Origin of the sequence: Pseudophaeobacter sp. EL27 (assembly GCF_900313025.1) — a bacterium.
Lineage (GTDB): Bacteria > Pseudomonadota > Alphaproteobacteria > Rhodobacterales > Rhodobacteraceae > Pseudophaeobacter.
In genome coordinates, this window is sequence record NZ_OMPQ01000008.1 from 455940 (window position 1) to 512795 (window position 56856).

Annotated in this window: 54 protein-coding genes (2 of these 54 running past the window's edge); 32 read left to right on the top strand and 22 right to left on the bottom strand. The window is 59.7% G+C overall.

Annotation, left to right across the window (positions count from 1 at the left end; genetic code table 11):
• On the bottom strand, window positions 1-221 hold the 5' portion of the coding sequence (locus ED661_RS06750) for a peptidylprolyl isomerase (RefSeq protein ID WP_122073127.1). The gene continues 208 nt to the left of window position 1, outside the view; 221 of the gene's 429 nt are visible here — the first part of the coding sequence; its start codon is at window positions 219-221; its stop codon lies beyond the left edge, outside the window.
• A gap of 214 nt (window positions 222-435) precedes the next feature.
• Between ED661_RS06750 and ED661_RS06755 the strand changes: the two genes are divergently transcribed.
• The 12 genes from ED661_RS06755 (at window position 436) to ED661_RS06810 (ending at window position 11650) form a co-directional block, all read left to right on the top strand.
• Complete coding sequence (locus ED661_RS06755; protein WP_122073128.1) at window positions 436-1122, top strand: haloacid dehalogenase type II; 687 nt, start codon at window positions 436-438, stop codon at window positions 1120-1122.
• Between the two features lie 15 nt (window positions 1123-1137).
• On the top strand, window positions 1138-1971 hold the full coding sequence (locus ED661_RS06760; protein WP_122073129.1) for an alpha/beta fold hydrolase: 834 nt from the start codon (window positions 1138-1140) through the stop codon (window positions 1969-1971).
• The gene (locus tag ED661_RS06765; protein ID WP_122073130.1) at window positions 1971-2948 is read left to right on the top strand and encodes a threonine/serine dehydratase; all 978 of its coding nucleotides are present in this window, start codon (window positions 1971-1973) and stop codon (window positions 2946-2948) included. Before ED661_RS06760 ends, ED661_RS06765 begins: the two co-directional genes overlap by 1 nt.
• 35 nt (window positions 2949-2983) lie before the next feature.
• The gene (locus ED661_RS06770) at window positions 2984-4195 is read left to right on the top strand and encodes an endonuclease/exonuclease/phosphatase family protein (RefSeq protein WP_122073131.1); all 1212 of its coding nucleotides are present in this window, start codon (window positions 2984-2986) and stop codon (window positions 4193-4195) included.
• 80 nt (window positions 4196-4275) lie between these two features.
• Window positions 4276-5067, top strand: a complete 792-nt coding sequence (pcaD, locus tag ED661_RS06775; protein WP_122073132.1) for a 3-oxoadipate enol-lactonase — start codon at window positions 4276-4278, stop codon at window positions 5065-5067.
• The gene (locus ED661_RS06780; protein WP_122073133.1) at window positions 5060-5770 is read left to right on the top strand and encodes an alpha/beta fold hydrolase; all 711 of its coding nucleotides are present in this window, start codon (window positions 5060-5062) and stop codon (window positions 5768-5770) included. Before pcaD ends, ED661_RS06780 begins: the two co-directional genes overlap by 8 nt.
• The gene (locus ED661_RS06785) at window positions 5771-7108 is read left to right on the top strand and encodes a lyase family protein (RefSeq protein WP_122073134.1); all 1338 of its coding nucleotides are present in this window, start codon (window positions 5771-5773) and stop codon (window positions 7106-7108) included.
• A gap of 78 nt (window positions 7109-7186) precedes the next feature.
• Window positions 7187-8386 (top strand): TCR/Tet family MFS transporter, encoded by a 1200-nt coding sequence (locus tag ED661_RS06790; RefSeq protein WP_122073135.1) that lies wholly within the window; start codon window positions 7187-7189, stop codon window positions 8384-8386.
• A gap of 79 nt (window positions 8387-8465) precedes the next feature.
• A complete protein-coding gene (locus tag ED661_RS06795) occupies window positions 8466-9566 on the top strand; it encodes a Zn-dependent alcohol dehydrogenase (RefSeq protein ID WP_122073136.1) in 1101 nt (366 codons plus the stop codon).
• A gap of 16 nt (window positions 9567-9582) precedes the next feature.
• A complete protein-coding gene (locus ED661_RS06800; protein ID WP_122073137.1) occupies window positions 9583-9939 on the top strand; it encodes a hypothetical protein in 357 nt (118 codons plus the stop codon).
• Between the two features lie 16 nt (window positions 9940-9955).
• Complete coding sequence (locus ED661_RS06805; protein WP_122073138.1) at window positions 9956-11188, top strand: mandelate racemase/muconate lactonizing enzyme family protein; 1233 nt, start codon at window positions 9956-9958, stop codon at window positions 11186-11188.
• A 177-nt stretch (window positions 11189-11365) separates the two neighbouring features.
• Window positions 11366-11650, top strand: a complete 285-nt coding sequence (locus ED661_RS06810) for a helix-turn-helix transcriptional regulator (protein WP_122073139.1) — start codon at window positions 11366-11368, stop codon at window positions 11648-11650.
• Window positions 11651-11764: 114 nt separating this feature from the next.
• Here ED661_RS06810 and ED661_RS06815 read toward each other — a convergent pair whose 3' ends face one another.
• The gene (locus tag ED661_RS06815; RefSeq protein ID WP_122073140.1) at window positions 11765-14710 is read right to left on the bottom strand and encodes an ABC transporter transmembrane domain-containing protein; all 2946 of its coding nucleotides are present in this window, start codon (window positions 14708-14710) and stop codon (window positions 11765-11767) included.
• Window positions 14711-14970: 260 nt separating this feature from the next.
• Here ED661_RS06815 and ED661_RS06820 point away from each other — a divergent pair, with 260 nt between their 5' ends.
• Window positions 14971-15363 carry a DUF3307 domain-containing protein gene (locus ED661_RS06820; RefSeq protein WP_122073363.1) on the top strand — a complete coding sequence of 131 codons (393 nt, stop codon included), beginning with the start codon at window positions 14971-14973 and terminating at the stop codon, window positions 15361-15363.
• Window positions 15364-15396: 33 nt separating this feature from the next.
• Here ED661_RS06820 and ED661_RS06825 read toward each other — a convergent pair whose 3' ends face one another.
• On the bottom strand, window positions 15397-15864 hold the full coding sequence (locus ED661_RS06825) for an Lrp/AsnC family transcriptional regulator (RefSeq protein WP_122073141.1): 468 nt from the start codon (window positions 15862-15864) through the stop codon (window positions 15397-15399).
• A gap of 164 nt (window positions 15865-16028) precedes the next feature.
• On the opposite strand from ED661_RS06825, the gene ED661_RS06830 reads away from it, so the two are divergent.
• Window positions 16029-19451 (top strand): indolepyruvate ferredoxin oxidoreductase family protein, encoded by a 3423-nt coding sequence (locus ED661_RS06830; RefSeq protein WP_122073142.1) that lies wholly within the window; start codon window positions 16029-16031, stop codon window positions 19449-19451.
• A gap of 51 nt (window positions 19452-19502) precedes the next feature.
• Here the strand turns inward: ED661_RS06830 and ED661_RS06835 are convergent, their stop codons facing one another.
• The 3 genes from ED661_RS06835 to ED661_RS06845 form a co-directional block, all read right to left on the bottom strand.
• Window positions 19503-20168, bottom strand: coding sequence for a TetR/AcrR family transcriptional regulator (locus ED661_RS06835; protein ID WP_122073143.1), 666 nt, complete (start codon window positions 20166-20168; stop codon window positions 19503-19505).
• A 113-nt stretch (window positions 20169-20281) separates the two neighbouring features.
• Entirely contained in the window at window positions 20282-20911 is a 630-nt protein-coding gene (locus tag ED661_RS06840) for a glutathione S-transferase family protein (protein WP_122073144.1), read from the bottom strand.
• A gap of 100 nt (window positions 20912-21011) precedes the next feature.
• Window positions 21012-21506, bottom strand: a complete 495-nt coding sequence (locus ED661_RS06845; protein ID WP_122073145.1) for a class I SAM-dependent methyltransferase — start codon at window positions 21504-21506, stop codon at window positions 21012-21014.
• A 302-nt stretch (window positions 21507-21808) separates the two neighbouring features.
• Here ED661_RS06845 and ED661_RS06850 point away from each other — a divergent pair, with 302 nt between their 5' ends.
• From ED661_RS06850 to ED661_RS06870, 5 genes are read left to right on the top strand one after another with little or no spacing between them, the layout of a single operon-like run.
• Window positions 21809-23581 carry an ABC transporter ATP-binding protein gene (locus tag ED661_RS06850; RefSeq protein WP_122073146.1) on the top strand — a complete coding sequence of 591 codons (1773 nt, stop codon included), beginning with the start codon at window positions 21809-21811 and terminating at the stop codon, window positions 23579-23581.
• On the top strand, window positions 23574-25508 hold the full coding sequence (locus tag ED661_RS06855; RefSeq protein WP_122073147.1) for an ABC transporter substrate-binding protein: 1935 nt from the start codon (window positions 23574-23576) through the stop codon (window positions 25506-25508). The genes ED661_RS06850 and ED661_RS06855 overlap by 8 nt, the downstream gene beginning before the upstream one ends.
• Window positions 25508-26536: an ABC transporter permease gene (locus tag ED661_RS06860; RefSeq protein WP_122073148.1), complete on the top strand. Its 1029-nt coding sequence runs from the start codon at window positions 25508-25510 to the stop codon at window positions 26534-26536. Before ED661_RS06855 ends, ED661_RS06860 begins: the two co-directional genes overlap by 1 nt.
• Entirely contained in the window at window positions 26533-27687 is a 1155-nt protein-coding gene (locus tag ED661_RS06865) for an ABC transporter permease (protein ID WP_122073149.1), read from the top strand. Before ED661_RS06860 ends, ED661_RS06865 begins: the two co-directional genes overlap by 4 nt.
• The gene (locus ED661_RS06870; protein WP_122073150.1) at window positions 27684-29033 is read left to right on the top strand and encodes a CoA transferase; all 1350 of its coding nucleotides are present in this window, start codon (window positions 27684-27686) and stop codon (window positions 29031-29033) included. Before ED661_RS06865 ends, ED661_RS06870 begins: the two co-directional genes overlap by 4 nt.
• 176 nt (window positions 29034-29209) lie before the next feature.
• Here ED661_RS06870 and ED661_RS06875 read toward each other — a convergent pair whose 3' ends face one another.
• Window positions 29210-31564: a mechanosensitive ion channel family protein gene (locus tag ED661_RS06875; RefSeq protein WP_122073151.1), complete on the bottom strand. Its 2355-nt coding sequence runs from the start codon at window positions 31562-31564 to the stop codon at window positions 29210-29212.
• A gap of 343 nt (window positions 31565-31907) precedes the next feature.
• Between ED661_RS06875 and ED661_RS06880 the strand changes: the two genes are divergently transcribed.
• From ED661_RS06880 to ED661_RS06910, 7 genes are read left to right on the top strand one after another with little or no spacing between them, the layout of a single operon-like run.
• Window positions 31908-33134: a glycosyltransferase family protein gene (locus ED661_RS06880; protein ID WP_371412406.1), complete on the top strand. Its 1227-nt coding sequence runs from the start codon at window positions 31908-31910 to the stop codon at window positions 33132-33134.
• Window positions 33131-34375 carry a glycosyltransferase family 4 protein gene (locus ED661_RS06885; RefSeq protein ID WP_122073153.1) on the top strand — a complete coding sequence of 415 codons (1245 nt, stop codon included), beginning with the start codon at window positions 33131-33133 and terminating at the stop codon, window positions 34373-34375. The genes ED661_RS06880 and ED661_RS06885 overlap by 4 nt, the downstream gene beginning before the upstream one ends.
• The gene (locus ED661_RS06890; protein ID WP_122073154.1) at window positions 34372-35460 is read left to right on the top strand and encodes a glycosyltransferase family 4 protein; all 1089 of its coding nucleotides are present in this window, start codon (window positions 34372-34374) and stop codon (window positions 35458-35460) included. The genes ED661_RS06885 and ED661_RS06890 overlap by 4 nt, the downstream gene beginning before the upstream one ends.
• On the top strand, window positions 35457-36044 hold the full coding sequence (locus ED661_RS06895) for a histidine phosphatase family protein (protein ID WP_122073155.1): 588 nt from the start codon (window positions 35457-35459) through the stop codon (window positions 36042-36044). The genes ED661_RS06890 and ED661_RS06895 overlap by 4 nt, the downstream gene beginning before the upstream one ends.
• Window positions 36041-37189 carry a glycosyltransferase family protein gene (locus ED661_RS06900; protein ID WP_122073156.1) on the top strand — a complete coding sequence of 383 codons (1149 nt, stop codon included), beginning with the start codon at window positions 36041-36043 and terminating at the stop codon, window positions 37187-37189. Before ED661_RS06895 ends, ED661_RS06900 begins: the two co-directional genes overlap by 4 nt.
• Before the next feature lie 8 nt (window positions 37190-37197).
• Window positions 37198-37962 (top strand): polysaccharide deacetylase family protein, encoded by a 765-nt coding sequence (locus tag ED661_RS06905; RefSeq protein WP_122073364.1) that lies wholly within the window; start codon window positions 37198-37200, stop codon window positions 37960-37962.
• On the top strand, window positions 37959-38435 hold the full coding sequence (locus ED661_RS06910) for a class I SAM-dependent methyltransferase (protein WP_122073157.1): 477 nt from the start codon (window positions 37959-37961) through the stop codon (window positions 38433-38435). The genes ED661_RS06905 and ED661_RS06910 overlap by 4 nt, the downstream gene beginning before the upstream one ends.
• Before the next feature lie 228 nt (window positions 38436-38663).
• On the opposite strand, the gene ED661_RS21890 is transcribed toward ED661_RS06910, so the two are convergent.
• Together ED661_RS21890 and ED661_RS06920 are read right to left on the bottom strand one after the other, a co-directional pair.
• Window positions 38664-39407, bottom strand: coding sequence for a hypothetical protein (locus tag ED661_RS21890; protein ID WP_162930065.1), 744 nt, complete (start codon window positions 39405-39407; stop codon window positions 38664-38666).
• 251 nt (window positions 39408-39658) lie between these two features.
• Window positions 39659-40801 carry an alpha-D-ribose 1-methylphosphonate 5-triphosphate diphosphatase gene (locus ED661_RS06920; RefSeq protein WP_122073159.1) on the bottom strand — a complete coding sequence of 381 codons (1143 nt, stop codon included), beginning with the start codon at window positions 40799-40801 and terminating at the stop codon, window positions 39659-39661.
• A 52-nt stretch (window positions 40802-40853) separates the two neighbouring features.
• On the opposite strand from ED661_RS06920, the gene ED661_RS06925 reads away from it, so the two are divergent.
• Window positions 40854-41549 (top strand): DUF1045 domain-containing protein, encoded by a 696-nt coding sequence (locus ED661_RS06925; RefSeq protein WP_122073160.1) that lies wholly within the window; start codon window positions 40854-40856, stop codon window positions 41547-41549.
• Here the strand turns inward: ED661_RS06925 and phnN are convergent.
• From phnN to ED661_RS06945, 4 genes are read right to left on the bottom strand one after another with little or no spacing between them, the layout of a single operon-like run.
• Window positions 41519-42091, bottom strand: a complete 573-nt coding sequence (gene phnN, locus ED661_RS06930) for a phosphonate metabolism protein/1,5-bisphosphokinase (PRPP-forming) PhnN (RefSeq protein ID WP_122073161.1) — start codon at window positions 42089-42091, stop codon at window positions 41519-41521. The genes ED661_RS06925 and phnN overlap by 31 nt on opposite strands.
• Window positions 42088-42771, bottom strand: coding sequence for a phosphonate C-P lyase system protein PhnL (phnL, locus tag ED661_RS06935; protein ID WP_122073162.1), 684 nt, complete (start codon window positions 42769-42771; stop codon window positions 42088-42090). Before phnL ends, phnN begins: the two co-directional genes overlap by 4 nt.
• A gap of 12 nt (window positions 42772-42783) precedes the next feature.
• On the bottom strand, window positions 42784-43554 hold the full coding sequence (gene phnK / locus ED661_RS06940) for a phosphonate C-P lyase system protein PhnK (protein WP_122073365.1): 771 nt from the start codon (window positions 43552-43554) through the stop codon (window positions 42784-42786).
• A gap of 26 nt (window positions 43555-43580) precedes the next feature.
• Window positions 43581-44447 carry an alpha-D-ribose 1-methylphosphonate 5-phosphate C-P-lyase PhnJ gene (locus ED661_RS06945; protein WP_122073163.1) on the bottom strand — a complete coding sequence of 289 codons (867 nt, stop codon included), beginning with the start codon at window positions 44445-44447 and terminating at the stop codon, window positions 43581-43583.
• Window positions 44448-44493: 46 nt separating this feature from the next.
• Here ED661_RS06945 and ED661_RS06950 point away from each other — a divergent pair, with 46 nt between their 5' ends.
• Window positions 44494-44673: a hypothetical protein gene (locus ED661_RS06950; protein ID WP_122073164.1), complete on the top strand. Its 180-nt coding sequence runs from the start codon at window positions 44494-44496 to the stop codon at window positions 44671-44673.
• Between the two features lie 2 nt (window positions 44674-44675).
• Here ED661_RS06950 and ED661_RS06955 read toward each other — a convergent pair whose 3' ends face one another.
• The 3 genes from ED661_RS06955 to phnG are packed head-to-tail and all read right to left on the bottom strand — an operon-like array spanning window position 44676 to window position 46817.
• Window positions 44676-45776 carry a carbon-phosphorus lyase complex subunit PhnI gene (locus tag ED661_RS06955; protein WP_122073165.1) on the bottom strand — a complete coding sequence of 367 codons (1101 nt, stop codon included), beginning with the start codon at window positions 45774-45776 and terminating at the stop codon, window positions 44676-44678.
• Window positions 45777-45780: 4 nt separating this feature from the next.
• Entirely contained in the window at window positions 45781-46365 is a 585-nt protein-coding gene (phnH, locus tag ED661_RS06960; protein ID WP_122073166.1) for a phosphonate C-P lyase system protein PhnH, read from the bottom strand.
• On the bottom strand, window positions 46365-46817 hold the full coding sequence (gene phnG / locus ED661_RS06965; RefSeq protein WP_122073167.1) for a phosphonate C-P lyase system protein PhnG: 453 nt from the start codon (window positions 46815-46817) through the stop codon (window positions 46365-46367). Before phnG ends, phnH begins: the two co-directional genes overlap by 1 nt.
• A gap of 107 nt (window positions 46818-46924) precedes the next feature.
• Between phnG and phnF the strand changes: the two genes are divergently transcribed.
• Window positions 46925-47674 (top strand): phosphonate metabolism transcriptional regulator PhnF, encoded by a 750-nt coding sequence (phnF, locus tag ED661_RS06970; protein ID WP_122073168.1) that lies wholly within the window; start codon window positions 46925-46927, stop codon window positions 47672-47674.
• A gap of 57 nt (window positions 47675-47731) precedes the next feature.
• Here phnF and ED661_RS06975 read toward each other — a convergent pair whose 3' ends face one another.
• The 5 genes from ED661_RS06975 to ED661_RS06995 form a co-directional block, all read right to left on the bottom strand.
• Window positions 47732-48184, bottom strand: coding sequence for a GNAT family N-acetyltransferase (locus ED661_RS06975; protein ID WP_122073169.1), 453 nt, complete (start codon window positions 48182-48184; stop codon window positions 47732-47734).
• Between the two features lie 14 nt (window positions 48185-48198).
• A complete protein-coding gene (locus tag ED661_RS06980; RefSeq protein ID WP_122073170.1) occupies window positions 48199-48456 on the bottom strand; it encodes a YjhX family toxin in 258 nt (85 codons plus the stop codon).
• A 325-nt stretch (window positions 48457-48781) separates the two neighbouring features.
• A complete protein-coding gene (locus ED661_RS06985; protein WP_122073171.1) occupies window positions 48782-49585 on the bottom strand; it encodes a substrate-binding domain-containing protein in 804 nt (267 codons plus the stop codon).
• Window positions 49582-50298 (bottom strand): ATP-binding cassette domain-containing protein, encoded by a 717-nt coding sequence (locus ED661_RS06990; RefSeq protein WP_122073172.1) that lies wholly within the window; start codon window positions 50296-50298, stop codon window positions 49582-49584. Before ED661_RS06990 ends, ED661_RS06985 begins: the two co-directional genes overlap by 4 nt.
• Window positions 50298-51002, bottom strand: a complete 705-nt coding sequence (locus ED661_RS06995) for an ABC transporter permease (RefSeq protein WP_122073173.1) — start codon at window positions 51000-51002, stop codon at window positions 50298-50300. Before ED661_RS06995 ends, ED661_RS06990 begins: the two co-directional genes overlap by 1 nt.
• Before the next feature lie 439 nt (window positions 51003-51441).
• Here ED661_RS06995 and nadA point away from each other — a divergent pair, with 439 nt between their 5' ends.
• Genes nadA through nadC form a run of 3 tightly spaced genes read left to right on the top strand, consistent with a single transcriptional unit; the run spans window position 51442 to window position 54988 of the window.
• Complete coding sequence (gene nadA, locus ED661_RS07000) at window positions 51442-52494, top strand: quinolinate synthase NadA (protein WP_122073174.1); 1053 nt, start codon at window positions 51442-51444, stop codon at window positions 52492-52494.
• A 47-nt stretch (window positions 52495-52541) separates the two neighbouring features.
• The gene (locus tag ED661_RS07005; RefSeq protein ID WP_122073175.1) at window positions 52542-54125 is read left to right on the top strand and encodes an L-aspartate oxidase; all 1584 of its coding nucleotides are present in this window, start codon (window positions 52542-52544) and stop codon (window positions 54123-54125) included.
• Window positions 54126-54136: 11 nt separating this feature from the next.
• Complete coding sequence (gene nadC, locus ED661_RS07010; protein ID WP_122073176.1) at window positions 54137-54988, top strand: carboxylating nicotinate-nucleotide diphosphorylase; 852 nt, start codon at window positions 54137-54139, stop codon at window positions 54986-54988.
• Window positions 54989-55123: 135 nt separating this feature from the next.
• Here nadC and ED661_RS07015 read toward each other — a convergent pair whose 3' ends face one another.
• Window positions 55124-56856 carry the 3' portion of a CocE/NonD family hydrolase gene (locus ED661_RS07015; RefSeq protein WP_122073177.1) on the bottom strand. It continues 253 nt past the right edge of the window, so 1733 of the gene's 1986 nt are visible here — the last part of the coding sequence; its start codon lies beyond the right edge, outside the window — the gene reads right to left on this strand; it ends in the stop codon at window positions 55124-55126.

Here is a 56856-nt window from a genome sequence, read left to right on the forward strand (position 1 = left end):
GGGTTCAGCGGGCCATAGGCATCCGCTGCTGGAATTTCGAGGCGCTTTTTATCGCCAACAACCATGCCCGGCAGCCCGGCATCCATGCCTGCAATCACCTGACCAGAGCCCACAGTGAACTCCAGCGGATCCCGTCCTTCGGAGCTGTCAAAGACAGAGCCATCTGTTAGGGTGCCCGTATAGTGAATGCGGACGGTATCGCCGTTCTTTACCTCGGTCATGTGACCTCCAGTCTATGTACAAGTTACAGTGGCCGGCACCCTACAGTTAACGGTGGCGAAGTAAAGGCGCAGGCGCCTTTTGGCCTGCCTTGTCTGGGAAATAGGGACCCCTCCCTGCGGACCTCTGAGATCCGAGTGAGAATTGTATCCATCACAAGTTCGCGCTTTGCGCCCCGCCCAAGCCCGTGACAGGATGCCACAAAGGGAGAATGCAATGCCGATCACCACCTGTGTTTTTGACGCCTATGGCACGCTGTTTGATGTCGCCGCCGCAGCCCGCCAGGCTGCCTCCGAGCCCGCGTTTCCACATCTGCAGGACAATTGGGCTGCCCTAGCCAACCATTGGCGGTTGAAACAGCTGCAATATACCTGGCTGCGCGCCATCACGGATGCCCATTGCGGCTTTTGGCAGGTCACGCAGGATGGGCTCGACTGGGCGCTGGAAGCCACCGGGCTGGCCGGAGATCCAAAACTGCGCCAACGGCTGCTGGATCTGTATTGGGAACTTCAGGCCTATCCGGAAGTCCCCGCCATGCTGCAGGCACTGAAAGACGCCGGGATGAACACGGCGATCCTGTCCAACGGCTCCCCCGACATGCTGGACGGAGCGGTGCAATCGGCGGGTATCGGAGCTGTGTTGGATGATGTGCTCTCAGTCGAAAGCGTCGGCATCTTCAAACCGGACTCGCGGGTCTATGACCTGGTAGGACAGCGCTTTGGCTGTGCCAAGGACGAGGTACTCTTTGTCTCCTCCAATGGCTGGGACGCCGCCGGTGCCGCAGGCTACGGGTTCACCACCGCCTGGGTCAATCGCGCGGCAGAGCCAATGGACCGGCTGCCCTGGACCCCACAACATGTGCTGAGCGATCTGACCTCTATCCCTGATTTAGCTGCCAAATAACCGAGGTTTTCCAGCATGAGCTTTTTCACCACCTCGGATGGGTTGTCGTTGTTTTACGAGGAAAGCGGCACGCCGACAGGCACGCCGCTGATCTGCCTCGCAGGCCTCACACGGGATAGCCGGGATTTTCGCTACTTCACCCCCCATGCCCAGCACTATCGCCTGATTACGCTGGATGCGCGCGGGCGCGGTCAGTCAGAGCATGACACTGACTTCAGCACCTACAATGTCCCGCGCGAGGCCCAGGACGTGTTGGAACTGATGGATCATCTTTCCCTTCCCAAGGCCGCGATCCTTGGCACCTCACGTGGCGGCATGGTGGCCATGATGCTGGCGGCTACGGCCAAGGAGCGGCTCACGGCGGTGATCCTCAACGATGTCGGCCCAGTCATTCCAGCCGATGGCATCGACCGCATTATGCAATATGTCGGCCGCCGCCCCGCCGCCAAAACCTATGCACAGGCTGCCGATACCCTGGCCGCCCTGATGGCGCCGGCCTTTGGCGATGTCCCCGCCCAGCGCTGGCGCGAAGAGGTAGAGTCCTTCTACGATGCCAGTGATGACGGCCTGCAGCTGCGTTATGATCCGCGCATCCGCGATGCGCTGCTGGCCCAGGCCGAGACAGGCCCGGTGCCGGATCTCTGGCCACTGTTCATGACGCTCGAAGACCTCCCCTGCGGCGTCATCCGCGGCGCCAATTCTGATGTGCTGAGCCATGAAACCTATCAGGAGATGCAAGAACGCCTGCCGAAGATGCAGGCCGTGGAGCTTGCCAATCGCGGCCATGTCCCCTTCCTTGATGAACCCCAATCCCTTTCTCTTATTCATTCCGTTCTGGAGAACATCTGATGTCATCCTTTGAAATGATCCAGGCCGCAGCTCAGCGGCTGCAGGGCCACGCCCGTGTCACGCCGATGCTAACCTCTCCCTTTCTCGATGAAATCGCCGGGCGTCGTGTTTTGGTCAAGGCCGAGTGCCTGCAACACACCGGATCCTTTAAGTTTCGCGGCGGTTGGGCTGCGGTCTCTGCCCTCTCAGAAGCGGAAAAAGCGCGCGGTGTTTTGGCCTTTTCCAGCGGCAATCATGCCCAGGGCGTCGCCGCCGCCGCCAAGGCTCACGGCGTCACGGCTGTCATCCTGATGCCCAATGATGCGCCGAGCCTCAAGATCGAAAACACCCGCGCCCTGGGGGCCGAAGTGGTGCTCTATGATCGCGCCGGCGGAGAAGACCGCGACGCCATCGGCCACTCCCTGGCAAAGGAGCGCGGCCTCACCCTGATCAAACCCTATGACGAGCCGCAGGTGATCGCCGGTCAGGGCAGTGTTGGCCTGGAAATCGCAGAACAGGCCGCCCAGGAGGGCGTCAGCAAAGCCGACCTTCTGGTTTGTTGCGGCGGCGGGGGCTTGACCAGCGGCATCGCACTGGCAGTGGAACAGGTCGCCCCTGGCCTGCGGGTCCGCCCAGCCGAGCCAGAACGGTTTGATGATGTCACCCGATCCCTGGCCAGCGGGCAGATTGAGCGCAACGCAGAGGTCTCCGGATCGATCTGCGACGCCATTCTCACCCCCTCGCCCGGGGAAGTCACCTTCCCCACCCTGAAACGCCTCTGTGGGCCGGGAATTGTCATTACCGAGGAAGAGGCCCTGCGTGCCATGGCGCAGGCCTTTTTGCGGCTCAAGATCGTGCTGGAACCCGGTGGAGCCGTTTCCCTTGCTGCGGCCCTGTTTCACGGAGACCAGATTGAAGGTGATGCAGTAATTGCCGTGGCAACTGGCGGTAACGTTGATGCCGCGCTGTTCCAGCGAGCAATCAGCAGCTATGCTTAACCGCATAAGCCCTTATCCATTTGACGGAGTTCGACATGAGCCGTTTCACCATCGCATCTTTCAACGTCAAAAACCTGATCGGAGCGGAAAAGGAATACTACCGCTTCCAGAGCTATACCCCCGAGGAATATGCTTGGAAATCCGACTGGATGGCGGATCAGCTGCTGACCCTGGACGCCGATATTGTCGGCTTTCAGGAAATCTTCGAAGAAGAGCCCCTGCGCGAAGTGATCGCCGAGGCTGATGCGCGCGGCATTCAGGCCAATGCGGCCACGGTGCCGGATCGCTCCAAACGCTATCACCGCAAGGCAATCTTTCGCAAACTCGCCTATGGTCCCTATGGCGATGCGGGCCTAGCCTTTGCCCCCAACGCACATGACACTGGCAAACCGGGTCAGCGCCGCCCAGGCCTGGCAATCCTGTCGCGCTTTGGCTTTGTCGGCACGCCCGAGGTGATCCAAGAGCTGGACCCGCCGCTGGATATCCCCATGTCCCACCTGGGCGGCGAGGACGAGGCAGGCCATTACACCCTGCGCTGCCTGTCGCGCCCCATCCTCAAGGCGCGCATTCCTATCAATGGCCAGGTTGTCACCGTCTTCAACTGCCATCTGAAATCAAAACTGGGCGAGTTCATCACACCGCCTGGCGCGCCCCAAGCCCCCGAAACCGTGCTGACCGCCTATGATCCGGCAGGTCGCGCGCTTGGGGCGCTGCGCGCGGCCCTGCGGCGCATGGGAGAGGCCTGGGTTCTGCGCCGCGCTATCCTTGATGAGCTGGAACAGGACCGCCCCGTTCTGGTGCTGGGAGATTTCAACGACGGCGAACATGCAGTCAGCAGCGAAATCATCTCGGGCGAGGTGCCTTTCCGCAATTATTCCTGGATGCTGCGTCACGACGCCAAACATGGCAGTGACCGCTACAGCAGCCGAGAAAACGAACAGATCCAGGAGGCCGTAGACAAGGTTCGCCTGCGCTCGGCGGAAAAGACCTTCCTGAAACGCTCGCTGCGGGATGTGGTCTACACCACCGCCTTTGGCGGCGTGCATGAAAGCATCGATCAGATCTACATGTCGCGCCACTTTGATCCCGACTGGAAAGGGGCCACCGGAAAAATGCACTACTTCAGTGTGTTCAACGACCACCTCACCGATGGCAGCCACCCAGAGGCCCCCTATAACAAACTCGCCTCGGATCACGGGCAGATCATGGCCCATATGGAACTGGCAACTGCGGAACCTCCCGAATAACGCTGCCGCGCAGCGCCCGCAGGCTTTACCCTGCCACGGCAGCCCCTTAGATTGCGCCAAAGATCTACCGGAGAGACCACATGCAGATCGCAGATCTGGGCGATGTCCAGCTACACTACCGTATTGACGGTGACCCCAACGGGACCCCCATTGTGTTTGCCAACTCATTGGGCACCGACCTGCGGGTCTGGGACGCAGTGGTAGAGCGCCTGCCCGCGGGACTGAAGATCATCCGTTATGACAAACGTGGCCATGGGCTGTCCTCCTGCCCGCCTGCCCCCTATTCCATGGGCGCCCTGGTGCGCGACGCTGAGCGCCTGTTGGATCACCTGGAGGTGCGAGACTGCGTCTTTGTCGGCTTGTCGATTGGCGGCATGATTGCCCAGGGGTTGGCGGTCAAACGACTGGATATGGTGCGCGCGCTGGTGCTGTCGAACACCGCCGCCAAGATGGGCACCGCCGAGATGTGGAAGACCCGGATGCAGACGGTCACCGATGAGGGGATCGCACCCCTCGCTGACGGCATAATGGAGCGCTGGTTTGGACGGGATTTCCGTGCAACGCCTGAATTGCAGCTCTGGCGCAACATGCTGCTGCAACAATCACGCGAGGGCTACGCGGGCTGCTGCGCGGCTATTGCCGGCACCGATTTCTACACCCCGACCAGCGGCTTGCGCTTGCCCTGCCTTGGCATTGCCGGTTCCGAGGATGGCGCTTCGCCTCCGGATCTGGTGCGCGAGACCACTGATCTCATCCCCGGCAGTCAGTTCCACCTGATCCGCCGCGCCGGACATATTCCCTGTGTTGAGAAACCGGACGAATATGCCGAGCGCCTGACACAGTTCCTGCAAGAGACCGGACATATTGGCTGATTTTCTCCTGATCCACGGGTCCTGCCACGGTGCCTGGTGCTGGCGCGATGTGATCCCCGCCCTAGAGGCCCAAGGCCACAGCGCCCGCGCCATTGACCTGCCCGGTCACAATGACGGCCGCGACCTGGCAACGGTCACCCTAGCAGAAACTGCCCAGGCCATTCTCGCGGCCTCAACGCCTGACACAATTGTGCTGGGGCATTCCTGGGCTGGCTTTCCCATCTCTGCGGCTGCTGAGCTCGATGCCAGCGCTCTGCGCGGGTTGATCTATCTCTGCGCCTATGTGCCCCTCTCGGGCCAGTCGCTAATCGAGATGCGTAAGGCAGGCCCGCGCCAGACCATCGGCAATGCGGCCATTAAGGCCCTGGATGGCAACAGCTATACAATTGATCCGACGGAAGCCCCACGGCTGTTCTATCAGGATTGCCCGTCCGAGGCCGTTTCTTATGCCCTGCCCCGGCTCTGCGCCCAGCCTATTCTGCCTCAGGACACACCTCTGAGACTGGGCCACAACTGGCACACCACCCCCAAGGCCTATATTCGCTGCACCAAAGATCAGACCATCCCGCCAGAGTATCAGGCGCAAATGGTGGCGGACTGGCCGCGCGACCGTGTACACGAGATGCACTGCTCTCATTCGCCCTTTTTCGCTGACCCTGAGAGGCTGGCGGATCTCATCGGGCATATCGCAAAGGACTTCTGAATGGCGGGATCCGTCTTTGACAGCCAGATCTATGGCGACCTCTTTACCTCGGGCGATGTTGGTCGCCTGTTCACTGATACCGCCGAGGCCCGCGCCATGTTGCTGGTCGAGGGCGCACTGGCCCGCGCCCAGGGGGCGGCTGGTGTTATCCCGCAAGACAGCGCCGCCGCCATTGGCCGCGCGGTGATGGAAGTGGCCGTGGATCCCGGTACGCTGCGCAAACCCACGGGGCAAAACGGCGTGCCAGTGCCGGGGCTGATCGCCGCCTTTCGCGCCGAAATGAACGCGCCGGAACATGCGCAATATGTGCATTGGGGTGCCACATCGCAGGACATCATGGACAGCGCCCTGATGCTGCGTCTGCGTCAGGCCCTGGCCCTGATCGAAGACGACCTGAAGCTGGCACTCTCCGCCCTGGCAAAACTGGCAGAGACCCACGCAAACCTTCCCATGCCCGCGCGCACCTACGGTCAACATGCGACCCCGACCAGTTTTGGCGCTGTTGCCGCCTCTTGGGGGATGCCAGTCTTGGCCTTGGTCAATGAGCTGGAAGAGCTGCGCCGCAGTTGCCTGTTGATGTCTCTTGCTGGTGCGGCTGGCACCGCAGGAGCCTTGGGGTCAAAGGCAGGGGACGTGCGCGCCGAGATGGCCAAGGCGCTGGGGTTGAATGACCCCGAGCGTAGCTGGCACACGGATCGCACACCCGTCCTGCGCCTGATGGACTGGATAGTGCGGGTCAATCTTGCGCTGGGAAAATTGGGCGAAGACTGCATCGCCCTGGTGCAAACCGGCATTGCAGAGATCTCGCTGGGCGGTGCCGGTGCCTCTTCCACCATGCCGCAGAAACAGAACCCTGTGGCGCCCTCGGCGCTGGTCGCCCTGGCGCGCCAGGGCTCTGGGCTGCTGTCGATCCTGCATGGCAGCGCCCTGCACCAGCACCAGCGCGATGGCGCCGCCTGGTTCAGCGAATGGCTTTGCCTGCCGCAGATCGTTCTGGGCGCCGCCAGCGCCGCCCGCACCGCGCGTGACCTCTGCGCCGGGATCAGCCCCAATGCAAAAGCCATGAGCACGGCGCTGGCCTCTGGCCTCGACATGATCCATGCGGAGACGCTGAGCTTTGCGCTGGCCGCCGAAATGCCACGTCCCGAGGCGCAGGCCGCAGTCAAGCTGCTGTGTCGCGAAGCCGGTGACAGCAACACGCCCCTGCGCCAGCTAGTGGCACGGGACCACCCACAACTCGACGTGGCGGCACTGTTTGATCCGGTGGCTCAGCTCGGCGCTGCCCCAGCGGAAGCCTTGCGTTTCAGTCAAAAAGTCGCGGAACTGGCCACCAAATGAACTGAGACACCAAATGGCATGCCTGCAGGCTCTGCTCGCACCCTTTGGTGGCCTCCCCCGCTTGCAAAGACGACTCCGATGCGCCTGCCACTGTTTTTTGTCCTGACCACGGTGATGATCGACGCCATGGGCATCGGTCTCATCATGCCGATCATGCCCAATCTGCTGCTGGAGGTGCAGGGCGGCAGCCTGGCGGATGCGGCGATCTGGGGCGGTATTCTCAGCACCGCCTTTGCCGTGATGCAATTCCTGTTCAGCCCGGTGCTCGGCTCACTCTCGGACGCCGTGGGGCGGCGCCCGGTTTTGCTGGTCTCGCTCTTTGTCATGGCCCTGGACTATCTGGTGATGGCCCTGGCAGGGTCGCTCTGGCTCTTGCTGTTGGGGCGGATCATTGGTGGTACCACCGCTGCCACCCATGCCACCGCTGGCGCTTATATCGCTGACATTTCAAACCCCACAGAAAAGGCCGCCAACTTTGGCCTGCTGGGGGCCGCCTTTGGCATTGGCTTTGTGCTGGGTCCGTTGACGGGCGGTCTGCTGGGCGAGATCGACACCCGAGCGCCCTTTTATGCAGCGGCTGCGCTGGCTGGGCTGAACTTCGCCCTTGGCTGGTTTGTGATGCATGAGACCGTCACCGATGACAACCGCCGCGCCTTTGACTGGCGCCGGGCCAATCCCTTTGGTGCCTTTCGCACCATAGGGCGCATTCCCGGGATCAAGGCCCTGCTCTGGGTCTATTTTCTCTATTCGGTGGCAATCTACGTCTACCCGGCGATCTGGCCCTATTTCACCGCCGAACGCTTTGGCTGGCAGCCGCAGATGATTGGCGCCTCCCTCGCAGTCTATGGTATCTGCTCGGCGCTGGTTCAGGGCGGTCTGTTGCGCTACATGGTGCGATGGTTCGGCGAGCGCGGATCGGTCATTTGGGGGCAGGTTTTTGACTTTGTCGCCTTTGGCATTCTGGCCGTCATCGTCAGCGGCAATTTGGCCCTTGCGCTGATCCCGATCGCCGCTCTGGGGGCCCTGGTGCAGCCTGCCCTGCAGGGGCTGATGTCCCGCACGGTTGCCGACAACCAGCAGGGAGAGCTCCAGGGGGTGATGACCGCCGTCCATGCTCTATCGGTGGTGATCTCGCCGTTGATGATGACAGCGGTCTTTGCCCAATTCTCGGACCCGGAAACCAGCCACTACCTGCCCGGAGCCCCCTTCCTGCTGGCCCTGGCACTGATGATGATCGGCTGTCTGGTGCTGCTCCGCAGCCGGTCTTCCGTGACGTAAAACCACGGGGGCTGCCACGGTTTCCGCCTTGCGACGGTCTGACCTGCGGGCCACCGTAGTGCAAAACAGGGAGAACACCATGCAAACCATCAAAGCCGCCGTCTGCCATGCCCATGGTGAACCCTTGGTCATCGAGGATATCCAATTGGCCGCCCCCCGTATGGGTGAGGTCGAAGTCACTCTGGATGCGGTAGCGATCTGCCATAGCGATATCTCTTTTGCCGAAGGCGCATGGGGCGGCCCTCTGCCCGCCGTCTATGGGCATGAGGCAGCCGGGGTGATCACCGGGCTTGGCGATGGTGTCCGTGGCTTTGCGAAAGGCGACAGCGTAGTTGTGACCCTGATCCGGTCTTGCGGCAGCTGCCCCAGCTGTGCGGGCGGCAAACCAACGATCTGTGAAACATCCTATGACGGCTTCAAAAATGGCCCGCTAAAGACAGCCGATGGCGCACCCTTGATGCAGGAAATGGCCTGTGGCGCCTTTGCCGAAAAGGTGGTGGTGGATCAGCGCCAGATCGTGAAGATCCCCGATAGCCTCAGCAAGGAAGCCGCTGCGCTGATCTCTTGTGGGGTCATCACCGGTGTTGGAGCCGCCGTGAACGCAGCTCAGCTGCGCGCCGGGCAGGATGTGGTGGTGATTGGTGCCGGCGGGGTTGGCCTCAACGCCATCCAGGGGGCGCGCATTGCCGGCGCCCGCCGTATCGTTGCGGTCGACATGACCGAAGAAAAACTGGAAATCGCCAAGGAATTTGGTGCCACCGATGGGGTGCTCGGCAGTTTGAAATCCCCCTGGAAGGCCGCTTTCAAAGCGCTTGGCGGCAAGGGCGCCGATGTGGTGCTCGTCACCGTTGGCGCCATCCCCGCCTATGAACAGGCGCTACGCTACCTGGGCTATGGTGGTAAGGCTGTGATGATCGGCATGCCGCATTCCGGCCAAAAGGCCAGTTATGAGCCCGTCATCATGGCCGCCGTTGGTCAGGGCATGATCGGCTCCAAAATGGGCGATGTGGTGATTCAGCGCGATATCCCCTGGATGGTGGATCTCTATGAGCAGGGCCGCTTGAAGCTGGATGAGCTGATCTCTGGCCGTTGGAGCCTGGATCAAGTAAACGAGGCGATTGCCGATACAAAGACTGGCAGCGCAAAGCGGAATGTGATTCTGTTCAATCGAACCGACTAATCACGGAGCTTCCCCGGTGCTGCAATTTCTGACCAGCCTGTTCAAACCCAAGCCTGCCGAGGCGCCGCCGATAACGTCGGAAACCTCGATGAATTTTGATGGCGAAGAGGTCGGTCCCTTTCTGAACCGGCTGGCAGATAACCCGCGTTTTGCGCTGCCCCGTGATTTTGCCGCAGCCATCTCCGAGGCCCTGCCCGAACTGGCACTGGATGAAACCCGGCGCTGGCGCATTGATGGTGACTTTGACGGTGTCGCCATGCGGCTGGAGATCCAGATCTACATGGATGATATCAACGCGCCGGATCTGAGTTTTCACAGCTCAGCTGAGGTGGTGGCAGAAATTGACCAAGCACTGAAACAGCTCGACGGCTGAACTAGGGAAAAATCTGATGAAACTGCAGGATCTAGATATCATTGTCACCGCACCACCTGCGCCGGGCTGGGGCGGGCGCTACTGGATTCTGGTCAAAGTGACCACCGATACCGGCATCACCGGTTGGGGCGAATGTTATGCTTCGACCATTGGCCCTGAGGCGATGAAACCGGTGATCGAAGATGTGTTTCAGCGTCACATGCAGGGCGAAAACCCGGAAAACATCGAATTGATGTTCCGCCGGGCCTATTCCTCCGGCTTTACCCAGCGCCCCGACCTGACGGTGATGGGCGCCTTTTCGGGGTTGGAAATCGCCTGCTGGGATCTCCTTGGCAAAGACCGTGACCGGCCCGTACATGCGTTGATTGGCGGGCGGATGAATAATCGCATCCGCGCCTATACCTATCTCTACCCGCTGCCGCATCACGACATAAATGAGTTCTGGACCTCGCCGGAATTGGCTGCCGAATCCGCCGCCGAGATGGTGCGCCAGGGCTATACCGCAATCAAGTTTGATCCGGCGGGGCCCTATACGATTCGTGGCGGCCATATGCCTGCGATGCGCGATATCGCGCTCTCGGTCGACTTCTGCCGGGCAATCCGCGCAGCCGTGGGGGACAAGGCAGACCTGCTCTTTGGCACCCATGGTCAATTCAACACAGGCGGCGCTATCCGTCTGGGTCAGGCACTGGAGCCCTATTCACCACTCTGGTTTGAAGAGCCAACCCCGCCCGACAATATCGAAGACATGGCCCGTGTGGCCCGCAACGTGCGCATCCCTGTTGCCACCGGCGAGCGGATGACCACAAAATCGGAATTCGCCGCTGTCCTGCGCGCCGGTGCCGCAGAGATTTTGCAACCAGCCTTGGGGCGTGCAGGTGGTATCTGGGAGATGAAAAAGGTCGCCGCGCTGGCAGAGGTGTTTAATGCGCAGATGGCGCCGCATCTTTACGCAGGTTCGGTGGAATGGGCGGCCAATATCCAGCTCGCGGCCTCGATCCCCAATATCCTGATGGCAGAGTGCATTGAAACGCCGTTTCATGACGCGCTGATCCGGGGCAGCATTCGGGTTGAAGAGGGTTTTATCACCGTGCCTGACACGCCCGGGCTTGGCATTCAGGTCGATGAAGCCCTGGCGAGGGCCCATCCCTTTACCGGCTCTGATTTGCATCTCAACATGCGCGAGGAGCCCTGTGACTATCAACAGGGCAACAATTTTGCCGGTGGCGCGCCGCCGCTCGAAATCTAGTCCCGGACACCCCTCATCGCGGGGGGTGACTTCCCTACAGGAAATAGGGCAGTATAGGTCGACCAATCACCGCAGGATGCTGGATACGTGCCCCTTCAGACCTCAGAGACCATTCATAATGCAGCCGCCTCATCTGAGGGGGTACAGACAGGGATTCATCCGGAAACGCCTATCGACATGGCCGAACGTGCCGCCGAGGCGGCGAGCTTTCTCAAGACGCTGGCCCATGAAGGTCGGCTGATGATCCTGTGTCATCTCGGGACCGGTGAGAAATCCGTGGGCGCGCTGGAGGCGCTGTTGGATATGCGACAGGCCGCAGTCAGCCAGATGCTGGCACGACTGCGCGACGAGGGGCTGGTACAGACCCGGCGCGAGGGGAAAACGATTTACTACTCTCTGAAGAACCGCAACACGGAAGAGATCATTGCCCTGCTCTACCGTCAGTTCTGTAGCCCCAGCTAAGCCCAGCTGCTTTAATCTCTGGAACACCCTTGTCGGCGGCTCAGGCTCACCCGATAAACTGCGCCAGTGTTTTGACGTGCTTCCGGAGAATCCTGCACCTGCGCGCCTGATCAGTTAGCCAACGTAGCCCGCAACCACCTGCAACAGTTTAAAGGCCGTATTGGCATCGTTTTCAACCACGGCCAGGAATTCCTCCTCACCGATCCGCAGGCAGGTCAGCTCGGTCCTGGCAATCATGCTCAGCGCACGGGGTTCCTGACGGATAAGGCCCAGCTCTCCCACCAAATTCCCCGGTCCAACCGAGGTGATTTTGCGATCCTCTCGCCCCTCCTGCGGCAGGAACAGACCCGCCTCACCTTCGAGGATCATATAGACACCATCACTGGCCACATCATCTTTCAGGAAAACCGCATCCCCGGCTTCGGCTGAATACCAGCGCGCGCCAAAGGCCAGCAGCCGCAACTGCCGCCGGTTCAACCCTGAGAACAGCTCTGTCTGTTCCAAGGCCCGCAGTTTGCGCGCCAGATCCTGGCTCGCCGCACTATCTTCAGCGACTTCGTGATGCGGGTCGTCACTGACCAACCGGCCCTGACGCAATTCATAGAAAGCATCAAAAACATCCGCCCGTTCAAAAGCCGCCTCAAGATAAACAAGGGTCGTTTCTGGCAAAAGGCGACGCAGGTTTTTGTGCACTGCGATCCGGGTATCCAGATCATAACTGGAGAAGGCTGAATCCAGCAGCAAGATATCCGGGCGCTTGATCGTCGCCCGCGCAAATGCCAGAGGTTCCGCATAGCTGGAGGGAAGCCCCTGCCCGCCCAAAGCAATCGGCAGGTCAAAGATCAACTCAACCACCATGTCGCGACTGCCGTTCTCGACCAAAACCTGGGAAACCAACCGCCGCAGTTCATCCCCACGCGCACCAGAGCTGTCGGAAATCTTGCCAAACAGCGCATTCTCCAAAACGGTCAACCCGGGGGCAAAACTCTTTTCATCCAGCCGCTCAAAAACATCGGACAGGGTTCCCAACAACTCATCCGAATGGCTGTCACGGAAGGCAAGGATCCTTTCCTTCATCTCATCCGTAAAGGCAGGGCCGATCTGTTCGGCTGAAATGCTGAAGGGCACGATCATGAGCTGTGCCAGCTCGTCATGCTCCAGCGCCTCCGCCCCTCCTTTACTGCGGGTCTTGTCTACCAGGGCTGAGGCCCGCTCATAGGCCTTGGGGTCCAGCCCCAGCTTGCGAAACAGCGGATGATCCGTGCCATCCATACCAAAGATCTGCCGCAGGATATCCACCACGTCCTGGGTCAGAGACACTAGGTCATCGACCAGTTTCAACTCTCGCAAGCGATCCAGAAAATCGACATGCTCACGCAGCATTTCCTCTGAAATCGGTGCACGCAGCGTGGCATAAAGCAGGTTCTCAGCCACGGGCAGCGCCGGATTATAGGCGTCCGGAGCCAAGCCATGTACCTGGCTGCCCAGTTCAGATTTGGCAACAGCGGCGCGCACCTTGGGGCGCAGATCCACCAAGCACTGCGCCAAACGCGGATGCTGTATGGGATCAAAGGTCTGTTCCATGCCCCGCTGAAACAGCGCACTCTCTGTGCCGATCCCAGCCAAAAGCTGAACCCACCAATCGCGCAGGTCATGCTCGCTGGCAAAGCCCGCCAGGGCCGGATCGAGCCAGGGCGCATCAAAGGGATCAGAACTGTTGCCCGCCAACTGAGCCGCCTGAAAGCGTCTGGGGTCCTGAGCGCTGCCCTTGGGGCGGTGGCGCATCGGCATCATCACATTGTCACCAAAGGATCCCTGAAACAGGACTGGCCGCGAGGTCACGTGACCAATGCGCAGCGCCAGTGTCGCCTGATGCAGTTCGCGCAGATCCTGACCCGCGATACTCACCTGCCCGGCAGAGGGCAGGACTTCGCGGGTTAGCAGCTCAGCCATCGCCCGCCTGTCCTCCTCTGAGGGGGCGGCAATGCCGATGACCTGCCCCGCGGGCAGGGTTGCATTCAGGTCTTCCAGTACCAGATTGCCATCCGAATCCCGTACATTGACTGAATTGAGCGCGACATCGCCATTCAGGCGCAGAGGCTTGTCCGGTTCACCGGACATCAACTCCTCGCGCACCATACCCGGAGGCGCAAACCGTTCCAGGATCACATCCCAGCGCAGGGACATATCCTGGGTCTGGTTGTAATAGGCCAAAAGCTCTTTCCAGGGCGAAGCAAGATCCTTGTAGGCTGCCAGAGCAGCCACCAGGGCCCCAAGCGAGACTTCGCCCTCGAGCACAAGGTATCCGCCAACCGCATAAAAGAAAAACGGTGTCAGATTGGTGATGAAGTTGTTCAGGAACTTCATGAAGAACTTTTTCTGATAGATCAGGAAGCGAATGTCATAGAGACGCCCCAACCGATCCGTGATCGCCGCCATCCGATAGCGCCAGCCGCCATTGATGCGCAGGGTTGCAGCCCCTGCAGCGCTTTCGCCGATTTCAGAGGCCAAGGCCCGCACCTGATGGATGCGGGTCTTGTTCAACAGGTTGATCTGGCGTTGCAGCATCGGGATCAGCCAGCCCTGCAGGGGAATCAGAGCCACCGCTGCCAGACCAAACCAGGGGCTTTGGGTGAAAAGGAAGAACAGAATGGTCAGCATCTGCCCGGCCTGCAACACAGGCTGGCTGACCGCATCCCCCATCAAGCCCCCCATTGGTTCACTCTCAGAGGTGATCATCGACACCAGTTCGCCCTGGCTTACCCGTTCAAAATAGGGCTGAGGAAAGCGCAATACACGGGCGATCAGCTTATATCGAAAGCGCCGTAACATGCGCTCAGCCAAGACCCCTTTCATGGTGTTGATGCGCATCTTCAGCAACCCATGCAGCAGCACGGCAATCAGGAAACCCCCGCAGAGAATCCACAGATAGTCAAGCTTTTCAACAGAATAGCCGAGCAGATCTATATGATCGCTCTGGGCGCCTATGGCGTCATTGATGATCCGTTTGGGCAGTTCCAGCGTGAGATACAAAAGCGGGAACAGACAGGCGGTGACCATCAGCAGGACGACTTGGTCGCGTTTAGAATATTTCCAGATGAAACGAAATAGAGACGGTTCTATGGGAGAGCTCCAACTTTGGCTGCAGCAAAAGAGACCCCCCATGCCTAGCGCGGTTTACACCCGACAGGCAATGGCAGAACATCTGTTGCTCATGTGATCGAGGTCACTGTCCCGTTACGGCATCTCTGCTACACAGTATTTGCCAGTCAGAAAAAAAACCGTATGGTTTCAGTGTGTTTTTGAAACAGGGGATTGCCTTGCCAGGACTTGTCGGATCCGTTTTGATTTTGCTCTGCCTCTTGCAGATCAAACATCTGTTTGCCGACTTCTTTTTGCAGACCCCCAAAATGCTCGCTGGCCGCGACGAATACATGCACGCGGGGCGCGCCCAGCACGCGGGGGTCCATGCGCTGTTTTCGATTGTGGTCTTTGTGCTCATGGGGGCATCCGTGGGGTTCATCCTGCTGATCTGCGCGCTTGAGTGGGTGGTGCATTTCCACATCGACTACGGCAAGGCGCATTATTCCGAAAAGAAAGAGTTGAACCCGCAGCAGGCCTCCTTTTGGCGCGCCATGGGCACGGACCAATGCCTACATCAGCTGACCTATATCGCCATGACCGCAGCCTGGGTGAAATGCTTCGCCTGCTAGGGCTAATCTGCACCGCCCCCCCCCAATCGTTTGCTACCCCGGCAACACCACAGGGCGATCGCGTTTGATCGTGCGCAGCACCACGTTGGTCTGTGCGCTGGCAACCGCCGGTAGGCGAAACAGAAACTCCTCCAGAAACCGATTATAGGCCTCTAGATCCGGTGCCAGGACCCGCAGTTGATAATCCGATTGCCCCGTGGTGGCATAACATTCCTGCACCAGCGGGCTCAGCTCCACAGCGCGGATGAATTCGGCCAGTTTCTCCGGGTCATGGCGGGTCAATTGTACATGTACAATAGCCTGAAAGCCCAGCCCCATGGCGGGCGCATTCACCACCGCACCATATCGTTCAATCACCTTGGCGTCTTCCAGCGCGCGCACCCGCCGCCATAGGGCTGAAGGTGACATACCGACTTTTTCCGAGAGTTCCGCATTCGAGATGCGAGAATCCTCCTGCAAAAGCCTCAAAATATGGCGATCACGGTCGTCCAAACTTTGCATCAACACCAGCCTATCCAATATTCCCTCAATTTCTGGTCAATATAACCAATTATCCTCCAAAAACTAGCAATTCAGACAGATCTTTTCACCTCAGCCGGAATATCCTGCCTCAAAGAGCGTTTTACCCGCTCATTCCAGCCATACGACGCGCAAGGACCACCAGAATGACCGAGCTGAGCCACGAATTTCGCAGCTACAAACTAGATGACCGTTACGAGCAGGAGCAGGGCCGTGTATTCCTTACCGGCACCCAAGCCCTGGCGCGGGTGATGCTGGATCAGGCCCGGCGGGACCGCCTGGCCGGGATGAACACAGCCGGGTTTGTTTCCGGCTATCGCGGCTCTCCGCTCGGCGCTGTCGATCTGGAGTTCTGGCGCTCTCGTCAACGGATGGAAAAAAACCGCGTCACCTTTATGCCCGCCGTAAATGAAGACCTCGGCGCCACCGCCGTGCTGGGAGCACAGCAGGCCATTCTGGACCCTCATTGCGAGGTCGAGGGCGTGTTTTCCATGTGGTATGGCAAAGGCCCCGGCGTCGACCGGTCTGGCGATGCGCTGAAACACGGCAACGCCTATGGCTCTTCGTCTAAGGGCGGTGTGCTGGTGGTGGCAGGCGATGACCACGGCTGTGTCAGCTCTTCGATGCCGCATCAATCCGATGTCGCCTTCATGTCCTGGTTCATGCCGGTTCTGAACCCCGCAGATGTCTCCGAGTTCTTGACCTATGGCGAATATGGTTTTGCCCTGTCGCGCTATTCCGGCACCTGGGTTGGTTTCAAGGCGGTTTCAGAGACCGTCGAAAGCGCACGTTCGGTCGAATTGCAGGCGGATCGCACCTTCACTTACCCTGAGCTGCCCGATTACCCCGGTGGGCTGCACATCCGCCGCGCCGACCTGCCCTCGCCCGAGATCGAAACCCGCATCCGCGCCAAGATCAAAGCCGTGCGCGCCTTTGCTGAGGCCAATCCGATTGATCGCCGCATCTACGATGTCGACGATGCCAAGTTTGGCTTTGTCACCACCGGCAAAGGCCATCTGGATCTGATGGAGGCACTGCGCCTACTGGGTCTAGACGAGGACACCTGCCGCCGACTTGGCATCGATATCTACAAGGTCGGCATGGTCTGGCCCCTCGCCCGCCCCGAAGCCCTGCGGTTCATGCGCGGCAAGGAAGAAGTGCTGGTTGTTGAAGAGAAACGCGGCATCATTGAAAGCCAGTTCAAGGAGTATTTCTACGACTGGCCCGGCGACAAACCCAACAAGATGGTTGGCAAATACGACAGCGCTGGCGAGCCGCTGATCCCCTGGACCGGCGAGCTGAGCCCGCTGATGCTGGCCCCCATTGTGGCCGCGCGTCTGGACACATTCTTCCCCGGTGAAGGCCTGCCTGCCAAGGCCGCCGCGCTGCTGGCGGAACAGCCCAAGCTGATCAATGTACCCGGCGCCAATCGGACGCCCTATTTCTGCTCAGGCTGTCCGCATAACAGCTCGACCAAACTGCCCGAGGGCAGCGAGGCCAAATCCGGCATTGGCTGCCACGTCATGGCCAGCTGGATGGATCGCGAAACCTCTGGCTATGCGCAGATGGGCGGCGAAGGCGTCACCTGGACGGCCGCCTCGCAGTTTAATGGCGGCAAACATGTATTCCAGAACCTTGGTGAAGGCACCTGGTATCACTCGGGCTCGCTTGCCATCCGCCAGGCAGTCGCGGCGCGGACGAATATTACCTATAAGATCCTCTATAATGACGCCGTTGCCATGACCGGCGGCCAGCCTGTTGATGGCCCCGTCAGCGTTCTGGGCATTGCCCAGACCTGCCGTGCCGAGGGCGTGCAGCGTATCGCGCTGGTCTCGGATAATATCGACAAATTCAACCGGGGTGATTTCCCCGCAGGCACCACCTTCCATGACCGCGCCGATATGGATCTGGTCCAGCGCGAGTTGCGCGAGGTCAAAGGTGTCTCGACCCTGATCTATGAGCAGACCTGCGCCACCGAGAAACGCCGCCGCCGCAAGCGGGGCACCATGGAAGATCCCAAGAAATTTGCCTTTATCAACGATCTGGTCTGCGAGGGCTGCGGTGATTGCTCGATCGAGAGCAACTGCCTGAGCGTCGAGCCCAAAGAGACCGCCTTTGGTCGCAAGCGCAAGATCAACCTCTCCAGCTGCAACAAGGACTTCTCCTGTCTCAACGGGTTCTGCCCCAGCTTTGTCACCATTGAGGGTGGCCAGCGGCGCAAGAAACTGCCTGCGGGGTTGGACCGCGACGCTCTGGCGGAAAATCTCCCTGCGCCTGAGCTGCCCGCACTGGACAAACCCTTTGATCTATTGGTCACCGGCGTTGGCGGCACTGGGGTTGTCACCGTCGGAGCACTGATCACCATGGCGGCGCATCTTGAGGGCAAGGGCTCCAGCGTGTTGGACTTCACCGGATTTGCACAGAAATTTGGTACGGTTCTCAGCTATATCCGGCTCTCCTCCAGCCCTGACAGCCTCAACCAGGTGCGCATTGATCAGGCCGCCGCAGATGCAGTCATCGGTTGTGACGTGGTGGTCAGCTCGGCGCCCAAGGCCTCGGCTCATTACCGCACAGGCACCCGCATCGTGCTGAACCGCGCCGAGATGCCCACAGGGGATCTGGTCCTGCGCCGTGACGCTGACCTGATGACCGGGGTGCGCGAGCAACAAATCGCTACGGCGGTTGGCCCCGAAAACCTCAGCGGCTTTAACGCCAATGAGGCCGCCGAAGCCCTGCTGGGCGATGCGGTTTTGGCCAATGTGATGATGCTGGGCTTTGCCTGGCAAAAGGGACTGGTCCCGGTCAGTGGTGCCGCGCTGGATCAGGCGATTGAGCTCAACGGAGTTGCAATCGACAAAAACCGCCTCGCCTTTACCATTGGCCGCGCCATGGCCACGGATCCTGAGTTGGTGTCACAGTTCTACGCAGAGACCCCGGAAACCGAGGAAACACTGGAACAGATCATCGAGCGTCGCGCCGTCTTTTTGGCCGGGTACCAAGATGCCGCCTACGCCCAGCGCTATACGGAAACCCTAGGGGCCTTTCGCAGTCTGCTGCCCGATGACGCCAAGGAGGAACTCACCGAGGCCGCCGCGCGCTCGCTGTTCAAACTGATGGCCTATAAAGACGAATTTGAGGTCGCCCGCCTGATGACTGGCGAAGGGTTCAAGGATCAGATCGCCCAGGAGTTCGAAGGGGACTACAGCGTCAACTACCATATGGCCCCACCCTTGCTGAGCCGCAAGAAAGACGCCCGTGGCCGCCCGCTCAAAAAGAGCTTTGGCCCCTGGTTGCGCCCTGCGCTTTCGCTGCTGACCCGTGCCAAGTTCTTGCGCAGCAGCCGGTTCAACCCCTTTGGCTACCACGAAGAGGCCCGTCTGCACCGCAGCCTTCTGGCCTGGTACGAGGCCGCGATGCGCTCCGTCACCGCTCAGTACAACAGTGAAAAGCACCGCGACTGCCTAAGCATTCTGCAATCCCCGATGGAGATCCGCGGTTATGGCCCGGTTCGTCTGGAAGCGGCGCATAAGAATCGCGCCAGCGCCGAACGTTTGCTGAAAAAGCTGTAAGACGCCAAATGGCCCCTCTCTTGCGGGGCCATTTCCCTTATCCCGGCCGGGCTAAAGGTCCCAGTGCCTCTCGGTAAACTCGGCGAACTCGTCCAGTTCAGCCGCACTGGGTTCGCGTCCGGTAAAGACCTTGAGATACTGCGGGGTCATTTCCAGCCGATGCGCGTAGCTTTCATTTGGTTCCGCCATGTCATAGCCCAGCTGCATGTAATACAGCACCTTGGCGCGGGTCATGGCCTCCAGCTCGGCGTAGTCGTAACGGATGAACATCTGCGTCAGGGCCTCAACCCGGCGTGCATCCGAACGGTCCAACAGACTGCGCACCTTACCCGAGCGCCGCGCCCAGTCCCGCACCGCAAAATCCAGCGCGGTGTTGAACAGGGATGGATTGGCGATACAGTGGAAAATGTTCAAAACCGCGCCTGTAATCGCAGCAGCCGGGGCTTCGGACCGTTCCACCATGGCGGCGGTATTGGTCTGCTCCCAGGTTTTCAGCAGGGCATCCAGCAGATCCTGGCGCGATTTGAAATACCAGTAAAAGGACGAGCGCGACACGTTCATCCGCTCCGCCAGCGCCAGCACCTTGACCTGTTCAACCCCGTCGGTGATCAGCACATCCATGGCCACATTGAGCCAGTCATCGCGGGTGACTTTGACATTGCCAACCAAAGGTTCGGCGCTGGGGTTGTCACGATGCAAAAGTGGCTTGGGTGGCATGGAAACTCATTTCATCCGGAAGTGGGGCAACCAGTGGTGCAGACTGCAACACCCTGCGGCGCGCGAAGGGTGTTGTCCAGTCTTGTCAGAGCCGTGCAGATTTCGCGCGGCGATCAAAGCTGCGCGCTGGGGCGGGACTTGATCGCCTTGTACCAAGCTATGCTTGCTGCGTTTTCTTCGGGCATGCGCTGTTTGATCACCCGGGCAAACTCAACAAAAACAAAGGCCGAAATATCCGCCAGGGTGAATTCATCCCCCGCCAGATAGGGGCTCTCGCGCAATCGTTCCTCCAGCAGAGCAAAAAACGCCTGTGTACGTGCCAGGCCACGCTCTGCCAGTTCTGGCAGCTGTGCGTAGTTGTCCGGCCCGGGGATGGCACGATCACTAAAGGCCGGATGGGTGTTGCGCAGGGCCTCGGCGATCGGCATGCCGCCCTGCTGCTCGACAATCGAGTTCCACATCAGCACCAGACCTTTTTCATCTGCAGTCCGACCCATCAAGGCCGGTTCCGGGGTATGGGCCTCCAGATAGGCAGCAATGCCGAGGTTTTCGGTCAGGACGCTGCCGGCATCGGTGACCAAAACCGGGATGGTCGCACGCGGGTTCACGGCGCGAAACTCCGGCTTCAGCTGCTCGCCCTTGGCAATCGAGATATCATGGCTTTCTGGCGCAAGCCCCTTTTCCGCCAAAAACATCCGCGCCCTGCGTGGATTGGGCGCGGTGGAACAATCATAAAAAATCATCGGCTGGCCTCCCTGGTCACCGGTTTGGTCAGGCACCAACCTAGGGATCAGTACCGGGCTTCGGCCAGCATGACCCGACGTCTCGCCGTAATTTCTACGCTCAGCTGTCGCGGCGATAGATAAAGCAACGTCCCTCAACCGCCTCTGGCGGCAGAGGCATTTCGCTAAGCCCCTCAAAATACATCCGGTCAGAAGAGACCATCAGCCCGCCAACAGCTAGTAATGGCTCCACCAGCGGCGAGATCAGACGAGCAAAGGCATCGTTCTTGGCCCGGTTATGACCGCCAAGATCCGCATGAATCAGGCTCGCCGTGGCGCCAAAGCGTGTCAGCGCAGCGGGCAGGGTCTCGCGTACATCGCCCAAAATGGTCAGATCCTCGGGCGGGGTGCTGTCGGGATGTGAGGCCACGGCACGTTCAAACACATAGAGATCGCGGTCTTTTACATTGTGCTTCATGTGGTGATAGGTGCGGCCATTGCCCAGCCCCAGCTCAAACACCGGCCCCTGCATGTCTGCGGTTTGGCTGATGCCAAAGTCCAGACAGGCGCGCTGCGACACCATGCGGTCGATAAAAAGGTCCAATCGAGTGATCATATCTGGTCTCCTATGGCATGCCTGCAAAAGCGGCTGGCTTAGGCAAAGTGCCAGTGCGCCTCAGTCTCGCACTGCTTTGTCAGATCCTGAAACAAATGTGTAGCACTTGCTGTCTATCTGCAGACCGCGGGCGCAAATTGTGGCAGGCAGGTGCCGTTTCATCAAATTTACTTCAGCAAATACCTGACAGGGCAAATGGGGTTTGACTAGAGCACAGGCGCCGCGCGATGGTGTGGGCAAAAAAGACCAGGGAAAGACGGGACATAATGGCCGGACTACGACATCACCTAGGGCAGCGCTGAATGGCGCCTCTGCTCTCGGTAAAAGACCTCAGCATTGGCTTTGGCAAGGAAGACTCTGTTGTACGCAATGTCAGCTTTGACGTCGCCGCCGGAGAAACACTCGCCTTGGTCGGGGAAAGCGGGTCCGGCAAGACCATCACCTGTCGCGCCGTGCTGCGCATTCTGCCAAGGGCGGCTCAGATCCGGTCGGGCAGCATTCAGTTTCAGGACAGCTCTGAGACCAAAGAACTGGTCCATCTGCCCGAAGCCAAAATGCGCGACCTGCGCGGCAATCAGATTGCGATGATCTTTCAGGAACCGATGCGATCCCTGTCGCCCCTGCATCGTATTGGCAATCAGGTCTCCGAGGTGCTGTGGCTGCATGGGCGCAAAAGCGAGGCCGAGGCCAAAAAAGAGGTGCTCGCCTGTTTTGAACGCGTCGGCTTTCCCGATCCGGAGCGCACCTACAGCTCCTACCCCTTTGAGCTCTCAGGCGGCATGCGTCAGCGCGCCATGATCGCCATGGCCATGGTGGCCAAGCCAAAACTGCTAATCGCGGATGAGCCAACAACCGCTCTGGACGTGACAACCCAGGCGCAGGTTCTGGGGCTGATGAAGGAACTGCAGCGCGACACCGGCATGGCGATGATCCTTGTCACCCATGATCTGGGCGTGGTTGCCAATATGGCCGAACAGGTCGTGGTCATGCACAAGGGGCGTGTGATGGAGGCCGGGGCCGCCGAACCACTGCTCTGCGACCCGGCGCACCCCTATACCAAGGCTCTGATCCAGGCGGCGCCAAAAATTCCCGCCGCAGCCGCGCCCAAAGCAGCGCCCCAGCAAAAGGACCTGATCCTCGAGCTGAAATCGGTCTCCAAGACCTATACCATGCGCGCGGGAAAGGGCTGGAAAGCCCCCAGTCTGATCTATGCCTGTCGCGGTATTGATCTGGAACTGCCTCGGGGCAAAACCCTTGCCATCGTCGGCGAGAGTGGCTCAGGCAAGACCACAGCCGCCCGTATCGCCCTGGGCGCAGAGCCCCCGAATGAGGGCGGCGAGGTGCTGTTTCGCGCCAAATCTGACGCGCCGCTGATCGAAGTGCACAGGATGGACCGCGCCGCCCGCACCGCCTTTCAGCGCGAGGCGCAGATGGTGTTCCAAGATCCTTATTCCTCGCTCAGCCCACGAATGCGTATTCTCGATACCATGGTTGAGCCGCTGGAGATCCATGGGATCGGCAATCGCTCCGAACGACGGATAAGGGCAGCGGAAATGTTGCAGATGGTGGGGTTGGGGCGCGATATGCTGCAACGCTATCCACATGCCTTTTCCGGCGGCCAGCGCCAACGGTTGTCAATTGCCCGCGCATTGATGCTGGATCCCTCGCTTATTGTCTGCGACGAACCGACTTCGGCGTTGGATGTCTCGGTGCAGGAGCAGATCCTGAACCTTCTGGAAGAAATCCGAGACCAAAAACAGCTCTCCTATCTGTTCATCAGCCACGATCTGGCAGTGGTCGCCCGTATTGCCGATGAGGTTGCCGTGATGCGGCGCGGGTTGGTGGTTGAACAGGCAAGCCCTGAAACTCTGTTCCACAATCCCCAGCACCCCTATACTAAGGCTCTGATTGCGGCGCAGCCCGAACCGGACATTCGCCGCCCCATCAACCTGAAGCTGGTGGCGCAGGGCGCAGGGCGCCCGGAAGACTGGCCCGAACAATTCAGGTTCTCTGGATATGAAGCGCCGCCACTCACGCCGCTTGCGCCCGGACACAAGGTACGCTGCCATGTTTAAGACCACCAAATTCGCGCTGACCCGGATCTCCTCCGCCTTGGCAGCCGCGGTCCTCATCTTGCCATTGCCTACGCTTGCCGGACCCAGCTTTGTCGAAAGCCGCTTTTGGCAGCCAGAGGTCGAGGCGGGCAATCTGCCAGCGATCTCGGAGCGCCTGCCGGATGTTCCGCTGATTGTTGACCTCAGTGCCAAGGGGCGTGAATTTGGCATGCAGGGCGGCACACTCAACACCATGGTGACCCGCTCCAAAGACATCCGGCAGATGGTAGTCTATGGCTATGCCCGGTTGGTAGGATACACCGAAGACTACCAGCTACAGCCCGACATTCTGTTGGGCTATGAAAACGAAGAGAACAAGCGCTACACGCTGAACCTGCGGCCCGGCCATCGCTGGTCCAATGGCGATCCCTTTACCTCTGCTGATTTTGAATACTGGTGGCAGGACATCGCCAATAGTCCACTGCTGAGCCCTGCCGGACCACCGGATTTTCTGTATTCAGAAGGTGAGCTGCCCCAGGTCAGCTTCCCGGATGAGACCACCGTCATCTTTGAGTGGCAAACACCGCACCCTCAGTTTCTGCAAAACCTGGCGCAGGCACGCCCGCCCTTCATCTATCGCCCCTCAGCCTACCTGAAGCAATTCCATGCTGATTACGCCGATGCAGAGGTTCTGGCCGAAGAGGTGGATTATGCCCGGGTCAAAAGCTGGGCGGCATTGCACAACAAATACGACAATATGTACAAGTTCGACAATCACGAGCTGCCCACCCTACAGCCCTGGATCAATGCCACCGCAGGCAAGCGGATCCGCCATCAGTTTGTGCGCAACCCCTATTATCACCGTGTCGACAGCCGGGGTGTTCAGCTTCCCTATATCGACACCGTCGAGATGGAAATCGTGGCCGGCGGTCTGGTTGCGGCCAAGTCCAACGCCGGGCAGGCTGATCTTCAGGCACGCGGTCTCGGTTTTCGCGACATTCCGATCCTGCGGAAAGGCGAAAACGATGGCGGCAACTACAAAACCTATCTCTGGGGAACAGGCGCGGCCTCACAAATCGCTATCTATCCGAATCTGAACACCGCTGACCCGGTTTGGCGTGAAATCCTGCGCGATGTCCGCGTGCGCCGGGCCCTGTCGCTGGCGATAAACCGGGCCGCTATCAACCGGGCACTATACTTCAAATTGGCCAAGGCCGGTGCCATGTCGGTGCTGGAGCAAAGCCCCTTTTTCAAACCTGAGTTCCGCGAGGCCTGGGCCTCCTTTGATCCTGCATTGGCAAACCGTCTGCTTGATCAGGCTGGGCTTACCGAAAAAGACGGTTATGGCATTCGCTATCTGCCCGATGGTCGCCGTATGGAACTGGTGATCGAGACGGCAGGTGAGCGCCAGGAGGTGGAGAATGCTCTGCAAATCATCACCGACGACTGGAATGATGTCGGCGTCAAACTGATCATGCGGCCACTGGATCGTGACATTCTGCGCAACCGGGTGTTTTCCGGCAGCACCATGGCCTCGGTCTGGTACGGCTGGGACAACGGATTGCCGCAGAAACACACATCTCCTGCCTATCTAGCGCCAACCGATCAGGTGTTTCTGGCCTGGCCCAAATGGGGGCAGCACTACCAAACTGGCGGCGCCGCAGGTGAGGCCCCGGATATGAAGCCTGCCCTGCGCTTGATGGAGCTGCTACATCTTTGGGAAGCTGCTTCAGATGATGAGGAACGCGCAGACATCTGGCATGAGATGCTCTCGATCCACTCAGAACAGGTCTATGGCATCGGCATAGTCGCCGCAGCACCACAGCCTGTGGTGGTTTCAAACCGTCTGCGCAATGTTCCCCAAAATGCTACCTGGGCTTGGGATCCCGGCGCCCATTTTGGCGTCTATCGCCCGGATGAGTTTTATTTTCAGGATGGTGACGGCTGATGGAAATCCTACGCTACGCCTTTTACCGATTTGGCACCATGCTGCTGACCCTCTGGGTGGTTTCCATCCTGGTTTTTGTCATCATCAACCTGCCCCCCGGCGACTATCTGTCGAACCAGATCGCTGAGCTGCGCGCCAGCGGCCAATCCGCCGGGGTGGCCAAGGCCGAGTTTCTGCGCAGTGAATATGCACTGGATAAACCCCTGTGGCAGCAGTATTTTATCTGGGTTGGCTTCATGCCCGGTCCGCATGGGTTCTCCGGTCTGGTCCAGGGCAACTTTGGCTGGTCTTTTGAATTTGACAGCCCGGTGTCGGAAATCGTTGGCGACAGTCTTTGGCTCACCGTTCTGGTCAATCTGGCCGCCGTGCTTTTTGTCTATGTCGTGGCGCTGCCGCTTGGGGTTCTGGCCGCCGCGCGTGCGCGCAGTTGGGTTGACTATACCTCTGCCTTTGTTGGCTATCTCGGCCTGGCCACACCAAACTTCCTGCTGGCGCTGATCCTGTTCTACTATGGGCATCGCTGGTTCAACCTGCCCATTGGCGGCCTGATGGACCCCGCCTTTGAGGGTGAGCCCATGGGCTGGGAGAAGGTCAAATCCATTCTCATCCACCTGATCGTGCCAACCTTTGTTATCGGCACATCAGGGGCCTCGGCGATGATGCAGCGGTTGCGCGCCAATATGCTGGATGAGCTGGGCAAACCCTATGTGGAAACTGCCGTGGCCAAGGGCATGTCGCCCTCTCGTATGCTGGCAAAATACCCGCTGCGGGTCGCCTTCAACCCCTTTGTTGCCGATATCGGCAACCTGCTGCCGGCGATGATTTCCGGCTCGGTGTTGGTTTCGGTGGTTCTGGGCCTGCAGACCATCGGCCCGACCCTGCTGACGGCGCTCAAGACCCAAGATATGTTCCTCTCCGGCTTTGTGCTGATGTTTGTCGCCCTGCTGACATTGATTGGAACGATGATTTCCGACGTGCTGCTGGTCCTGCTGGATCCCCGCATTCGCTACGAGGGACGTGACGCATGACCCATCTACCCGACGGACGTTTTGTTGATGACGCGCCCTATGATCCCCAGACCTCCCTGCAGGAGCTGGAGCGCAAGGATCTGGATGCGCCCAACTGGGTGCTGATCTGGCGCAAGTTCAAGACCCATAAGCTGGGCTTGATCTCTGGTGCCTTCCTGCTGATCTGCTATCTGTTGCTGCCGGTGGTGGGCTTCATTGCCCCCTATGGCCCCAACCAGCGGATGAGCGAACATCTGTATTCGCCGCCACAGTCGATCAACCTGTTCCACGAGGGTGAGTTCCTCGGCCCTTTCATCTATCCGATGACCTCGGAGGCCGATCTGGAGACCTTTCAATGGGTGTTCAAGCCTGATCTCGACACACCACGCAAGCTTGATTTCTTCTGCGAAGGGAAGCGCTACAATATCGCCGGACTGATCCCTTCAAACACCCATCTGTTCTGCGCCCCCGAAGGGGCGACACTGTTTCTTTGGGGCTCTGACCGATTGGGCCGCGATATCTTCAGCCGCATTCTCTATGGAGCACAATTGTCGCTGACTGTTGGCCTGATCGGGATCTCGGTTTCTTTTGTGCTTGGCATCTTCTTTGGCTCCGTTGCCGGCTATTTCGGCGGCAAAATCGACTGGGTGATCAACCGGGTGATTGAGGTTCTGCGTTCCCTGCCAGAGCTGCCGCTCTGGTTGGCGCTCTCGGCTGCAGTGCCCTCCAACTGGTCGCCAGTGGCGGTGTTTTTCATCATATCAGTGATCCTCGGCATATTGGATTGGCCGGGACTGGCGCGATCTGTGCGTGCCAAGTTCCTGTCGCTGCGCGAAGAAGAATACGTGCGCGCAGCTGAAATGATGGGGGCCTCCTCGGGGCGTGTCATCCGCAAACACCTGATCCCCAATTTCATGTCGCACCTGATTGCCTCGGCCACGCTCTCGATCCCGGCAATGATCCTGGGCGAGACCGCCCTGTCCTTCCTCGGACTAGGCCTGCGGGCGCCAGCGGTGAGTTGGGGGGTGATGCTCAATGATGCGCAAAACCTTGCTTCGATCGAGATCTACCCCTGGACCGCAATCCCGATGCTGCCGATTGTAGTAATCGTCTTGGCTTTTAACTTCTTTGGCGATGGGCTCCGGGACAGTCTGGACCCCTATCAGCAATGAACCTGCTGCAAGACTTCCCAGCTCCCGAAACCTACGAGATCACGGGCAGCGGCTGCTATGACAGTGCCTTTGCCGTCAGTGAGCTGGCCAATGCCAGCTTTGCCGCCGTCGGCCAGCAAATGGCCCTGTTGATACAGGCCATAGGGCTCAGCTCGCGGGTCTTGCCGGTGACTGTGGATCAACGCCTTGCTTCGCTCTGGTTTGGCTACAGTTTTGCCGCCCAGGGCTGGGAGCTGCCCAGCCTCTGGGATCCGATCGCCGGCAACTACCGCTGCCGGGATGGCTGGATTAGACTACACACCAACCTGCCCCATCACCGCGCCGCTGCCCTGACCGTTCTGGGCTGCGCCGAAGAGCCTGATGCCGTCCGTGCAGCGGTCGCCACCTGGGACGGTGAACCGCTCGAGACTGAGGTGGTCGCGCAGGGCGGGGTTGCCGCCTTTATGCGTAGTCGCAGTCAATGGCTGGCCCATCCACAGGGTCGGGCAGTGGCACAGGAGCCTATGGTGAACTGGGTGGCCCCTCGCCCCGTGTCGCTCCGCCACCGCTCAATCGCAACCGCTGCGCGACCTCTGGCAGGGCTAAGGGTGCTTGATCTCACTCGGGTGCTGGCCGGACCAATTGCCACTCGGACCCTCGCCGGTTTTGGAGCCGAAGTCTTGCGCATAGATCCCCCTGGCTGGGATGAACCCGGCGTGATTCAAGACATTTCCTTGGGGAAATCCATGGCCAGTCTCGATCTGCGGGACAGTACCGATCTACAGCGGTGCAAAGATCTCCTGGCTCAGGCGGATGTCGTGGTGCATGGCTATCGCCCCGACGCCCTAGAGGGGCTTGGGTTAGACCATGCCACGCGGGACCAGATAGGGCCCAATCGTATTGAAGTCACACTGGATGCCTATGGCTGGACCGGTCCCTGGGCAAAGCGTCGCGGCTTTGACAGTCTGGTGCAGATGAGCGCCGGGATCGCGGATACAGGCGCCAAATGGGCCGGGGCCGACAAACCGACGCCTCTGCCTGTGCAGGCACTGGATCATGCCACCGGCTATCTAATGGCTGCTGCTGTACTCAACGCCATAACAACTGCCGCCACGACCCAACGAGCTGCCAGTGCACGACTGTCCCTCGCCCGCATGGCAGAACACCTGGCGCAGATGTCACAAAGGCTGAGCGGCCCCAAGATCACCGCCCCTCAGCCAGAGGATTATGCACCACAGATCGAAGACAGCAGCTGGGGCCCGGCTTTGCGTCTCCGCCCTGCCCTGAAAATCGGAACAACCCAGATGCAATGGGATAGCCCGGCACAGGCCTGCGGCAGCGCGCCTGCCCGCTGGTCAAACGCCTAGACCGAGCGCCTGCCAGCCAAAACTGATCTCTCAGCTCTACCCGGCACTGGCAATCCGCACCCGCCGGGCCTAAAGCCCGGCGCCCGGCCCAACACCAAACAAGGCGCGTCAGCGGTTTGAATTGGGGGCGGGAGCCCCCCTTGTTCCTGAACACACCAGTGCAAGGGGACGAAGCGTTACCGGTCGTCGCCGCCGCCTTCGTTCACGTCGAGCAGATCTTCATCAATGGCCGCCTGCACCGCCCCTGCCACGGCCTCTTTCTTCTGCTGCGGCATATCCTCCGCCTGATCTTCGGCCAGTCGCACGGTGACTTCGCGATGAGCAAACTTGATGCCTTCGCGGGCAAACAATTCGCGAATATCCTGATAGACCCGCTTGCGGACCAGCCATTGATCGCCCGGCTTGGTCATGAATTTGACCCGGATAATCATCGCCGAGTCCTGCATTTCAATGACCCCCTGCGACTTCAGGGGCTGCATGAAACTCTCGCCAATGACCGGATCGCTCAGCAGGCTCTGACCCAGTTTCTTGATCAGCTTGCGCACCTTTTCGACATCCGTGTCATAGGTCACCCGCAGCGGCAGTTTCATCATCACCCAATCGCGCGAATAATTGGTCAGCACCTTGATTTCGCCAAAGGGAATGGTGTGCAACGCGCCCAGATGATGGCGCAGCTGAAAGGAGCGCACCGAGATCTTTTCAACCGTGCCTTTGACATCGCCGATATCGATGTATTCCCCCTTGCGAAAGGCATCGTCCAACAGGAAAAACGCCCCCGAAAAGATATCCCGCACCAGGGTCTGCGAGCCAAAGCCGACAGCCAGGCCAACCACACCAGCACCGGCAAACAGCGGGCTGACATTCACTCCCAGCTCCAGCAGTACAATAAGCACGATCGACACCAGAACCACGGCCAGGATAACACCGCGAAACAGCGGCAACAGGGTGGCAAGCCGACTGGCCCCACCATGGCCACCTTCATCGCCCAGTTCGGCCTCGGGCAGATCGCCGACCTCCTCGTCGATCTTGCTGTCGATCCAGATCCGTGAGGTGTGATAGATGATGTAGCCCAGGAACAGGATGACAACCACATCAATGCCCCGCTCGGCGGCCGTGGTCTCCATCCAGTTGGCTTCTGGCGTCCAAACAATCACCAGCGCATAGGCGCCAACCAAAAACGCAAGGATCCCAGCAACCCGGCGTGCCAGATCCTCAAAGGTCGAGAGCTGGTACCCCTGCCGAAGGGACATGGACTTGATCTCATCCTCAGAGATTTCACCAGTAACACCATCCTCGCCAGGCTCGCCAAGGTCCGCCCCGGGCTCAGGCTCCAGAACCTCTGGCAAGCGACGGCGGTAGCTATAGGCTTCAATGCCGTAATTGATCACGCCGTAAACCACCAGGATTGAGGTCAGCACCATATAGGTTCCCGCCATCAGCGGCACCGACATATCGCGCTCCAACACCAGGTCAAAGGCCAGCTCTAGCCAGCCAAAGAGGATATAGACCGCCACTGTCGGCGCCCAGACCATCGACAGAACCTTAAGCAACCAAGAGCAGTCTTCCTTGGGGCGTCCTGCCCGAATGGCATGGGTAATGGCGCGCGCATTAAGCGCCAGCAAAATCAGACTACCCAGCGCTCCAACCAGAGCCAGCAGCCCGTAGACCAGCGCATAGACGTTGTAATTGAGCCCAAAATCACCGACCCAGGTGGCAAAGATCAGCGAAAAGATGTCATAGGTCGCCAGCAAAGATGCCGAATAATAAAGTCGTTTGGCATCGCGATCCGAAAACACCGGCATACGATACTGGCGAAGATAGGGCGACAGCACCATCCGCCACAGGTCAGAGACCACGCTGGCCACAAAGAAGGCGGTATAGATGGCGGTCACAGTAAATTCGATGGAGCTATCCCCTGACGCCCCAAAAATCAGAAAGGATAGCAACAGGGCAAAAACCATCGAAAAGATGGTTCCCAGAACCCCCATGAAGAAACGATAGACCAGGAAAGGCATCTTCTCGTAGTAGCCTTCCGGATCCGCCTTGATCCGGGCCACCACATAGCGTTTGGCGAACCGCTTGCCGTAGATCTCGACCGAGAGCCAGCGCCCGATAAACAGGAACAACAGGCTCCAGCCAAAGACCTCGACATAGGTCATGATCCGCCCATCTGGGCTGGTCTGACGCAGGACGTATTTCATCTCAAAGATCGAATAGGGCAATGCCTGCAACCGGCTTCTCAGCTCCTGACGGAAGGACTGAAACTCCGACTGCGCCTTCATCAGCGTTGAATGCCCCTCCATCGGCGAGGTCTCAGCACTTTGCGGGGTAGCCGCTGCCCCAGTGACAGCGCCACTGCCATCAACAATAATCACCCCCAACCCGCTTTCGGCCGCCAGCTCTACTGCACGTGCAACCGGATCGGAGGTCTCTTCCGCAGCCTCCTGAGCAACCCCCGCAGTGGGTATCATCAGGGTAGTGAAAAGCAACAGCAGACTAAAACAAAGAAACTGGCAAAGACGATGGATCATAACTGACGGGCTCCAGACAAAAGCCATTTCACGGTAGCGACAAAATCAGATATTCGCAATTGAACACATGCGGTTCACGCGGGGAGATTTTACAAACCGAAAAGAAAGCGCCTCTCCCCACACACCCAAGACCTCGTCTTCTCCGCCGAGCCCAACCTAAAACACCAAGCCCGTGACTCGGTCTTCCGCTGCGCTCTTCCCTAAGAGAAACGCCAATCAGGGGATAAGATCTGTCTCCTCACTGCCATATCCCTCAAATTTGGGTGTTTGAAAGGTTAACCCTCTTGATTTCGGCACTTTCCTATTGCACCACCCAATCTGTAGTACATCTGCAGGCTAGCCCATGACTTCGACCACAGAGACCTCTCGCGAGCAGACCCAAACTAAACGCGGCCCTCGGGTAATGCTGTACAGTCATGACACATTCGGGCTGGGGCACCTGCGCCGCTCCCGTGCCTTGGCGGGTGCAATCACCGCCGCCGACCCCTCAGCTTCCGCTTTGATCCTGACCGGGTCGCCAGTGGCGGGTCGGTTTGCCTTTCCAACCCGTGTAGACCACATGCGCCTGCCTGGGGTGATCAAACGCTCTGACGGCAGCTACGCCTCGCGTACCATGGGCATGAGCATCGAGGAAACCACAGAACTGCGCAGCGGCCTGATCCGCTCCATGGCCGAGCAATATGACCCCGATGTGCTGATCGTCGACAAAGAGCCCACCGGCTTTAGAGGTGAGCTGCTGTCAACGCTGAAACTGCTGGCCGAACAGCAACGAACCAAACTGGTTCTGGGCCTGCGCGATGTGCTGGACGAGCCCGAGGTGCTAGCGGCCGAATGGGCCCGTAAAGAGGCCGTTGAGGCCACCGAGAGTTTCTACGACGAGATTTGGGTCTATGGGTTGGCATCAATCTATGACCCGGCCCAGGGGCTTGCACTGAGCCCGGCCACCCAGCAGCGCATGCACTGGACCGGCTATCTGCGGCGCGATCTGGGCGTCTGGGATGACCCGCCAGAGCAGCCCTATGTGCTGATCACCCCCGGCGGTGGTGGCGATGGCGCCATGATGGTGGATCTGGTGCTGTCCGCCTATGAGCAGAATCCCGAACTGTCGCCACGCGCAGTACTGGTCTACGGCCCCTTCCTGTCGGGTGAGACCCGTGAAGCCTTTGAAACCCGCGTTGCGGCGCTTGACGGGCGTGTCACCGCTGTGGGCTTTGAATCCCGTATCGAGACCCTGTTCTCCGGCGCCCAAGGGGTTGTTTGCATGGGTGGCTATAACACCTTCTGCGAGGTGCTCTCCTTTGACAAACCTGCGGTCATCGTGCCTCGAACAACGCCACGGCTGGAACAATGGATCCGCGCCAGTCGGGCTGAAGAGTTAGGCCTGGTCGCCATGCTGGACGAAAAGCGCGATGGCTGGACCCCAAAGGCGATGAACAAAGCAATCAGCGCCCTGGCAGAGCAAAAGCCCCCCTCTGCAGCCTTCTCTGATGGATTGCTCGACGGGCTGGATTACGTCACCCGCCGCGTTGCCTCCCTGTTGCATGACCTGCCACGAAAGGCCGCTGAATGAGCCAAGATCATCCCCCTCTGGCGGTTCTGGTCAAGGGCTGGCCACGGCTCTCCGAGACTTTTATCGCCCAGGAGCTTGTCGCCCTGGAAGAAGCAGGACAGGCGTTCGAGATCTGGTCCCTGCGCCACCCCACCGATGTGAAACGTCACCCCCTGCATGACCGTTTGCAGGCCAAGGTGCGTTATTTGCCCGAATATCTGTATCAGGAACCTGACCGCGTCTGGGCGGCCCGGGCTGCGGCGCAGGCTCTGCCCGGCTACGCAGAGGCCTATCGCATCTGGCGCGCCGATCTGGCGCGTGACCGCAGCCGCAACCGCATTCGCCGGTTTGGCCAGGCCTGCGTGCTGGCGGCGGAAATGCCGGATGAGGTGCTGGGTCTTTATGCGCATTTCCTGCACACCCCTTCCTCTGTGGCCCGCTACGCGGCCATCATGCGCGGACTGCCCTGGAGCTTTTCCGCCCATGCCAAGGATATCTGGACCTCGCCGGATTGGGAAATCTCCGAAAAACTGTCCAGCCAGCATCACGGCGCCGCCTTTGGCGCCACCTGCACCGGCTTTGGCGCGCGACACCTGCAACAGATGTCCGACGATGCCAGCCGCATTGACCTGATCTACCACGGCCTGGATCTGGCGCGCTTCCCCGAGCCTCCTGCCCGTGCATGGCGGACGCCATCTGATCCGCTTAAACTCATGTCCGTTGGCCGTCTGGTGGAGAAGAAGGGCTTTGACCGGCTGATCGCCGCTCTGGCCTTGCTGCCACAGGATCTGGAGTGGCACTGGACCCATATCGGCGGCGGCGGCCTCAACGATCTGTTGCAGGACATGGCTGAGGACGCAGGCGTCGCCCAGCGCATCACCTGGCGTGGTGCCTGCGATCAGCCCGAGGTTATCGAGGCCATGCGCGCCTCTGATCTGTTTGTGCTGCCCAGCCGGATCGCAAAGGATGGCGATCGTGACGGTCTGCCCAATGTGCTGATGGAGGCAGCCTCGCAATTGCTGCCGATCCTGTCCACGCCGGTCTCTGCCATCCCTGAATTCATCGACAGCGGCACTCATGGCTTGCTCAGCAAGGATGACCCGCAGGATCTGGCCGAGGCCATCCTGTCTCTCGCCCGCACGCCAAAGATGGCACAAGGGATGGCTGAGGCGGCGCTGCTGCGGCTGCGACGCGACTTTGGCATGGATCCCGGCATTGCCCAGCTGGTTGCCCGACTGGATGCCATGCTGCAGGGCTCATGAGCACCGCAGCCCCCAAACGGCTCGCCTTTTATGCGCCGATGAAATCGCCACGCCATCCCGTACCTTCGGGCGACCGGGAAATGGGGCGCAATCTGATCGATATCATTGCCGCCGCAGGCGCTGAGGTCGATCTGGTGACTGAACTGAAGATCTTTGACAAGATAGGCGACGCCGTCCTGCAAACCAGACTGCGCGACAAGGCCGCCCAGGAGGTCAGCCGACTTTGCGCCGAGATGCCCCCCGTGGATCTCTGGGTCACCTATCACAACTACTACAAGGCACCGGATCTGATTGGCCCTCAGGTAGCACAGGCGCGGGGTATTCCCTATGTGCAGATCGAAAGCACCCGCGCGTCAAAGCGGCTCACCGGGCCGTGGGCGGGCTTTGCCCAATCCGCCCATGACGCGGCTGATGCGTCCGCGGTGATCTTCTACCTCACCGCCAACGATCTGATCACGCTGGAACGCGACAAGCATGCACGTCAAACCCTGATCAACCTGCCGCCCTTTCTGCCCAGCGCCGCCCTGCCCGCTGCCAGCACATTGGACGGGCCGATGTTGAGCGTTGGCATGATGCGCCAAGGCGACAAGCTCGCCTCCTATCAGATCATCGCCGACAGCCTGGCCGGGTTGCAGGGCGACTGGCAGTTGCACATCGCCGGCGATGGCCCCGCCCGACCTGAGATCGAGGCCCTGATGGCGCCCTATGGCAATCGCGTCACCTTTCTGGGCCAGCTGTCGCGCCCTGAGCTGATCCGGGCCTATGAGCAGGCCAGCCTGTTCTTCTGGCCCGGCGTCAACGAGGCCTTTGGCATGGTCTATCTCGAAGCCCAAAGCCATGGGCTGCCCGTGGTGGCCCAGGACCGCCCCGGTATGCGGGACATTCTGGCGCCGGGGGAGTATCCCGACGTCTCGCTCGGCGCTGAAGCGCTGCGCGCAAGGCTGCAACTCTTGCTTTCCGCACCAGACCTGGGGCAAAAACTCGGGTGTGAGGCCCGCAAGATGATCGCGCTAAACCATCTTGCCCCAGCCGCCAGCGCCCGTTTCTGGTCCGCTGTCACCCCCTTGTTTGAGGACAGCCGATGATCCGCCTTGCTCTTTTGCGCCACGGCCATACCGCCTGGAACCGCGCCGGTCAGATCCAGGGCCGCAGCGATATCCCGCTGGATGACGCCGCCCGCGCCGAGCTGGCACAGTTTGCCCTCCCCAGCCCCTGGGATCAGGCTGCGCTTTGGTCCAGCCCATTGTCACGCGCTGTAGAGACTGCTGAACTGGTAACAGACTGCCCCCCCAAAACCGCGCCAAACCTGACAGAGATGTTTTGGGGCGACTGGGAAGGCAAGAAGGGCCTGGAGCTGAAGGCTGACCCGAACAGTGGGTTTTGCGATATCGAACACTGGGGCTGGGATTACCGCCCGCCCGGAGGCGAAACTCCGGCAGAGGTCTGGGCGCGGATCAAGCCCTGGTTGGCGGGCCTGAAGCGCGATAGCGTCGCAGTCTGCCATATCGGCATCATGCGAATGATCCTGGCACAGGCCTACGGTTGGAATTTTAACGGGCCTGCGCCGTTCCGGATCAAACGCAATCGACTGTTTGTTGTCGAGATCGACGGAGAGCACCTCACCCCATGGGCTGAGCCCGTGCGCCTGCTAAAAAGAACCACGCCATGAAGGTGATGATCGTCGTTACACATCTGTTAGGCACCGGCCATCTGTCGCGGGCGCTGACCCTGGGCCGTGCTTTTCAAACTGCTGGTGACAGGGTGCAAATCGTCTCTGGCGGTTTCCCCGCGCCGCAGCTCGACACCGACGGCATTGAGCTGGTGCAACTGCCACCGCTGCGCTCGGACGGGGTGAATTTCACCCAGCTTCTGAATGCGCGCGACGATCTGGCCGATGCTGCCTATCACCAGCAGCGCCAGGCCATGTTGTGCCAGGCCTTGCACCAACAGCGCCCCGATGTGCTGATCACCGAACTTTACCCCTTTGGCCGCCGCGCGCTGCGCCATGAGTTCCTCATCCTGCTGCAAGCCGCCAAGGCCCTGCCCCAGCCTCCAAAAATCCTGGCCTCGATCCGCGATATCCTGGCACCGCCCTCAAAGCCGGAAAAAGCGACGAAGGCAGATCAGGTGATTGCCGACTTCTACGACGGTGTTCTGGTGCATTCCGACCCGCAGGCCACCCGGCTCGAGCTGAGCTGGCCAGTGTCTGACATGCTGGCGGACAAGTTGCATTACACCGGTTTTGTCGCGCCATCTCCGGCCGGACCTCATCCCAATGCCGAGGGCGAGGGGGAGATCCTGGTCAGCGCAGGCGGCGGCAGTGTTGGAGATGAAATCTACCACTGTGCGCTGGCAGCAGCGCAACAGATGCCCGATTACCCCTGGCGCCTGCTGGTTGGCGGCAGCGATGCAGAGGCACGGATCGCACGGCTCTCCCAAATCCCTTCGCCTGCCAGAATTGAACCCACCCGCCCCGATTTCCGTCAGATGCTCTCCCATGTGGCGGCCTCGGTCAGCATGTGCGGCTACAATACCGCGCTGGATCTGTTGCAGGCGGAGGCCCCGGCGGTGCTGATCCCCTTTGATGCCGGCAAAGAAGTCGAGCAGAGCCTGCGCGCCAAGAGCCTGACACCGCTGCCCGGATTTGAGGCAATACGCACCGCGGACCTGACCCCAGAACGCCTGATTGAGGCAGTTAAAAAAGTTGTTGCCGCACCACGCCGTTCGGCCGCGCGGTTTCAGTTTGACGGCGCCCGACGCGCGGTTGAGATTGCCCATGATCTGGCCCAACCCCAGGCAGGAACACAGGTATGATTTCAGGCATGACCCCGGATTGGTCTCCGCTGGAGAAAGAACTGGCCAAATGGCAGGCCGAAGCGCGGCATCTGCCCCTGTGGTGGCGCGACGATGATGCCATTGCACCGACAGCCCAATTGGATCAGCTCAGCGCCTTGGCGCAGAAACTGGCGCTGCCGGTACATCTGGCGGTGATCCCTGCCACCGCGGAGCCTGAGCTGGCGCTCTATGTGGCAGATCACCCAGAGCTGATCCCCGTCATCCATGGCTGGGCGCATAAGAACCGGGCCACCAAGGGGCAAAAGAAATGCGAATTTCCCGAGCAACGGCCAAAACAGGAGTCATTGGACGATATGCAGCAGGGGCTGGCCCGTTTGCAAAAGCTGTTTGGGCCCCGGCTGGTGCCCCTGTTTGTGCCGCCCTGGAACCGTATCTCACTAGAATTGCTCCCTGCGCTCCCCGATCTCGGTTTTGCTGCTCTGTCGACCTTTACCCCGCGCAAAGCCCCATTGGCGGCGCCGGGGCTGGCGCAGATCAATACTCACCTGGACCCCATTGACTGGAAGCAAACCCGGTCTTTGGTTGCGCCTGAACGCCTGATCGCACAGGTCTGCGAACAATTGCGGTCGCGTCGCAAGGGGGCTGCCGATAACACCGAGCCCTATGGTATCCTCACCCATCATCTGGTGCATGACGCGGAAATCTGGGGTTTCACCGAGGCGCTGATCATGCGCCTGATGATGGGGCCAGGACGGGTCTGGAAATTTGACAACAAGGACGATCTGAGATGAGCCGATTGGATTCGATGCTGCGCCGTTTTACCGCCCAACGAGATGGGTTGAACTGGGCCGCCGCTGAAATTGCCAGGGTTGCAGGCGATGTGCTGGATATGGGTCTGGGCAATGGCCGCACCTACGACCACCTGCGCGAGACCCTGCCCGACCGCCGCGTCTGGGTCATCGACCGGGTCCTTCAATGCCACCCCTCCTGTGTGCCTCCCAAAGAGGATTTCCTGCAAGGCGAGGCAGTTCCGATGTTGGAGCGCCTCAGAGCCGAAGGACACAAGATCGTTATGGCCCATTACGATTTTGGCTTTGGTGTCAAAGAACAGGACGTGGCAGAAGCCGCCGCCATGTCACCGGTGATCGCATCCGTTATGGCCAAGGGCGGCATCGTGGTTTCAGGCCAGCCACTGATCGGATTTGAGGAACTCAAAGGCCCCGAAGGCATCCCAGAAGGGCGCTACCTGTTCTACCGTGCCTGAGTTTCGCTGCGTCAGAATTTCGACCGGACCCTCATTTCCTGGATTTCATTCCCTGCAAGGCATCGAAACGATAGAGGCGCATATTCGAAATGTCGCTTTGCGGACAAACCTGCCGTTTTCACCTGATGCTCCAATGGCTGCTGTAGTATCTCTCAAGTAGTCGAAATGGTCGCTTTAGTCTTGAAGTCGGGTATATTTGGTGTCTGAAATAATCGAGCATCCTATTGCTCAGATTTTTCGTGGGGCCAGGATCACCCCATCCGGTTCCAGGGCAACCTGCCAGCCACCCGCCCAAAGCTTATACAGCTCCGATTGCAGCTTGTCCGTCAAGCCACCTGTCATGGCTGCGGTAACCCAATTCGATACCTGATAGAAGTTTCCCGCGGCGGCATAGAGCGGTTCGGTCAAAAAGAACTCTGCGGCGATCTTAGTTAGTTCTTCGACAGGGTAAGTAGGCAACAAGTTCTTTTCCAACAATACTGTGATATCGTCTGTGTTGCAGAGTTCGCCGAGACCTCCTTCAGTGTCGCGGTCAACGACCCTAACTTTTGAAAGATCCACGTCTTCGTTTGGACCAATTTCTTCAATCAAAGCAACGACCTTTGTCAATCGCTCACGAGCCTCAGTCTCTGAAAGGGCAACCGGTTTGGAGGAAAGGAATTCTTGGAAACGCGGGTGCATTTCTGGTCCTGACGGGAAGAGTGCAAAGCACTCTTGTCTTGTTTTGGAGGTTGCGCGAGGCAGACCGAAAATTAGACGAAAGTCGCAGTCTATTTCGCCAGGTAGGGGGTGAGGTCGGTCAAACTCGCCAGCAGCAATAAGATCACCGTCAACGTCTAATAGATCGTGCCATCGAAGTTGCCAGTGACGGTTTGCAGCATTGATCCAATCGCGCTGCGTACCGCGTTCCTTCGGGAGATTAGAAGCGCGCGAACCAAACAATATTTGCTTGAACCACCGAAACAAAACCATTCCCTCAAATTGCTCTTGATATGGCTACATCTCATTCTGGCAAGATGAAAGTGATTTTAGTTCATAGCCCGGGAAAGCGGCCAATTGTTTGATCCGCATCTCTGGTCAAGATGGGCTCCAAGCAGACAATTAGCTGCCAGCTCTGCTAACTCTGCTGCACCCGCAGCAAAACCAACCTCTTTAGTTCAGACCGGGCACCACACAGATCTGCACCAAATTAGGAATGCAGATCCGCGTGACATTTGCTCCCATCACGCAACCCTTTGCCCGCGCGCCCAGGTGCCGCGCAGAGCGGGCGTATTGTCCACCAGTTTAAATCGGATCAGATCTGCCCGCTTGCCGATCTCAATCCGGCCCCGGTCAGACAGTTCAACCGCATCGGCAGGGGCCTGAGTAACCGTAGAGAGCCCGCGCGCCATATCGCCCCAGATCTGCCCCAGCTTGACTGCTGACATCAACAGCGCACCGGGAACATAATCCGACGAGATGATATCCAGCAGTTCCAGTTCGGCCAGTTCCTGTGCGGCCACATTGCCAGAATGTGAGCCACCCCGGATCAGGTTCGGCGCCCCCATCATTACCTTGATGCCATGGGCATGACAGGCGCGGGCTGCCTCAACCGTGGTGGGGAATTCCGCCAGGTGAATACCGTGACCCGCCGAAGTCGCAACCTGCTCTGCCGTCGTGTCATCGTGGCTGGCCAGCACTGCGCCAAAACGGCGGGCGGCTTTGACGGCCTCAATCTCATGCAGGTCGCCATGGGTGTCGCGCAGGTCTTTCAGATGCGCGATATGGGCTTGGAACTGGGCATCATCAAACCCGTGCTTGCCTTTGACATAGGCCTCCAGCTTGGAGATATCGCGGAACTGGCGCTGGCCCGGCGTGTGATCCATCAGGGAGACCAGACCAACCCGGTCCGCCTCGCCGAACGCCGCCAGTTCTTCGACCAGTGTATCTGAACAGACCTCGGCCCGCAGGTGCAGGAAATGGGAAATTTTCAGCGCATTCTTTGCCCGCAAGTCCAAAAGTTCGGTCGCCAAGCCGCGCGCATAAGATCCATAACGGCTCTCCTTGCGGCTGACCGACCCCACCCGCATGGCATCAAATACGGTGGTGATACCGGTGCCAGCCAATTCAGCGTCATGGGCCATAATGGCCGCAGCATGCGGCCAATCCACCGAGGGGCGCGGCTGAATATGGCGCTCCAGGTTATCGGTATGCAGCTCAACCAGTCCGGGGCTCAGGTAGTCGCCCTCACAGTCCACCGCACCCCCGGGAACAGCGCTGCCCCCAGAGATATCCGCGATTTCTCCGCCCAGGAGTTTGACCTGTCCGCGCAGCGTTTCACCGGGCAGCACAAGGGTGGCATTGGCAAGGATCAATTCATCTGTCATCTGGGCTTCACATCTTTCGAGCTATAGGAATGGCCACGTATAGGAGGCCAATGTGACATTCACGCGATACGCGATTTATTACGCTCCCCCGGCAGGTGCCGAGTGGAGCCAGTTTGCGACCCGGTGGCTGGGGTGGGACATGGCGCGCGGGTGCATCGTCCCCCAGCCGGAAATCCCAGGTCTGGACATGGCCGCGATCACCCGGGTGCCGCGCAAATACGGGCTGCATGCGACGCTGAAGCCGCCAATGCGACTGGCGCAGGGGTATTCTCTGGCGGATCTGCAGGCGGGCTGTGCCGACCTGGCGGCCACCCAGGCTCCGGTAGTGCTGGAGGGGCTGCATCTGGCCCGTTTGGGGCGGTTTCTGGCCCTGCGCGTCAGCGGCGATGAAACTTCCCTTGGCGCACTCGCTTCGGCCTGCGTGCGTGATCTGGATGCCTTTCGAGCGCCAGCCTCCGAGGCAGAACTGGAGAAACGCCGCGCCGCCGGCCTCTCCCCTGCTCAGGAGGCAAATCTCTCGGCCTGGGGCTACCCCTATGTGCTGGATCAGTTCCGCTTCCACGTCACCCTCACCGGCAGGTTGCCCAAGGCCGAATTGCCCGATGTTGAGGCTACCCTTGAGGCGCATCTGCTGCCTCTGCTGCCTCGCCCCCTGGAGATCCGTGATCTTGCCATGGTGGGCGAAGATACCGAGGGTAGATTTCATCTGATCCACCGCTATGCCCTCTCAGGTGTGGCTGCGGGATAGATCACAGCGCGGGCCGCTGCGACGGCCCGTTGCAGATCTGCACTGTTGTCGATCTCGTGCAGCCGCCGTAGCCCCGCAGGCAATGGTTGGCGCGCGCGGGCAAGGCGACGTTGGATCTCGGCGTGATCCTCGCGCCCGCGCTTTGTCAACCGCTCGGCCAGAACCTCTGGCCGGGTGGTGACAGACAAGACGATCAGATCACCAAAGGTCTCCTGCGCCTGCAATAGCACTGCACGCGACAGGTTGACCAATACCCCCTGCCCGTTTTTTCGCAGGTCTTCGATCTGATGCGGGATGCCATAGCGTAGACCATGCGCCGCCCAATGCAGGGCAAATTTTTCCGCGGCAACCAAATCTAAAAAAACTTCTTCCGAGACAGCGCGGTAATCCTCGCCGCCTGCTTCGGGGGCGCGCGTGATCACCCGGCGCATCAAATGCAGGTCGGGAACCGCCGCTACCAGCGCCTCCATCAGACTGTCCTTGCCAACGCCCGAGGGGCCAACAACGGCAATCACCGGCCCCTTTGAGTTTTGGCCAGTCATGCGGCCACCCGAGGAGAAAAGGCAGAGACATCGACAAAGCTGTCACAGACCTGGTCACGGGCCGCCTCATCATGGAAGATCCCGATGATGGCCGTGCCGCGCGCCTTGGCGCCTTCAACCAAGCGCAAGACTGTGGCACGGTTCTTGGCATCCAGACTGGCGGTGGGCTCATCCAGCAAAAGCGCTGGATAGTCATAGGCAAAACCACGCGCGATATTCACCCGCTGCTGCTCACCGCCAGAAAAGGTCGTCGGGCTCAGCGACCAGAGCCGCTCCGGGATATTCAGCTCAGCCAGCAGGCTGGCGGCTTTGTCCCGCGCCTTGACCTGATCCGTGCCAACCGCCAGCAGAGGCTCAGCCACCACGTCCAGTGCCGCTACTCGTGGTACCACCCGCAGAAACTGGCTGACATAGCCCAGGGTCTCGCGGCGCAGCGCAATGATCTGGCGCGGCTCCGCCTGAGCCACATCCAGATCACCGACCATGACCCGACCAGAGGCGGCCAGGTAGTTGCCATAGATCAGCCGCATCAGGGTGGATTTACCGGCGCCCGAAGCCCCCACCAGACCAACACATTCCCCGGCATTGACCCGCAGGTTGACCTGCTCCATCACCGGGATCACCGCACTGCCTTGGTTGTGCAGGGTGAAGCTCTTGCTCACGTTTTCAAGTTCAATCATCTTCTTTGTCCTTCAAACCTGCAACACCGAGGAAACCAGGAGCTGGGTATAGGCATGTTGCGGATCGTCCAGCACCTGATCGGTGAGACCACTTTCGACCACATACCCGTCCTTCATCACCATGAGCCGATCGGCAAGCAGACGCACAACCGCCAGATCATGGGTGACAATAATGGCGCTGAGGCCCATTTCACGCACCAGACTGCGCAGCAAATCCAGCAGACGCGCCTGCACCGAGACATCCAAGCCACCGGTGGGTTCATCCATAAAGACCAGACGCGGGCCGGTAACCAGATTACGGGCGATCTGCAGACGCTGCTGCATGCCGCCGGAAAAGGCAGAGGGGCGATCGTCAATGCGGGTGTCAGAAATCTCCACCCGGCCCAGCCAATCGGCCGCCTGTTCGCGGATCTCACCGTAATGGCGCCCACCGACGGCCATCAACCGCTCACCGATGTTTCCCCCCGCGGAAACCGACATGCGCAGCCCGTCGCGGGCATGCTGATGCACAAAGGCCCAGTCGGTGCGCCCCAGCATCCGCCGCTCTGGTTCGGACATCGTCAATGTGTCCACCGGGCCGTCAGTGCGGGTGTCAAAGACTACCTCGCCGCGATCTGGTGCATGGTGTCCGGCCATGGCATTGAGCAGCGTCGATTTACCTGAGCCACTTTCGCCAACGATGCCCATGACCTCGCCGGGATAGAGATCAAAATTCACATCCTTACAGCCAATGCGAGGACCGTACATTTTTGTCAGTCCGTTCACCTGCAACAGCGGTGTCATATCCTGTTCCTTCATCTGAGCCCCCATCACGCGGCCTCCCCTTCGCTTTCGCCCAGACGGCCGACATGGCCTTCGGCCCGACGCGTGCGGCAATAATCGGTGTCAGAGCAGACAAACATCCGGTTGCCCGCATCATCCAGGATCACTTCATCCAGATAGCTGTGCTCAGAGCCACAGAGATCACAGGGGTGATCGGCCTTGGTGGCCTCAAATGGGTAGTCTTCAAAATCGAGGCTGACGACCTTAGTGTAGGGCGGCACCGCATAGATGCGCTGTTCGCGGCCCGCACCAAACAGCTGGATTGCCGCCATCTCGAGCTTGGGGTTGTCGAATTTCGGGATTGGCGAAGGATCCATCACATAGCGATCCTCCACCTTGACCGGATAGGCATAGGAGGTGGCGATATCACCGTGCTGGCTGATGTCTTCATAAAGCTTCACATGCATCAGGCCATATTCCTCGAGGCTGTGCATCTTGCGGGTTTCCGTCTCGCGCGGCTCGAGAAAGCGCAGCGGTTCCGGAATTGGCACCTGGTAGACCAGGATCTGATCCTCGGTGAGCTCCGCCTCGGGGATCCGGTGGCGGGTCTGGATGACGCTGGCCTTGGTGGTTTCCTCGGTGGTGGCAACGCCTGCGGTGCGTTCAAAGAACTTGCGAATGGACACCGCATTAGTGGTGTCGTCCGCACCCTGGTCAATCACCTTGAGCGTGTCCTCTGGCGTCAGTGTCGCTGCCGAGACCTGCACACCGCCGGTGCCCCAGCCATATGGCATCGGCATTTCACGGCTGGCAAAGGGCACCTGATAGCCCGGCACGGCCAGACCTTTCAGAATGGCGCGGCGGATCATTCGCTTGGTTTGTTCGTCCAAATAGGCAAAGTTGTAGTCAGACATGGTTTGTCCTTTCCCTCGCTGCGGTTTTGCAAAGGAGATTTGAGAGATGAATTCCGACGAATTGCTGGGCACCGTTTTGGGCATTCTCATCGTGATCTTGGTGGTTGCGGTGATCCTGGCCGGGCTGTTCTATCGCCCCAGACGGCACAAGAAACTGCGCAGCAGGTCGACCTTTACCCAGGGCATTGATGATGCTTCCGTCGATAGTGACGGTGGGGGAGACTAAGCTCATTGCGCAGCCTCCCGTGCGGCCATACTATCGGCCAGCTCTTGCGCTTCGCGGCGCAGTTTACGCACCAGCTCCAGCTCGGACTGGAAATCGACATAATGCGGCAGCTTGATATGCTCCAAAAAGCCCGTCGCCTGGATATTGTCGGAATGGCTAAGGACAAATTCCTCGTCCTGCGCGGCAGCACCGAGATTATCCTCTCCCAGCTCCTCCCAACGCAGGGCGCGGTCGACCAATGCCATGGCGATGCTTTTGCGCTCCGACTGGCCAAAGACCAAGCCGTAGCCACGGGTGAACTGTGGCGGTACGGTTTTGGAGCCTTTGAACTGGTTCACCGTCTCACATTCGGTCAGCTCTACCTCGCCAATCTCCACGGCAAATCCCAGCTCGGGGATTTCCATCTCCACCGGCACCTTGCCGATGCGTAGCTCGCCAACAAAAGCGTGGTTGCGCGCATAGCCACGCTGGGTGGAATAGGCCATGCCGAGGATAAAGCCCTCATCGCCCCGCGCCAGTGATTGCAGCCGCACCGCGCGCCCCGCCGGAAAGCTCATCGGCTCGCGAGTCAGATCGCCGGGCACGGCCTGAGAGCTCGGCTCGCGCTCAATGATATCCTCACCCTGCAGGAACTCGGTGATATGGGGGGTGACCTCCATGCGGGGGTCCGCAACCGGAGCCTCTGGCACTTCGCCATCTGCCGCCAGTTTGAAGTCCAGTAGACGGTGAGTGTAGTCAAAGGTCGGCCCAAGCACCTGCCCGCCCGGGGCATCCTTGAAGGTGGCTGAAATCCGGCGATCACAGGCCATGTCACCGGTATCCACCGTCTCGCTATAGCCAAAACGCGGCAGCGTGGTGCGATAGGCGCGAATAAGAAAGATCGCCTCGATCAGGTCGCCGCGCGACTGTTTGATCGCCAGAGCTGCCAGGTCAGGATCATAAAGCGAGCCCTCGGCCATGACACGATTGACGGCGAGGCTCATCTGCTCGCGGATCTGCGCCAGGCTGAGTTCCGCCACGCCTGTGTCACCGCGACGTTCCTCGGCGAGCCAGGCATGGGCATTGTCGATGGCGCGTTCGCCACCCTTTACTGCGACATACATGCGATCAGTCCTTTGCCAGAATGGTGGTTGAACGTGGCAGGGCCGCCAGTTGGCCCCCAGAGGTAAAGAAGAAGTCCACCCCCAGCGGGAAATGCTTGGCATTGCCCTGACAGGCGGCACTATCGGGCAGCGCAAAATCTGTGCTGTCCTTGATGCCGGGACCGGAAAGGCTGGCATTGGCTGCGGCAAACCCCTCCAGTTCAACAATCAAAGTGGTCGAGCGATCCGGATACTCCGAGGTGCCAATACGGTATTGTTCAAGCGGCATCAGCGCCTGCCAGCTGCCCAGGGCAAAATCTGCCCTGTCTGCTGCCACAAAGGGCGCGCCAGTGTGAAAGGCCAGCCAGGTGCGCAGCGCGGGGCTGTCCACATCCGGTGCCAGATAGACGCCGGTTTCCGGGTCACAGAGCGTCAACAGCAGACAACCGGCAGCGGCAGAAATCCCTACGGGCGGCTCTGCCCCGGAAATGTCCTGCAGGCTGCCCGGGCGCGCCATGGCGTTCATCGCTGCGCGAAAGGCATTTGCCGCATCCACAGGTGGCGTTGCAAATCCGCCGCCGTAGCTGTTGGTTTCCATATCTAGGGACATCAATCCTCTCCCCGAACCATTGTGAAGAATTCAACCTTGGTGGCTGCGGCCTTGGCGGCGCGCGCCTCTTTGCGGGATTGCTGCGCCTGCCTCAGCGGCTCCAGAACCACCCGGCGCAGTTCCTGTGCTGCTTCGGTCTGCATCAAGGCGTCCACCTTGGCCGCGATCTCGGCCTTGGGCTTGGAGCGCCCCTGCACATAGGCATGACCCACGGTGCCATCCGCCAGCGTCAACGCGCAGCGCGTCACAGTCATCTCGCCCAGGTTAAAGGGCGCGCCACTGCCGCCCATACGGCCCCGCACCATGACACCGCCAGCCTCTGGCGGGCGCAGCCAATCAAATTCGGGACTGCGGTCAAATGCCAGCCACAACTGGCTGAGCTCCCCCTCGTCGGCCTGAGCCAAAAGGCTCATCCAGGTCTTGCGCGCAGGGGCGGATATTTCTGTGTTCATCTGTCAGAGCCTCTTGGCCAGCTTGTCTACATGTTCTATACAACTAGACAAATCATAGCGAAGCCCCGCCCCAAAGCGCAATCGAAACCTTGTGAAAGTTTAGTGACATGTCCCAGAGCAGCACCAAGCCCCCTGCCCCTGCAAGCCGCACAGCTGTTTGGAAATCCATCACAATTACGCTCACAGATGACATTGCACAGGGGCGTTATAGCAGCGGCGACAAACTGCCCTCCGAGGCGCAATTGGCGGCGCGCTTTGGGGTGAATCGGCACACGGTCCGGCGCGCCCTGGCCGCAATGGCCGAACAGGGGCTGGTGCATGCCCGGCGTGGTTCAGGCGTCTTTGTCGCAGCGACACCAACGGATTATCCCATCGGCAAAAGGGTGCGGTTCCATCAGAATATCAGCCGTGGGGGGCAAACTCCGGCCAAGCGCATCCTGGCCCTTGAAACCCGCGCTGCCGACAAAACCGAAGCTGCTGCCTTGCAGTTGGAGGCTGGAGAAATGGTACATGTCTACGACGGGCTATCCCTGGCAGATGATCAACCCATCGCACTGTTTCAAAGTGTCTTTCCTGCCCTTGTTCTACCCGAAATACTCACCTCGCTAGAAGAGATGCAATCGGTGACGGCGGCACTCAAGGCCTGTGGCATTGCCGATTACACCCGACAGGAAACCCGCATCACCGCCAAACTGGCCACCACAACCCAGGCCCTGCATCTGAGAATAACCGAAGGGTCACCGATTCTGCGCACCACCGGGGTCAATGTTGATCCCACTGGCCGCCCGATCGAGTTTGGCCGTACCTGGTTTGCCGGCGACCGGGTGACGCTGACAATTGATGGCCAGGAGAGCTAAGCAATTCTATTGAGGCCGCCCCGCATCTGAGGGACGCCCTCTTGATTTGGTCAGAGGTTAGGCGCCTGGCATTGCCATCTTGCGGTTCACCTGCCCCGAGGGCGCGTGAAGCTCATCCTCGACAAATTCAAATCCGTAACGCTCATAGAATGGGCGCCCGATCTGGTTGTCGCGAAAAACTTCGACCTTGAGCGGACCTTTGAGGCCAACGGCATGATCCACCAAGGCACGGCCATAGCCGCGCCCATGGCAAGCGGGATCAAGGAACAATCCTCCGATCTGATTGTCCATCAGCGCGATAAAACCAATCACTTGCTCTGCATCCTCAAGCACATAGGTCTCTGAAATTGGCAGGAAATCCTCCCGGATTGAGCGCTCAACCTCGGCGACAAACCTCTTTGTCAAAAAGGGATGCGCTAGTGCGTTGGCGGCTTTCCAGACCGCCATCACTGGTTCCAGATCTGCAGGGCGATAGGCCCGGATCACGGCCGGCTTAGTGTTTGTGTTCATTGGTCTTTCCCCTGTCATCTTTGGTTGAGCTGCGCACGCACCGAGGTCACCCCAAGCCGCGAAACGCGGTAGGGCTGACCATTTCTGGAACGGACAAAGCGGCGCTTCTTCAGGCGGATAAAGACCTCCAATGTGCAGCTGGTCAGCACATGGCCTTCACGGGTAAAGCAGGTGACTTCTTGGATTTTTCCATTGGAGCCACGCAGATGGCGGATCTCGCCGCCCAGCGCCAGTTCATGCAGAACGCGCTGTTCTTGTTTAGATAAATTCAACGTCTTGTCTCGATTTCATGAGAGCACAGAAAAAGGCACACCCAGCATCACGCCTTGAGTGTTCCTGTGGTTTTCTGGTGTTCCCGATCAGCTACTGGTGATCAGAAACCGGCGCAGGCCCGGGGCTCTAACATAAAATCTCCATCACCCGAGCTGCAACGTCTCAGGCTGAGACCCAGATAGGTTGGAACCTTTGCCCAAACAAGAGCCACCACGCCCATCCCGCGCAGGCGTGTCAGATAGGCAACGCGAGAAATGCAAAGGGCCCCCACCAAATAGTGGAGACCCCAAAACTAACACGGTTCGAGCTTGGCTTTGACCTGATTTACCGATCAGCGTTAAAGACAAACAGGGTTTCCCCATTGATCTTATAGGCGTTGATCAGTTCCTTGGCCCGGTCCGAGGTCAGCCAGGCCTCCAGCTTCATCGCCAGATCGTTTTTGGCATGGGCGTGCTTTTCCGGGTTCACTGGCAGATAGGCATACTGGTTGAACAGCACCGGGTCTCCTGCGAACAGCAGTTCCAATGCGCCCTTATTGCCAAAGTTCAGCCAGCTGGCACGATCCGCCATGATATAGGCCTCCATCCCAGAGGCCGTGTTCAGTGCAGCCCCCATGCCTGCGCCAACGGCCCGGTACCAGCCGTCAAACCCGGCAGGATCCAGATCCGCGCTAACCCAAAGGCTCAGCTCTTTTTTGTGGGTGCCGCTGTCGTCACCGCGGCTGACAAAGGGCGCCTGAGCCTGCGCAATCCTTTGCAGCGCCTGCGCCGCATCCTCAGCCCCCTTTACCCCTGCGGCATCCGCTTTTGGGCCGATAAAGACAAAATCATTATACATGATTTCCCGGCGATGGGTGCCGTTGCCGCCGGCCAGAAACTTTTCTTCGGCCTTTTGCGAATGCACCAAAATAGCATCCACATCGCCCGCTTCGCCAAGGCGAATGGCCTGGCCGGTGCCAACCACCAAGAGCTGCACCTCCAGATCCAGATCGGCCTTGATTTCGGGCAGCAAAATTTCCGCCAGTCCTGAATTATGGAAAGAGGTGGTCACCGCCAGTTTCATTTCATCGGCCAGAGCCGCAGTGGTCATCAAAAGGCTGGCAACAGCGCCAAAAAATACGTTCTTCATTCTACAATGTCTCCTCTGAGAAAAGCATGTGCCTGTGTGGTTTTTGGCCCATCAAAAAACTCCCCGGCCAATGAAAACTCGTGAATACGTCCTTGCAAAACAAATAGAACCTCGTCGGCCAGACGTTGGGCCTGCCCCATGTTGTGGGTCGACATAATCAGCCTTGTGCCCGAGGCCGCCGCCCGTTGCAGGATCTCTTCAATCTCACGGGTGGCCCGCCCATCCAGCGAGGCACAGGGTTCATCCAGAAACAACAGGTCCGGCTCGCGGATCAGGGCACGGGCCAGCGCCAGTTTTTGCCGCTCCCCTCCAGAGAGCAGCATGGCCTGGCGATCCAGCGCATCGCCCAGATTGATCTGCTCAGCCCAAAGCGCCGCCCGCTGCCGCGCCTCTTTGCGCCCAACACCTGTCAGCTGCAGTGGATAGGCAATATTATCCACCACCGTGCGGCGCATCATGATTGGTGTTTGAAACACAAAGGCCTGGCGTCGCTGCGCCTCTTCCTTGGGGCACGCCCAGTCCAGAGAGCCGCCATTCATCCGCTCGATCCCGTGCAGCATCTTCAACAGAGTGGTTTTCCCGGCGCCATTCGGACCGATGACGATAGTAGTTCCCTTGCCCTCAAGCGTCAGATCAATCGGTCCCACCAGAACCTTGCCACGACGGCGCACCAGGGCCTGTTTGGCAACCAAGGGAAACAATGGCTTTTGCATCACCAGCGCCCCTCTGTTTCCGTGTGGCCCAACCAGTGGATCGCCAGGTTGACAGTGATTGCCATGGCGATCAGCACAAAGCCAAGGCCCAAAGCCATGGCAAAGTCCCCCTTGCCGGTCTCCAGTGCGATTGCCGTGGTCAAGACCCGCGTCGCATGATCAATATTACCGCCCACCACCATGATGGCACCAACCTCACCAATGGCCCGGCCAAACCCTGCCAGCGCCGCCGTCAGCAAAGCCCGCCGCCCATCCCAGAGCAGCGCCTTGACGCGTTGCGACTGACTGGCATTCATCGAGATCAGCAGATCGTGGTAATCGCTCCACAGCTCTCGCAGCGACTGATGCGCAATCGAGGCAATGAGCGGCACAATGATGATGACCTGCGCAATGATCATCGCCGTTGGGGTAAACAACAGCCCCATGACCCCCAGTGGCCCTGCACGGGACAAAAACACATAGACGATCAAGCCCACGACGACGGGCGGCAGCCCCATCAGTGCATTCAGAACGGCAATGGTAATGCGCCGCATCCGAAACCGCCGCACCACAAGCAAAGCCGCCATGGGCAGAGCAATCGCCGAGGCAATCGCCAAGGCGGTCAAAGTGACCCGCAGAGAGCGCAGGGTAATTTCCAGCAAGTCAGAATCCAGGGTCACCAACAGCCAGAAGGCCTGTAACATACCGTCCAACAGATCAGCCATCGCGCCTGGTTTTCTCCTCTTTGGCTGGGAGGATAGCCGCCTCCTGCCTTGTCACCATCTGATTGTCTTCTGGTTCAAAATCACAGCTATACCTTCAAAAACAGGGCTAATTTGCCCGGGGCTGAAAATTGGACAATTTGTCTATCCCAATCATCCGCGGCCCTTCCTTCCGGGCCAAATTCACCGCTTTCTCCTAGCGGATCTTTGCCATTCGCAGTAGCCGATTCAGACGGGAAAACCGAGAATTGCGACACGCCAGACGCATTTGTAGTTTCCTTTTGCCGCCGCAATGCGCCAATAGCCCCCAAAACTAGACTTTCCTAGCGCCATATTACCGCATAAGCCCCGCTAATCTCCTTGCCTCCCTTGCGTGCCGATTTTGAACGTGAAACAAGCCTCACCCAAAGTTTCATCCTGAACACCACTTTGAGGATTAGCCATGTTTGATCTGCAAACCATGCGCGATCAGCTCGCCGCTCACTACGATCTGGCGCCAAACCCCACTTTGGCACAGGAGATGTCCGAAGAATATGCGCGTATGAAACGCGTGGTTTCGCCAATGGATTGGGCCATCCATGCCCCCTATGTGGCCGCGATCAACGCTCTGAAAAAAAAGCGCAACGCGGTGATCCTGGCGCATAACTACATGACCCCCGAAATCTACCACGGGGTTGCGGATGTGGTCGGCGACAGCCTGCAACTGGCGATCGAGGCCACTCGGGTCGAGGCCGATGTCATCGTGCAATGCGGCGTGCATTTCATGGCTGAGACCTCCAAGATTCTGAGCCCTGACAAAATCGTGCTGATGCCAGACATGGAAGCGGGCTGTTCACTGGCGGAATCGATCACCGCCGAGGGTGTCGAAGAAATGCGCCGCAAATATCCTGGCGCTCCGGTTGTCACCTATGTGAACACCACCGCTGAGGTCAAAGCTGCCTCTGACATCTGCTGCACCTCCTCCAATGCCGCGCAGATTGTCGCCGCGATGGAGAGCGACACGGTGATCATGACACCAGACAAATATCTGGCGCAGAACGTGGCGAAGGATGTACCGCAGAAAACCATCGTCTGGTGGGACGGTGCCTGCATCGTGCACGAGCAATACACCGCCAAGGATCTGCAGGAATTCCGCGAATGGAACCCCGACGCCCGGTTGATTGCGCATCCTGAATGCCCCCCGGATGTGGTAGCAGAGGCCGATTTCTCCGGCTCGACCAGCGGCATCATCAAATATGTCACCGACGAAAAACCGGAAAAAGCGCTACTGATCACCGAATGTTCGATGGCATCAAACATCGCTGACAGCCTGCCAGAGGTCGATTTTTCCGGCCCCTGCAACATGTGCCCTTTCATGAAGATGATCTCGCTGGAGAAAATCCTTTGGTCGCTGCACACCATGTCAGAGCCCATCGAGGTTGACCCCAAGGTGGCAGAAGGCGCGCGTCAAGCCGTGCAAAAGATGATCGACCTGTCGCAAGAGCTGGGCATCTGATAGGTGCCGGGTCATCCAGTGACAACACAATCTTCGGAGCCAAGTGCATGACAACCCCGGTTGAGACCAAGCCGCTTCTGACGGATCGCATCGTCATTGTCGGCGCCGGTCTTGCGGCGCTTTATGCTGCGCTGGAGCTGGCACCACGTCCGGTCTTGATGATCTCTCCCGAGCCCCTTGGGCTTGGCGCCAGCTCGGCCTGGGCTCAGGGCGGCGTGGCGGCGGCCATGGCCAAAAGTGACAGTGCCGAAGCCCATGCCAGCGATACCTTCAATGCAGGCGATGGCACCGTCGACGCCGAGGTGGCCGATATGGTCACCCGCATGGCCCGCGACCATATCCTGGATCTGACCGAGCTGGGCGCGCCTTTTGATCGCGATGCCCAAGGCAACTATGTGATGAGCCGCGAAGCCGCCCATTCCGCCGCCCGCGTTGTGCGGGTCAGAGGCGATCAGGCAGGCCAGCAAATCATGCAAACCCTGATCGAAGAGGTGCGCGCCACCGCCTCGATCCAGGTCATCGAGGGCACCGAAGCCCTGCGGTTGGAAACCAAAGATAAGGGCGTGACAGGTGTCTGGGTCCGCCGCTCTGATCTACCTTCGGCCCCGGTGCTGATCTCCTGCCCCGGTGTTTTGCTGGCGGGGGGCGGGTCTGGTGGGCTGTTTGCCCATACCACCAACCCGCCGCGTATTCGCGGTCAGGTGATCGGGCTGGCGGCCCGGGCCGGGGCCCGCATTGCGGATGCGGAATTTGTCCAGTTTCACCCCACTGCGGTGGACTGCGGCGAAGACCCCGCCCCCCTCGCCACCGAAGCGCTGCGCGGCGAAGGTGCCACCTTGATCAACCCTGACGGCCATCGCTTTATGCTGGATCAGCACCCGGACGCCGAGCTGGCACCGCGTGACGTGGTGGCGCGTGGCATCTTTGCCGAAACCCAGGCCGGGCGTCGCCCCATGCTGGACACCCGAGATGCCCTGGGGGCCGAAGTCCTGACCCGCTTTCCGGCCCTGGCCGAAACCTGTGCCCGCGCCGGGATTGATCCAGTGAAAGATCCGATCCCGGTGGCGGTTGCTGCCCATTACCATATGGGCGGTATTGAAACCGATATGCGGGGCCGGGCTTCTCTTGATCACCTCTGGGTCAGTGGCGAGGCTGCCTCAACCGGGTTGCATGGTGCCAACCGTCTGGCCTCGAATGGGCTGTTGGAAGCCCTTGTCTATGCCCGCCGCGCTGCTGTGGACATCGCAGATAGCATTGCGATGCCCTCAGCTCCAGTCGCAGAGCTGAGGCCAGAGTTCACAGCAGATGGGCAACCCATGGACGCGGATGCGGTACAGCAGCTGCGTCAGACAATGACCACCCATGTTGGCATGCGTCGCAACGCAGCAGGACTGCGGCAGGCACTTGCCACTCTTGTGGCGCTTGAGACCGCCCAGTCGCAGGACGAGGGGTTTCTCAATATGTGTGCCACCGCCACCCTGATCGCCACCAGCGCGCTGGAACGCCGCGAAAGCCGGGGCGGGCATTTCCGCACCGATTACCCGCAGGCAGAGCCCGCTCTTGCCCAGCGCAGCCAGACCACCCTCGCCGCCGCCCAAGCGCTGCGCGACCGGGTGCTGAACAGCCTTTGAAAGGACATGCCATGATCCGCCAAGCTCCCCTGCCCGATCTGTTGCTGGAACCTCTGGTGCGCGCCGCCCTGCATGAAGACCTGGGTCAGAACGGCGATATCACCACCCGCACCGTGATCCCGCCTGAGGTGCGCTACACCGCGCGACTGAATGCCCGGGATGCTGGCGTGGTCTCTGGCATGCAGATTGCCCGCATCGCCTTTCATCTGGTGGACCCTTCGCTTCATGTAAAGACCCTGGTCGAAGACGCATCGCCCTGCGCCCCCGGCGACACACTGATGACCATTGAAGGTTCTGCCGCCTCGATCCTGTCGGGGGAACGCATCGCGCTGAACTTCTCTGGGCGTCTGTCGGGCATCGCCAGCCTCACCGCCGGGTTTGTTGCTGAGACCAAGGGCACCCAGACCCGCATCACCTGCACCCGCAAGACCACGCCGGGGTTGCGGATGGTGGAAAAGCAGGCGGTGATCCATGGTGGCGGGTCAAACCATCGCTTTGGCCTCTCGGATGCCATCCTGATCAAAGACAACCATATCGCCGCCGCTGGCGGCATCGCGCAGGTGCTGAGTGCCGCCAAGGCCAGTGTCAGCCACATGATGAAGGTGGAGATCGAAGTCGACACCCTGGATCAGCTGAACCAGGTCCTGGAAACCGGCGGTGCCGATGTGGTGCTTTTGGACAATATGAGCACCGCTGATCTGACTCGCGCCGTTGAGATGGCACAGGGGCAGCTGGTCACCGAAGCCTCTGGCAATATGAAACTGGAGCGCATCGCCGAGGTCGCCGCCACCGGCGTCGACTACATCTCATCTGGCGCGCTCACTCATTCGGCGCAGACATTGGATCTGGGTCTGGATTTTTAGGCCTACCCCTAAATTCAAATGCACCGCTCGACCGTAAGGTCGGGCAGCCCCGACCGCCCCCATGGGCGGGGGCCTTTGCCCCCACCCGCGGTCCGGGTCAACCCTATCGCGTTCCACAGTCTGCTCGTGAAGGGATTACAACATCCCCCGCGCAATGGTCTCCTGCCATTCCTTGACAAAAACCTCTGCGCCCTCTGCCCCCTCACGGGCCGTCACTTTCCGCCACAAATAGAAATTCTCCACATCACAGGTCATCTTGTTTTCGGTATCAATCGAGACCTGCCAACCTTCCTGTTCAAAGGTAAAGTTCCAGTCACTGGCAAAGGTGGCCGAGGCCGGGTCGTCAGGGTGGATCGCATAATGCATGGTGACATGGCTGCCCACAGTCAGCCCGTGATAGGGGTCTACCGCCTTACCGTAGTCATCAAAGGTATCCAGAACCAATGTGCCATCCGCATGGGTCTTGGTCTCTGACGTTCCGCTGGCCTCTCGCAGCACCTGAGCCTGCAGGGTGGGATAGTCCCGCGGCGCGCCAGGGTTCTGCGGGGCGATTTCTTCTGCAACACGCCGCTCTGGCAGGGTGAGGCAACAGCCCTCCAGATGCAGTGTCACCTCTGCGGCCTCTGGCGCGGGCCAGACGATGGGCCAGTAGGAGGTCGACAACGCCAGCCGCAGCTGATGCCCGGCCCGCAGGTGATGGGCGCATTCATTCAGCGCAATCTCCGCCTCATAGCGCTGCCCCGGCACCAGCATCTCTGGTGTCTCGTGGCTGTCACGATGGGTCAGATTCAAGGGACGAAAGGTGATCCGCTGCGATACCCCCTCGGTAGAGACATCACAAAGCCGCGCCACCAGCTGCGCCACGGGCCGATCAACACTGAAGGACACCTTTAGGCGCGGACGCCCCATGATCTCCAGAGGTTCGTCCAGCGCTGCCGTGTCAAAGCAGGCCGCCAGCGCATCATCTGCCGCCTGATCCCCCGCCAATTCGTTTTCAAACCGCATGCCAGCGCAGAAGTACCCCCCCGCTTTGCCCAGCGTGGCCGGATTTCTGACAACCCGCTGCCCGGAGCAGGCTTCGTCCGACAGCCCCTCGGCTCCCAAATACATCACCCTCTCGCGGATATTTGGCGAGGGCCAATCGGCCTCTGCCACCCAACGTCCCTGACGGGGTTTGTTCTGCATGGTCGGGTTAAAATGCTGCTGCATATAGGTGCGGTAGTCCGGCAGGAACTCCACGCCGCTATCTTCTCCACGCAGATATTGATCAAACCAGGCCAACACCTCGCCATGGAAATCCGCCGGGTCCAATTTGGCAATATGGGCATAGCGATGCTCCCAGGGGCCAACCAGTGCCTTGGCGGGCCCAGAGAGATTGGCGGCCAACGCCGAGGGCGTGTTGACATAGGCATCCGCCCAGCCGGTTATGGCCAAAACGGGCACTGTGATAGCCGACCAGTCCTCGCAGACAGAGCCGTGTTTCCACTGGCCGTCACGGGTGGGGTGGCGCAGCCAGTCAGCGGCCATAAAGGGCATATCCTCGATCCGCTTGATCCAGTCTGCACGCCAGTCGGCACGGTTCTTTGGATTTGCGGGACGCGATTGATAGGCAAACATCTGACTGCCCCAATTGGCATTATCGCTAAGCAGGCAGCCCCCCATATAATGGATATCATCGGCATAGCGGTCCGCAGTTGAGGCGACCGAGACCACCGCCTTGAGCGTCTCTGGGCGGCGATAGGCCAGCTGTAAGCCGTTGAAACCGCCCCAGGAAATACCAATCATACCAATATTTCCATCGCACCAGTCCTGTGCCGCGATCCAGGTCAGAACCGCCTCACCATCGCTGAGCTCCTGTTCCGAGTATT

What these genes read in the sequence shown, in the direction of transcription:
- ED661_RS06840 (WP_122073144.1), bottom strand. Translation starts at nt 20,911, where the DNA reads ATGATTTTTTATGATTGTTCCACCGCGCCCAATCCACGCAGGGCGCGG.
- nadA (WP_122073174.1), top strand. Translation starts at nt 51,442, where the DNA reads ATGTTTGATCTGCAAACCATGCGCGATCAGCTCGCCGCTCACTACGAT.
- ED661_RS06755 (WP_122073128.1), top strand. Translation starts at nt 436, where the DNA reads ATGCCGATCACCACCTGTGTTTTTGACGCCTATGGCACGCTGTTTGAT.
- ED661_RS06910 (WP_122073157.1), top strand. Translation starts at nt 37,959, where the DNA reads ATGAGCCGATTGGATTCGATGCTGCGCCGTTTTACCGCCCAACGAGAT.
- ED661_RS06825 (WP_122073141.1), bottom strand. Translation starts at nt 15,864, where the DNA reads ATGCAAAGTTTGGACGACCGTGATCGCCATATTTTGAGGCTTTTGCAG.
- ED661_RS06815 (WP_122073140.1), bottom strand. Translation starts at nt 14,710, where the DNA reads ATGGTCACCGCCTGTCTGTTCCCGCTTTTGTATCTCACGCTGGAACTG.
- ED661_RS06990 (WP_122073172.1), bottom strand. Translation starts at nt 50,298, where the DNA reads ATGCAAAAGCCATTGTTTCCCTTGGTTGCCAAACAGGCCCTGGTGCGC.
- phnH (WP_122073166.1), bottom strand. Translation starts at nt 46,365, where the DNA reads ATGTCCCTAGATATGGAAACCAACAGCTACGGCGGCGGATTTGCAACG.
- ED661_RS06785 (WP_122073134.1), top strand. Translation starts at nt 5,771, where the DNA reads ATGGCGGGATCCGTCTTTGACAGCCAGATCTATGGCGACCTCTTTACC.
- ED661_RS06975 (WP_122073169.1), bottom strand. Translation starts at nt 48,184, where the DNA reads ATGAACACAAACACTAAGCCGGCCGTGATCCGGGCCTATCGCCCTGCA.
- ED661_RS06805 (WP_122073138.1), top strand. Translation starts at nt 9,956, where the DNA reads ATGAAACTGCAGGATCTAGATATCATTGTCACCGCACCACCTGCGCCG.
- ED661_RS21890 (WP_162930065.1), bottom strand. Translation starts at nt 39,407, where the DNA reads ATGGTTTTGTTTCGGTGGTTCAAGCAAATATTGTTTGGTTCGCGCGCT.
- ED661_RS06795 (WP_122073136.1), top strand. Translation starts at nt 8,466, where the DNA reads ATGCAAACCATCAAAGCCGCCGTCTGCCATGCCCATGGTGAACCCTTG.
- pcaD (WP_122073132.1), top strand. Translation starts at nt 4,276, where the DNA reads ATGCAGATCGCAGATCTGGGCGATGTCCAGCTACACTACCGTATTGAC.
- ED661_RS06880 (WP_371412406.1), top strand. Translation starts at nt 31,908, where the DNA reads ATGACTTCGACCACAGAGACCTCTCGCGAGCAGACCCAAACTAAACGC.
- ED661_RS06890 (WP_122073154.1), top strand. Translation starts at nt 34,372, where the DNA reads ATGAGCACCGCAGCCCCCAAACGGCTCGCCTTTTATGCGCCGATGAAA.
- ED661_RS06865 (WP_122073149.1), top strand. Translation starts at nt 26,533, where the DNA reads ATGACCCATCTACCCGACGGACGTTTTGTTGATGACGCGCCCTATGAT.
- ED661_RS06905 (WP_122073364.1), top strand. Translation starts at nt 37,198, where the DNA reads ATGACCCCGGATTGGTCTCCGCTGGAGAAAGAACTGGCCAAATGGCAG.
- ED661_RS06920 (WP_122073159.1), bottom strand. Translation starts at nt 40,801, where the DNA reads ATGACAGATGAATTGATCCTTGCCAATGCCACCCTTGTGCTGCCCGGT.
- ED661_RS06855 (WP_122073147.1), top strand. Translation starts at nt 23,574, where the DNA reads ATGTTTAAGACCACCAAATTCGCGCTGACCCGGATCTCCTCCGCCTTG.
- ED661_RS06810 (WP_122073139.1), top strand. Translation starts at nt 11,366, where the DNA reads ATGGCCGAACGTGCCGCCGAGGCGGCGAGCTTTCTCAAGACGCTGGCC.
- ED661_RS06790 (WP_122073135.1), top strand. Translation starts at nt 7,187, where the DNA reads ATGCGCCTGCCACTGTTTTTTGTCCTGACCACGGTGATGATCGACGCC.
- ED661_RS06760 (WP_122073129.1), top strand. Translation starts at nt 1,138, where the DNA reads ATGAGCTTTTTCACCACCTCGGATGGGTTGTCGTTGTTTTACGAGGAA.
- ED661_RS06945 (WP_122073163.1), bottom strand. Translation starts at nt 44,447, where the DNA reads ATGTCTGACTACAACTTTGCCTATTTGGACGAACAAACCAAGCGAATG.
- ED661_RS07005 (WP_122073175.1), top strand. Translation starts at nt 52,542, where the DNA reads ATGACAACCCCGGTTGAGACCAAGCCGCTTCTGACGGATCGCATCGTC.
- ED661_RS06900 (WP_122073156.1), top strand. Translation starts at nt 36,041, where the DNA reads ATGAAGGTGATGATCGTCGTTACACATCTGTTAGGCACCGGCCATCTG.
- ED661_RS06950 (WP_122073164.1), top strand. Translation starts at nt 44,494, where the DNA reads ATGAATTCCGACGAATTGCTGGGCACCGTTTTGGGCATTCTCATCGTG.
- ED661_RS06870 (WP_122073150.1), top strand. Translation starts at nt 27,684, where the DNA reads ATGAACCTGCTGCAAGACTTCCCAGCTCCCGAAACCTACGAGATCACG.
- ED661_RS06995 (WP_122073173.1), bottom strand. Translation starts at nt 51,002, where the DNA reads ATGGCTGATCTGTTGGACGGTATGTTACAGGCCTTCTGGCTGTTGGTG.
- ED661_RS06885 (WP_122073153.1), top strand. Translation starts at nt 33,131, where the DNA reads ATGAGCCAAGATCATCCCCCTCTGGCGGTTCTGGTCAAGGGCTGGCCA.
- ED661_RS06830 (WP_122073142.1), top strand. Translation starts at nt 16,029, where the DNA reads ATGACCGAGCTGAGCCACGAATTTCGCAGCTACAAACTAGATGACCGT.
- phnF (WP_122073168.1), top strand. Translation starts at nt 46,925, where the DNA reads ATGTCCCAGAGCAGCACCAAGCCCCCTGCCCCTGCAAGCCGCACAGCT.
- nadC (WP_122073176.1), top strand. Translation starts at nt 54,137, where the DNA reads ATGATCCGCCAAGCTCCCCTGCCCGATCTGTTGCTGGAACCTCTGGTG.
- ED661_RS06875 (WP_122073151.1), bottom strand. Translation starts at nt 31,564, where the DNA reads ATGATCCATCGTCTTTGCCAGTTTCTTTGTTTTAGTCTGCTGTTGCTT.
- ED661_RS06955 (WP_122073165.1), bottom strand. Translation starts at nt 45,776, where the DNA reads ATGTATGTCGCAGTAAAGGGTGGCGAACGCGCCATCGACAATGCCCAT.
- ED661_RS06985 (WP_122073171.1), bottom strand. Translation starts at nt 49,585, where the DNA reads ATGAAGAACGTATTTTTTGGCGCTGTTGCCAGCCTTTTGATGACCACT.
- ED661_RS06860 (WP_122073148.1), top strand. Translation starts at nt 25,508, where the DNA reads ATGGAAATCCTACGCTACGCCTTTTACCGATTTGGCACCATGCTGCTG.
- ED661_RS06845 (WP_122073145.1), bottom strand. Translation starts at nt 21,506, where the DNA reads ATGATCACTCGATTGGACCTTTTTATCGACCGCATGGTGTCGCAGCGC.
- ED661_RS06895 (WP_122073155.1), top strand. Translation starts at nt 35,457, where the DNA reads ATGATCCGCCTTGCTCTTTTGCGCCACGGCCATACCGCCTGGAACCGC.
- ED661_RS06835 (WP_122073143.1), bottom strand. Translation starts at nt 20,168, where the DNA reads ATGCCACCCAAGCCACTTTTGCATCGTGACAACCCCAGCGCCGAACCT.
- phnL (WP_122073162.1), bottom strand. Translation starts at nt 42,771, where the DNA reads ATGATTGAACTTGAAAACGTGAGCAAGAGCTTCACCCTGCACAACCAA.
- phnK (WP_122073365.1), bottom strand. Translation starts at nt 43,554, where the DNA reads ATGACACCGCTGTTGCAGGTGAACGGACTGACAAAAATGTACGGTCCT.
- ED661_RS06765 (WP_122073130.1), top strand. Translation starts at nt 1,971, where the DNA reads ATGTCATCCTTTGAAATGATCCAGGCCGCAGCTCAGCGGCTGCAGGGC.
- ED661_RS06770 (WP_122073131.1), top strand. Translation starts at nt 2,984, where the DNA reads ATGAGCCGTTTCACCATCGCATCTTTCAACGTCAAAAACCTGATCGGA.
- phnN (WP_122073161.1), bottom strand. Translation starts at nt 42,091, where the DNA reads ATGACTGGCCAAAACTCAAAGGGGCCGGTGATTGCCGTTGTTGGCCCC.
- phnG (WP_122073167.1), bottom strand. Translation starts at nt 46,817, where the DNA reads ATGAACACAGAAATATCCGCCCCTGCGCGCAAGACCTGGATGAGCCTT.
- ED661_RS06850 (WP_122073146.1), top strand. Translation starts at nt 21,809, where the DNA reads ATGGCGCCTCTGCTCTCGGTAAAAGACCTCAGCATTGGCTTTGGCAAG.